The 54820-nt window shown below is 71.9% G+C and carries 56 protein-coding genes (2 of these 56 running past the window's edge); 25 read left to right on the forward strand and 31 right to left on the reverse strand.

Annotated features, from left to right (window positions below; translation table 11 throughout):
- Nucleotides 1-1252: the 3' portion of a hypothetical protein gene (locus ACF08B_RS10780; protein WP_392317022.1), read on the forward strand. The gene continues 347 nt to the left of window position 1, outside the view; only the last 1252 of its 1599 coding nucleotides appear in the window; the start codon falls outside the window, past its left edge; the stop codon is at nt 1250-1252.
- A 310-nt stretch (nt 1253-1562) separates the two neighbouring features.
- Here the strand turns inward: ACF08B_RS10780 and ACF08B_RS10785 are convergent, their stop codons facing one another.
- The 5 genes from ACF08B_RS10785 to ACF08B_RS10805 form a co-directional block, all read right to left on the reverse strand.
- Nucleotides 1563-4148 carry a SpoIIE family protein phosphatase gene (locus ACF08B_RS10785; protein WP_392317023.1) on the reverse strand — a complete coding sequence of 862 codons (2586 nt, stop codon included), beginning with the start codon at nt 4146-4148 and terminating at the stop codon, nt 1563-1565.
- A 273-nt stretch (nt 4149-4421) separates the two neighbouring features.
- Entirely contained in the window at nt 4422-4850 is a 429-nt protein-coding gene (locus tag ACF08B_RS10790; protein WP_392317024.1) for an ATP-binding protein, read from the reverse strand.
- 148 nt (nt 4851-4998) lie between these two features.
- Complete coding sequence (locus tag ACF08B_RS10795) at nt 4999-5409, reverse strand: (deoxy)nucleoside triphosphate pyrophosphohydrolase (protein ID WP_392317025.1); 411 nt, start codon at nt 5407-5409, stop codon at nt 4999-5001.
- Between the two features lie 30 nt (nt 5410-5439).
- Nucleotides 5440-5631 (reverse strand): SPOR domain-containing protein, encoded by a 192-nt coding sequence (locus ACF08B_RS10800; protein WP_073889184.1) that lies wholly within the window; start codon nt 5629-5631, stop codon nt 5440-5442.
- A 445-nt stretch (nt 5632-6076) separates the two neighbouring features.
- The gene (locus ACF08B_RS10805; RefSeq protein ID WP_093697426.1) at nt 6077-6829 is read right to left on the reverse strand and encodes a GntR family transcriptional regulator; all 753 of its coding nucleotides are present in this window, start codon (nt 6827-6829) and stop codon (nt 6077-6079) included.
- A gap of 197 nt (nt 6830-7026) precedes the next feature.
- Here ACF08B_RS10805 and ACF08B_RS10810 point away from each other — a divergent pair, with 197 nt between their 5' ends.
- A complete protein-coding gene (locus ACF08B_RS10810) occupies nt 7027-8262 on the forward strand; it encodes a serpin family protein (RefSeq protein ID WP_392317026.1) in 1236 nt (411 codons plus the stop codon).
- 7 nt (nt 8263-8269) lie between these two features.
- Here the strand turns inward: ACF08B_RS10810 and ACF08B_RS10815 are convergent, their stop codons facing one another.
- Nucleotides 8270-8710 carry a MarR family winged helix-turn-helix transcriptional regulator gene (locus ACF08B_RS10815; RefSeq protein ID WP_256339485.1) on the reverse strand — a complete coding sequence of 147 codons (441 nt, stop codon included), beginning with the start codon at nt 8708-8710 and terminating at the stop codon, nt 8270-8272.
- Nucleotides 8711-8868: 158 nt separating this feature from the next.
- Here ACF08B_RS10815 and ACF08B_RS10820 point away from each other — a divergent pair, with 158 nt between their 5' ends.
- The 3 genes from ACF08B_RS10820 to ACF08B_RS10830 all read left to right on the forward strand — a co-directional run bounded on the left by ACF08B_RS10820 (nt 8869) and on the right by ACF08B_RS10830 (nt 10538).
- Nucleotides 8869-9852, forward strand: a complete 984-nt coding sequence (locus ACF08B_RS10820) for an SMP-30/gluconolactonase/LRE family protein (RefSeq protein WP_392317027.1) — start codon at nt 8869-8871, stop codon at nt 9850-9852.
- Nucleotides 9853-10012: 160 nt separating this feature from the next.
- Nucleotides 10013-10282, forward strand: coding sequence for a type II toxin-antitoxin system Phd/YefM family antitoxin (locus ACF08B_RS10825; protein WP_392317028.1), 270 nt, complete (start codon nt 10013-10015; stop codon nt 10280-10282).
- On the forward strand, nt 10275-10538 hold the full coding sequence (locus ACF08B_RS10830; protein ID WP_392317029.1) for a type II toxin-antitoxin system RelE/ParE family toxin: 264 nt from the start codon (nt 10275-10277) through the stop codon (nt 10536-10538). The genes ACF08B_RS10825 and ACF08B_RS10830 overlap by 8 nt, the downstream gene beginning before the upstream one ends.
- Nucleotides 10539-10640: 102 nt before the next feature.
- On the opposite strand, the gene ychF is transcribed toward ACF08B_RS10830, so the two are convergent.
- A complete protein-coding gene (gene ychF, locus ACF08B_RS10835) occupies nt 10641-11729 on the reverse strand; it encodes a redox-regulated ATPase YchF (protein ID WP_093475032.1) in 1089 nt (362 codons plus the stop codon).
- 181 nt (nt 11730-11910) lie between these two features.
- Here ychF and ACF08B_RS10840 point away from each other — a divergent pair, with 181 nt between their 5' ends.
- Entirely contained in the window at nt 11911-12459 is a 549-nt protein-coding gene (locus tag ACF08B_RS10840) for a DUF6542 domain-containing protein (protein ID WP_392317030.1), read from the forward strand.
- A gap of 92 nt (nt 12460-12551) precedes the next feature.
- Here the strand turns inward: ACF08B_RS10840 and ppgK are convergent, their stop codons facing one another.
- Both ppgK and ACF08B_RS10850 read right to left on the reverse strand, forming a co-directional pair.
- Nucleotides 12552-13319, reverse strand: a complete 768-nt coding sequence (gene ppgK / locus ACF08B_RS10845) for a polyphosphate--glucose phosphotransferase (RefSeq protein WP_392317031.1) — start codon at nt 13317-13319, stop codon at nt 12552-12554.
- Between the two features lie 64 nt (nt 13320-13383).
- Nucleotides 13384-14409: a 4-hydroxy-3-methylbut-2-enyl diphosphate reductase gene (locus ACF08B_RS10850; RefSeq protein ID WP_093475035.1), complete on the reverse strand. Its 1026-nt coding sequence runs from the start codon at nt 14407-14409 to the stop codon at nt 13384-13386.
- 479 nt (nt 14410-14888) lie between these two features.
- Between ACF08B_RS10850 and xseA the strand changes: the two genes are divergently transcribed.
- From xseA to ACF08B_RS10865, 3 genes are all read left to right on the forward strand, one after another.
- A complete protein-coding gene (xseA, locus tag ACF08B_RS10855) occupies nt 14889-16097 on the forward strand; it encodes an exodeoxyribonuclease VII large subunit (protein WP_392317032.1) in 1209 nt (402 codons plus the stop codon).
- Nucleotides 16094-16321 (forward strand): exodeoxyribonuclease VII small subunit, encoded by a 228-nt coding sequence (locus ACF08B_RS10860; protein ID WP_093475038.1) that lies wholly within the window; start codon nt 16094-16096, stop codon nt 16319-16321. The genes xseA and ACF08B_RS10860 overlap by 4 nt, the downstream gene beginning before the upstream one ends.
- 131 nt (nt 16322-16452) lie before the next feature.
- Nucleotides 16453-17043 (forward strand): malonic semialdehyde reductase, encoded by a 591-nt coding sequence (locus ACF08B_RS10865; protein ID WP_392317033.1) that lies wholly within the window; start codon nt 16453-16455, stop codon nt 17041-17043.
- 129 nt (nt 17044-17172) lie between these two features.
- Here the strand turns inward: ACF08B_RS10865 and ACF08B_RS10870 are convergent, their stop codons facing one another.
- Entirely contained in the window at nt 17173-17700 is a 528-nt protein-coding gene (locus ACF08B_RS10870) for a DUF4245 domain-containing protein (protein ID WP_392317034.1), read from the reverse strand.
- Nucleotides 17701-17827: 127 nt separating this feature from the next.
- Here ACF08B_RS10870 and glpX point away from each other — a divergent pair, with 127 nt between their 5' ends.
- Nucleotides 17828-18862 carry a class II fructose-bisphosphatase gene (gene glpX, locus ACF08B_RS10875; RefSeq protein WP_073889167.1) on the forward strand — a complete coding sequence of 345 codons (1035 nt, stop codon included), beginning with the start codon at nt 17828-17830 and terminating at the stop codon, nt 18860-18862.
- 87 nt (nt 18863-18949) lie between these two features.
- Here glpX and ACF08B_RS10880 read toward each other — a convergent pair whose 3' ends face one another.
- Both ACF08B_RS10880 and ACF08B_RS10885 read right to left on the reverse strand, forming a co-directional pair.
- Nucleotides 18950-19327: a WhiB family transcriptional regulator gene (locus ACF08B_RS10880; RefSeq protein WP_093475044.1), complete on the reverse strand. Its 378-nt coding sequence runs from the start codon at nt 19325-19327 to the stop codon at nt 18950-18952.
- Nucleotides 19328-19504: 177 nt separating this feature from the next.
- The gene (locus ACF08B_RS10885; protein ID WP_392317035.1) at nt 19505-20206 is read right to left on the reverse strand and encodes a DUF1707 domain-containing protein; all 702 of its coding nucleotides are present in this window, start codon (nt 20204-20206) and stop codon (nt 19505-19507) included.
- 189 nt (nt 20207-20395) lie between these two features.
- Here ACF08B_RS10885 and ACF08B_RS10890 point away from each other — a divergent pair, with 189 nt between their 5' ends.
- From ACF08B_RS10890 to ACF08B_RS10910, 5 genes are all read left to right on the forward strand, one after another.
- Nucleotides 20396-22066, forward strand: coding sequence for a fumarate hydratase (locus ACF08B_RS10890; RefSeq protein WP_392317036.1), 1671 nt, complete (start codon nt 20396-20398; stop codon nt 22064-22066).
- Between the two features lie 380 nt (nt 22067-22446).
- Nucleotides 22447-22656, forward strand: coding sequence for a hypothetical protein (locus ACF08B_RS10895; protein ID WP_392317037.1), 210 nt, complete (start codon nt 22447-22449; stop codon nt 22654-22656).
- A 132-nt stretch (nt 22657-22788) separates the two neighbouring features.
- Nucleotides 22789-24186, forward strand: coding sequence for a class II fumarate hydratase (locus ACF08B_RS10900; protein WP_392317038.1), 1398 nt, complete (start codon nt 22789-22791; stop codon nt 24184-24186).
- 84 nt (nt 24187-24270) lie between these two features.
- Nucleotides 24271-24960: a DUF402 domain-containing protein gene (locus tag ACF08B_RS10905; protein WP_093475051.1), complete on the forward strand. Its 690-nt coding sequence runs from the start codon at nt 24271-24273 to the stop codon at nt 24958-24960.
- A 277-nt stretch (nt 24961-25237) separates the two neighbouring features.
- The gene (locus tag ACF08B_RS10910) at nt 25238-27349 is read left to right on the forward strand and encodes a SpoIIE family protein phosphatase (RefSeq protein WP_392317039.1); all 2112 of its coding nucleotides are present in this window, start codon (nt 25238-25240) and stop codon (nt 27347-27349) included.
- A 69-nt stretch (nt 27350-27418) separates the two neighbouring features.
- On the opposite strand, the gene ACF08B_RS10915 is transcribed toward ACF08B_RS10910, so the two are convergent.
- Nucleotides 27419-29770 (reverse strand): transglycosylase domain-containing protein, encoded by a 2352-nt coding sequence (locus tag ACF08B_RS10915; protein ID WP_392317040.1) that lies wholly within the window; start codon nt 29768-29770, stop codon nt 27419-27421.
- Nucleotides 29771-30035: 265 nt separating this feature from the next.
- Between ACF08B_RS10915 and ACF08B_RS10920 the strand changes: the two genes are divergently transcribed.
- The 5 genes from ACF08B_RS10920 (at nt 30036) to ACF08B_RS10940 (ending at nt 34943) form a co-directional block, all read left to right on the forward strand.
- Nucleotides 30036-30989, forward strand: a complete 954-nt coding sequence (locus ACF08B_RS10920) for an SPFH domain-containing protein (RefSeq protein ID WP_392317041.1) — start codon at nt 30036-30038, stop codon at nt 30987-30989.
- Entirely contained in the window at nt 30986-31246 is a 261-nt protein-coding gene (locus ACF08B_RS10925; protein WP_392317042.1) for a hypothetical protein, read from the forward strand. Before ACF08B_RS10920 ends, ACF08B_RS10925 begins: the two co-directional genes overlap by 4 nt.
- 147 nt (nt 31247-31393) lie before the next feature.
- Nucleotides 31394-31918, forward strand: a complete 525-nt coding sequence (locus tag ACF08B_RS10930; RefSeq protein WP_392317043.1) for a PadR family transcriptional regulator — start codon at nt 31394-31396, stop codon at nt 31916-31918.
- Nucleotides 31915-32604, forward strand: a complete 690-nt coding sequence (locus tag ACF08B_RS10935; protein ID WP_392317044.1) for an ABC transporter ATP-binding protein — start codon at nt 31915-31917, stop codon at nt 32602-32604. Before ACF08B_RS10930 ends, ACF08B_RS10935 begins: the two co-directional genes overlap by 4 nt.
- Nucleotides 32601-34943, forward strand: a complete 2343-nt coding sequence (locus ACF08B_RS10940; protein ID WP_392317045.1) for an ABC transporter permease — start codon at nt 32601-32603, stop codon at nt 34941-34943. The genes ACF08B_RS10935 and ACF08B_RS10940 overlap by 4 nt, the downstream gene beginning before the upstream one ends.
- 89 nt (nt 34944-35032) lie before the next feature.
- Here the strand turns inward: ACF08B_RS10940 and ACF08B_RS10945 are convergent, their stop codons facing one another.
- Nucleotides 35033-35980 carry a LysR substrate-binding domain-containing protein gene (locus ACF08B_RS10945; RefSeq protein ID WP_392317286.1) on the reverse strand — a complete coding sequence of 316 codons (948 nt, stop codon included), beginning with the start codon at nt 35978-35980 and terminating at the stop codon, nt 35033-35035.
- A 139-nt stretch (nt 35981-36119) separates the two neighbouring features.
- Between ACF08B_RS10945 and ACF08B_RS10950 the strand changes: the two genes are divergently transcribed.
- Together ACF08B_RS10950 and ACF08B_RS10955 are read left to right on the forward strand one after the other, a co-directional pair.
- Nucleotides 36120-36674, forward strand: coding sequence for a peroxiredoxin (locus ACF08B_RS10950; RefSeq protein WP_093475065.1), 555 nt, complete (start codon nt 36120-36122; stop codon nt 36672-36674).
- A 3-nt stretch (nt 36675-36677) separates the two neighbouring features.
- Nucleotides 36678-37220, forward strand: coding sequence for an alkyl hydroperoxide reductase (locus tag ACF08B_RS10955; RefSeq protein ID WP_073889143.1), 543 nt, complete (start codon nt 36678-36680; stop codon nt 37218-37220).
- Nucleotides 37221-37297: 77 nt separating this feature from the next.
- On the opposite strand, the gene ACF08B_RS10960 is transcribed toward ACF08B_RS10955, so the two are convergent.
- From ACF08B_RS10960 to ACF08B_RS10980, 5 genes are all read right to left on the reverse strand, one after another.
- Entirely contained in the window at nt 37298-38644 is a 1347-nt protein-coding gene (locus ACF08B_RS10960; protein WP_392317287.1) for an AI-2E family transporter, read from the reverse strand.
- Nucleotides 38645-38807: 163 nt separating this feature from the next.
- Nucleotides 38808-39533, reverse strand: coding sequence for a transglycosylase SLT domain-containing protein (locus ACF08B_RS10965; RefSeq protein WP_093475068.1), 726 nt, complete (start codon nt 39531-39533; stop codon nt 38808-38810).
- Between the two features lie 382 nt (nt 39534-39915).
- Nucleotides 39916-41241, reverse strand: a complete 1326-nt coding sequence (locus ACF08B_RS10970; protein WP_392317046.1) for a PhoH family protein — start codon at nt 41239-41241, stop codon at nt 39916-39918.
- A 351-nt stretch (nt 41242-41592) separates the two neighbouring features.
- Nucleotides 41593-42366 (reverse strand): isoprenyl transferase, encoded by a 774-nt coding sequence (locus ACF08B_RS10975; RefSeq protein ID WP_093475071.1) that lies wholly within the window; start codon nt 42364-42366, stop codon nt 41593-41595.
- A 764-nt stretch (nt 42367-43130) separates the two neighbouring features.
- The gene (locus tag ACF08B_RS10980) at nt 43131-43916 is read right to left on the reverse strand and encodes a class I SAM-dependent methyltransferase (protein WP_392317047.1); all 786 of its coding nucleotides are present in this window, start codon (nt 43914-43916) and stop codon (nt 43131-43133) included.
- A gap of 52 nt (nt 43917-43968) precedes the next feature.
- On the opposite strand from ACF08B_RS10980, the gene ACF08B_RS10985 reads away from it, so the two are divergent.
- The gene (locus ACF08B_RS10985; RefSeq protein ID WP_392317048.1) at nt 43969-44451 is read left to right on the forward strand and encodes a DinB family protein; all 483 of its coding nucleotides are present in this window, start codon (nt 43969-43971) and stop codon (nt 44449-44451) included.
- Here ACF08B_RS10985 and ACF08B_RS10990 read toward each other — a convergent pair.
- Nucleotides 44448-45005 carry a GNAT family N-acetyltransferase gene (locus ACF08B_RS10990; protein WP_392317049.1) on the reverse strand — a complete coding sequence of 186 codons (558 nt, stop codon included), beginning with the start codon at nt 45003-45005 and terminating at the stop codon, nt 44448-44450. The genes ACF08B_RS10985 and ACF08B_RS10990 overlap by 4 nt on opposite strands.
- A gap of 56 nt (nt 45006-45061) precedes the next feature.
- Nucleotides 45062-45934, reverse strand: coding sequence for an LLM class flavin-dependent oxidoreductase (locus tag ACF08B_RS10995; protein WP_392317050.1), 873 nt, complete (start codon nt 45932-45934; stop codon nt 45062-45064).
- A gap of 96 nt (nt 45935-46030) precedes the next feature.
- Between ACF08B_RS10995 and ACF08B_RS11000 the strand changes: the two genes are divergently transcribed.
- Together ACF08B_RS11000 and ACF08B_RS11005 are read left to right on the forward strand one after the other, a co-directional pair.
- Nucleotides 46031-46426, forward strand: a complete 396-nt coding sequence (locus ACF08B_RS11000) for a DUF192 domain-containing protein (protein WP_392317051.1) — start codon at nt 46031-46033, stop codon at nt 46424-46426.
- A gap of 9 nt (nt 46427-46435) precedes the next feature.
- Nucleotides 46436-46879 carry a DUF3224 domain-containing protein gene (locus ACF08B_RS11005; RefSeq protein ID WP_093475080.1) on the forward strand — a complete coding sequence of 148 codons (444 nt, stop codon included), beginning with the start codon at nt 46436-46438 and terminating at the stop codon, nt 46877-46879.
- On the opposite strand, the gene ACF08B_RS11010 is transcribed toward ACF08B_RS11005, so the two are convergent.
- The 10 genes from ACF08B_RS11010 to ACF08B_RS11055 form a co-directional block, all read right to left on the reverse strand.
- Nucleotides 46854-47486, reverse strand: a complete 633-nt coding sequence (locus ACF08B_RS11010; RefSeq protein ID WP_093475082.1) for an OmpA family protein — start codon at nt 47484-47486, stop codon at nt 46854-46856. The genes ACF08B_RS11005 and ACF08B_RS11010 overlap by 26 nt on opposite strands.
- 8 nt (nt 47487-47494) lie before the next feature.
- Nucleotides 47495-48073 carry a hypothetical protein gene (locus ACF08B_RS11015; RefSeq protein ID WP_392317052.1) on the reverse strand — a complete coding sequence of 193 codons (579 nt, stop codon included), beginning with the start codon at nt 48071-48073 and terminating at the stop codon, nt 47495-47497.
- 34 nt (nt 48074-48107) lie between these two features.
- Nucleotides 48108-48698, reverse strand: a complete 591-nt coding sequence (locus tag ACF08B_RS11020; RefSeq protein WP_392317288.1) for a pilus assembly protein TadG-related protein — start codon at nt 48696-48698, stop codon at nt 48108-48110.
- On the reverse strand, nt 48695-48892 hold the full coding sequence (locus tag ACF08B_RS11025; protein ID WP_333764989.1) for a hypothetical protein: 198 nt from the start codon (nt 48890-48892) through the stop codon (nt 48695-48697). The genes ACF08B_RS11020 and ACF08B_RS11025 overlap by 4 nt, the downstream gene beginning before the upstream one ends.
- Before the next feature lie 122 nt (nt 48893-49014).
- Nucleotides 49015-49773: a response regulator gene (locus ACF08B_RS11030; RefSeq protein ID WP_392317053.1), complete on the reverse strand. Its 759-nt coding sequence runs from the start codon at nt 49771-49773 to the stop codon at nt 49015-49017.
- Between the two features lie 12 nt (nt 49774-49785).
- Complete coding sequence (locus tag ACF08B_RS11035) at nt 49786-51021, reverse strand: sensor histidine kinase (RefSeq protein ID WP_392317289.1); 1236 nt, start codon at nt 51019-51021, stop codon at nt 49786-49788.
- A gap of 283 nt (nt 51022-51304) precedes the next feature.
- The gene (locus ACF08B_RS11040; RefSeq protein WP_392317054.1) at nt 51305-52192 is read right to left on the reverse strand and encodes a DUF5936 domain-containing protein; all 888 of its coding nucleotides are present in this window, start codon (nt 52190-52192) and stop codon (nt 51305-51307) included.
- Between the two features lie 13 nt (nt 52193-52205).
- On the reverse strand, nt 52206-53150 hold the full coding sequence (locus ACF08B_RS11045) for a type II secretion system F family protein (protein WP_392317055.1): 945 nt from the start codon (nt 53148-53150) through the stop codon (nt 52206-52208).
- A gap of 14 nt (nt 53151-53164) precedes the next feature.
- Entirely contained in the window at nt 53165-54502 is a 1338-nt protein-coding gene (locus tag ACF08B_RS11050) for a CpaF family protein (protein ID WP_392317056.1), read from the reverse strand.
- A 17-nt stretch (nt 54503-54519) separates the two neighbouring features.
- Nucleotides 54520-54820 carry the 3' portion of a TadE/TadG family type IV pilus assembly protein gene (locus ACF08B_RS11055; RefSeq protein WP_392317057.1) on the reverse strand. 50 nt of this gene lie beyond the right edge of the window, so 301 of the gene's 351 nt are visible here — the last part of the coding sequence; its start codon lies beyond the right edge, outside the window — the gene reads right to left on this strand; it ends in the stop codon at nt 54520-54522.

Here is a 54820-nt window from a genome sequence, read left to right on the forward strand (position 1 = left end):
CTCCGAACGCCAGGCACGGGCCGCGCTGGTGCTGGCCGACGACTGCGTACGCGCCAGCGGGGAGGAACTGCCTTTCGTGCGGGCGCGGTTCGGGCAGGCGGAGACCGAACGCCTCACGCACGCGCTGTGTGCCGCGCGGACCGAGCTGTCGGCCGCGTTCGCGATCTGGCGGCGGTACGAGGAGGGGGTGCCCAAGGAGGCGGACGCCCGGCGGCAGGCGCTGGTCGGGGTGATCGGGCGGTGCGCGGAGGCGGGGCGGCGGCTGGACGCCGAGGCGCCGGACCTGGACCGGCTGCGGGGGCTCGACCAGGGCGTGGGCGGGGCGCTGGAGGTCGCCGAGGCACGGTTCCGGGAGCTGACCGCACGGACGGCGGCCGCCCAGGACGCCGTCGCCGCCCTGCACGAGCGGTATCCGCCGACCGCCGTGGAGCCCGTCATCGGGTACGTCGAACAGGCCAAGGACCGGCTGGTGTTCGCCACGACCCACCTCAACGGCTGCCGGCAGGCCGACGACTTCGCCGACCGGACCCGGGCCGCGGCCCACCTGCGTGCCGCCGAGGGCGCCATCGCCCAGGCCGACACCCTGACGACCGCGACATCCCGCCTGACGGCGCACCTGGCGGAGGCCGCCGCCCTGGTGCCGCCCACGCTGACGGGCGCGGAGGCGGAGCTGGCCGTGGCACGGGAACCCGAGGGCGAGAAGGCGGCGGACGGGGCGCCCCCACCGCGTCCTTTCCTGGCCGCCGGTGAGCTGCGGGCCCGGCTCGCGCACGCCGACGGAGTGCTGGCCGGCGTCCGCGCGGAGGCGACCTCGGGGCCGTACGACCCGTTGGACGCGCTGCGCCGGATCACGCGGGCCGTGGCACGGCTGGGGACGGGGCGGGCGGGGGTGCTGGACGCCGCGGCGGTGCTGGTGGCCCGGAGTTCCGTCGCCGGGGCGGAGGAGTTCACGGCGGTGCACCGGGGCGCGGTGGGCGCGGAGGCACGGGCCCGGCTGGCCGAGGCGACGCGGTCGCTCGCCGCGGGGGACACCGAACCGGCCGACACGGTGTCACGGAAGGCCCGGGACCTGGCCGAACGGGACGTACGCACGCACGGCACCCCGTACGTCGGCACCGAGGGCGACCCGGCGGGGCCGGCCGGGGCCGTGCTCGGCGGGATCCTCCTGGCCGAGGACCCCGACGGCGGCCCCCCGGCCGCCTACGGCGGCCCGGCCACCCGGGGCCGACACCACTTCCGCCCGGCACCGTGACGGAGTCCCGACCGGCAGGCCCCGGCCGCAGGCTCCCGGCTCCCGGCCCAGGACCGCTACGGCCACCCGATCCGCGTCACGACCGGCCGAACCGGGCGAGCGGCACGCCGGCGGGACTGCGGCCGGTGACCGGCACCGACGACACGCCTCGGCCGCAGGCTCCCGGCCCAGGACCGCGACGGCCCACCCGGGGTACACCAGGGCCGGCCGACACCTCGACGGACCGCGTCCCGACCGGCCGCCCCCGGCGAACGGCCGCCCCGGCGGCAGGCCTCGGTCGCATGCTGCCCCGCCGGGGATTCGCCCGGTGTCAGAAGAGGCTGAGCAGGGCCTCCGCCGGGTCGGTCAGGCCGGTCTCGCCGCCCGGCAGCGGCAGCTCGAACCACACCGTCTTGCCCCGGGGTGTGCGCCGCGATCCCCATGCCGCGCTCAGCAGTCCGACCAGTTGCAGACCCCGGCCGCCCTCGTCCGTGTCGCGGGCCCGTCGCCGCCGGGGCTGCACGAGCCCCGAGTCCCACACCTCGCACACCAGGGTCCGGTCCAGCAGCAGCCGGAGCCGTATCTCCCCCTCGCCGTACCGCAGCGCGTTCGTGACCAGCTCGCTCACCAGCAGTTCGGCGGTGTCTACCAGCGGCTCCAGGTCCCAGCTGAGCAGCTGCCCGCGGGCGTACTCCCGGGCCCGCCCCACACTGCGCGGCTCGCGCGGCAGCGTCCAGTCGCCGACGGACTCGGCCGGCAGCCCCTGCACCCGGGCCATCAGCAGGGCGATGTCGTCCTCACCGTGGTGGGTGTCGAGCGTGTTGAGCACGTGGTCGCAGACGTCCTCCAGCGGCTGGGAGGGATCCGTGAGCGCGCCCACGAACGCCTGGAGGCCCTCGTCCAGGGGGTGGTCACGGGACTCGACGAGCCCGTCCGTGTAGAGGGCGAGCAGCGCCCCCTCGGGGAGTTCGACCTCCACCTCCTCGAACGGCTCCCCGCCCACGCCGAGCGGCATGCCGGGCGGCACGTCGAGCATCAGCGCCGCCTCACCGGGCTCGACCAGGACCGGCGGCAGATGGCCGGCGTTGGCGAACGTACATCGCCTGGTCACGGAGTCGTAGACGGCGTACACACAGGTCGCCAGGTACACCTCGGAGAGGTCGGCGTCCCGGGGCTGCCGGGCCGTGCGCGTGGCCTGCTGGACGCCACCGGGCGTGCCGAGCCCCCGCGCGATCTCGTCCAGCGCCGACAGCACCTCGGCCGGTTCCAGGTCCAGCAGCGCCAGCGTGCGGACCGCCGTGCGCAGCTCGCCCATCGCGACGGCCGCCCGCAGGCCCCGGCCCATCACGTCGCCCACCACCAACGCGGTGCGGTGCCCGGGCAGTTCGATCACGTCGAACCAGTCGCCGCCGACCTCCGTGGCCGCGTTGCCGGGCAGGTAGCGGCAGGCGATGTCCAGTCCGGAGGCCTCCGGGTCGCCGGGCGGGAGCAGGGACCGCTGCAGTATCAACGCGCGTTCGTGCTCGCGGCGGTACAGCCGGGCGTTGTCGATGCAGACCGCGGCGCGCGCGGCCAGCTCCACCGCGAGGTCCCGGTCGCGGTCGCCGAACGGCTCGCTGCCCTTGGTCCGCGCGAACCGCGCGAGTCCGACGACCGTGTCGTGGGCGACCATCGGCACGGCCAGCGTGGACTGCACGAGGCCGCCCTCCTCGGCCGGCACGGCCTGCGGCCGGGCGGTGCGCAGGGCGTCGGCGCAGGGCGAGTTGAAGGGGAAGTGGTGGACCGCGCCGATCTCGACGGAGTCGCCGGAGCCGCTGAGCGGCGCGTCGGCGACGGCGCTGGCGAAGGCGACGCGGCGCAGTTCGGCGCTGCCGTCGGCGAGCCCCGGCGGGGCCTCGTCGCCGGCCAGCAGTCCCTGGTAGAGGTCGACGGTGGCGAGGTCGCAGAAGCCGGGGACGACCACGTCGAGGAGTTCGCGGGCCGTGGTCTCCAGGTCCAGGGAGTTGCCTATGCGGGCGCCGGCCTCGTTGAGCAGGGCGAGGTTGCGGCGGGCGGCGGCCGCCTCACGGGCGGCGGCGCGGCGGGCGGTGATGTCGGTGCCCAGCCAGGCGATGCCGATGGGCCGGCCGCTGCCGCTGTGCACGCGGTAGAGGTTGACCGACCAGTGCCGGCGCTCCTCGGAGCCCGGGACGAACCCGGTGACGTGCATGTCGGTGATGGACTCGCCGCTCTCCAGCACCCGCCGCAGGGTGGCCGAGACCCGCTCGGCCTCACCGCGCGGGAGATAGTCGTGAACTCCCTTGCCGCGATGGTCGTCCGGGGTTCCGCCGAAGATGGAGGCGAACCGTTCGTTCGCCCGCCGGACCCGCAGGTCGGCGTCGATCAGCAGGAATCCGAAGGGGGATTGACCGAATATCGCCTGCGAGGCGGCGAGGTCGGTCTCGATGCTGCGCAGGGTGCGCACGTCCACGACGATGCAGACGGCTGCCTTGTCGCCCTCGGCGGTCCGGGTGGGCATGACGTAGACCTCGGCGAGGCCGTCCTCGCCACGGGCGCCGTCCACCGTGCCCTGCGCCCGGAACGGTACGACCCCGGTCCACTCCCGCCCGTCGAGGATTTCGGCCATCTTGCGCTGACCGCGGTCGCGCAGATCGGAGTCGACGAACGCCTCTATGGGGTCCATGCCCACGGCGCGTTCGGCGGGGATGCCGAGCAATTGCTCGGCGCGCAGGCTCCACTGGTCGACCAGACCGCCGGGACCGATGGAGAAGGACGCGACCTTGATGTAGTCGTAGATCGAACCGGGCGGACTGCTCTGCCACATGGCGTCGCCGGGTGCCGCGGCATCCGCGGCCTGCTGCCTCGCGCCGTCCGACGGGTCCTCGGACTCCGTGGCCTTCGCTGGTATCTCGCTCACGCGAACCGTCCCCTCCAGCTCACCGCGTCCGGCACCGGTCACCGGAGGCGGCTGCCCGCAGTATCCAGCACTACGGCGCCGCACGACACGGTGTTCACGATCACAGCTCGGTCCAGGTGTTTTTAGGACCGGTCCGTGACAACACTTCCACTCTTCTAACCAGGGAACACGCCCGCGAATCACACACTCACCGACCGGCCGGGGAGCGGAGCGCGCAATCGACGGCACCCCGGCGTACGTCCGACCCCGCGCGAGCCCCCGCGTGCTCCCCCCTCACCCGGGCAGCGCCAGTTCGAACCAGACGGTCTTTCCGTTCGCGCCGGGACGGGTCCCCCAGCGGCGTGCGGCTCCGGCGACCAGTTGCAGACCGCGTCCGTTCTCGTCCTCGAGGCGGGCGACACGCTCGCGCGGCGGGTCGGGGAGCGGGTCGGAGACCTCCACGAGCAGCGCGCCGTCGAGTCCGCCGGGACGCACCAGCCGTACGCCGATGGGTCCGGTGGCGTGGCGCAGGGAGTTGGTCACCAGCTCACTGACCAGCAGGGCGGCGAGGTCGGCGAGACAGTCGAGGTCCCAGCCGTGCAACTGGCCCCGCACGGCGGCGCGTGCGGTGCGCACCGCTCCCGGTTCCGCGGGAAAGGACCACTCGGCGCAGTCGCCATCGGTCTCGATCACGCCGATCACTTCCCAGGCCAGCGAACGCACCCATGTCCGATTTCGTGGGGTTAATGGGCACATACCCGATATCTCGCGAGCAGTACCGCGCCGGATGGCGCACTGTGGCACGAACGGCGTACGGCTCGTTCGGCGCGGCGGGTCGAGCGCCGGACCGGTGCCGGCGCCGGGTGCCCGGCTAGAAGGAGGCCAGCGCCTCGACCTCGCGCACCGCCGCCACGTCCTGGTCGAGCCACGGCACGTCCCAGACCTCGGCCGGGGTCAGCCAGCGCAGCTCGTCGTGGTCCTGGAGGGGTTCGGGGGCCGGGGAGCCGGGGCGGAGGCGGGCGGTCCACACCTGGAGGACGTACGGCGTCCGCAGCGGCCACTCCCCCGGTACGCGCTCGACCGGCTCGGCGTCGATGCCGAGTTCCTCGCGGAGTTCGCGCACCAGGGCGTCCTCGGGGCGTTCGTCCGCCTCGACCTTGCCGCCGGGCAGCTCCCAGCGTCCGGCCAGTTCGGCGGGCGCGCTGCGGCGCGCGGCGAGCAGCCGGCCGTCGTCGAGCAGGGCGGCTCCCACCACCACGATGCGTTCGGTCCTCGGCGTCATGGGGCGGAGCCTACGGGAGTGCGCGCCTGGTCAGTTGCGCGTGCCGTCCCCGTTCTGGCCGATGCGCTCCACCCAGTAGAGCTGCTTGTGCCCCCGGTCGTCGAAGCTGTCGGCGATCTTCTGGGCCTCGGCCCGTGTCGCGTACCGTCCGACGCGGTAGCGATTGCCGTTGTCGTCCTGCCGTATCACGATCCAGGGCAGAGAGACCGTGTTCTCACTCATGGCCCTCACCGCCCGGGTCACTCCTTCTCGCACCGCCCCACCCTCCACGACGCTCGGCTGCGCTCGCCCGGGGCCCCCGCCCCGTTCCGGGCCCCCGCCGTGCCCCGCCTAAGGAAACCGCAATCCGCATATGCCCGAGCGTACGCCCAACCTTCACGCACCGAATACGCCTTTTCACAAAGAGGTACGCAACCAGCCAGAACGGTGGGGGCGCACGGAGTCGAATGCGCCGTCCCGGACGACGCCCACTGGGAGGGACGTCCACTCGGTGGAAACGGGGATCACCTGGGAGAACGGCCGGATTGCAGCGGCCCGCCGGGCAGGGGCCATGGCCGGGCGGCGGGGTGGACCGCACACCCGGTGCGCACCGGGTGTGCGCTACCTCACTCGGCGGGCGCGCGGACTCCGTGCCGCCGCCCCGCCCGGGCGGGGTTACCAGGAGATGTCACTTCACGGGCAGGTGGTACGCGACCCGGTAGCGGTCGGCCGGGATCACCACGTCGGCGGTCTCGACCGGGCGGCCGGAGGCGAAGTAGGTGCGCTGGATGACCAGGACGACATGGCCCGGTACACCGCCGAGCAGGTGCAGTTCCTCCGCGAGACCGGGGCGGGCGCCGACCTCCTCGGTGACGTTGTCCACGATGACGTCGATGGCCCGCATGCGCTCGGCCACGCCCATGCCGCCGAGGGGGCCCTCCTCCGGGAGCATCACGGGGGTGCGGCCGGTGACGGCGAGCGGCTCCCAGGAGGTGGAGAGCATCATCGGCTCGCCGCCGTCCCGGAACAGGTAGCGGGTGCGCATGACCCGCTCCCCGGCCTGGATCGCGAGCCGGTCGGCGATGGCGGCACCGGCCTCGGCCTGCTCGCTGCTGGACTCCCAGGTGCCGCGCACCGAGGCGTCGGCCTGCTCCTGCCGGAAGGGCGTGGCGCCGCCGGACGGGCGGTAGCCGGAGCGGGACACCCGCCGGGGCACGGGCCGTTCCCGCACGTACGTCCCCGAGCCGGAGCGGCCCTCGACCAGCCCCTCGGCCATCAGCACCTTGCGGGCCTCCAGGGCGACCGTGTCCGAGACGCCGTACTCCTCGCGGATGCGGGCCTGCGAGGGGAGCCGGGTGTGGGGTGGCAGTGAACCGTCGACGATCTTCTTGCGGAGATCACCCGCGACGCGCAGGTACGCCGGCTGCTCACCGAAAGTCACTGGCCACTCCCATCAGGTTGTACAGACAGCAACAGCCTGGCAACCGTGGGTTGTGCCATGCAAGCAAAGGCCAGAGAATCACTCGATGTGATGACAAAAGAGCCGCAGGGTCTTCACGCAGGCACTTTCCTCCCTCTATAGGGGTGCTCATCTCGCGGCGCACTCACACCTGGACGACCGGGACGAGCGGGGGCGGAATGACGACGGGGACAGGCGCGCGGGGCAGGGTGGGCAGCCGGGCCGTCCGTGCGGTGAACGGGCTCACCGCACGTTGGGCGGCGACCGTGCGGGACGGCACGGTCTTCTCGGCGGCCGGTGTCTGGCCGCTGCTGGCCTTCCTCGCCGACGGCGCGGCGGGACCGGCACGGTCCGAACTGGCCGAGGCACTGGGCCTGCCGGCCGATCAGGCGGCTTCCGCGGGACGGGAGTTGATCGCCGGCATGGCCGCCCTGCCGGGCGTGGACGGCGCCGTGGGGCTGTGGACCGGGCGGACGCTCGCACTGCGCCCGGAGTGGGAGGCGGGGCTGCCCGCCGGGACGCACGGCACACTCACCGGGGACGTGCCCGCGGACCGGGGAGCCCTGGACACCTGGGCGGCGGAGCGCACCGGAGGTCTGGTCGAGCGGCTGCCCCTGCCGGTGACGGAGAAGACCGAACTGGTGCTGGCGAACGCGCTCGTGACGCGGACCGAGTGGCTGACGCCGTTCGACGAGGTGCCCCTGGAGACGGCGTACGGAGCGTGGGCCGCCACCGAACGGCTGGGCCTGCGGCGTTCGACCGCCGTGCTCGACCGGATCGGCGTCGTGGACACCCCGCACGGCCGGGTGACCCGGCTGACGGTACTGGGACGCAACGCGCTGGACGTGCACCTGCTGCTCGGCGAGGAGGGGGCGGCCCCGGGCCGGGTGCTGGGAGCGGGCGTCGGCGCCCTTGCCGGGCAGCACACGGTCCTGCCGGGGCCGCGGCTGCCCTACGGGGCGGTGGGTCCCGGCCTGACCGTGCGACGCGAACGCGGCACGAGCCCCCGGCCGCCCACGCTCGACGTCACGACGGCCGCCTTCGACCTGCGCGCGAGCCACGATCTGCGGGGATCGCCACGGCTGTTCGGGCTCACGACGGCCATGGACACCGGCCGCGGCCACTTCCCCGGCATCAGCGGCGGCCACCCGCTCGCCCTCGACGCGGCGGAGCAGTCGGCCACCGCCAGGTTCGGCGCGCTGGGCTTCAGGGCGGCGTCGGTCACCGCCTTCGGGGCGGTGGCGGGCGGCGTGCCCGACCCCCGGTACGTGACGACGACGGTCGACGCCCGCTTCGACCGCCCCTTCGGCTTCCTCGCCCTGCACCGGCACTCACGGCTGGTGCTGGCGGCGGGCTGGGTGACGGACCCGCTGCCGTTCCCCGAGGATCCGGACGAGGACCGGGAGGACCGGTAGCGGCCTCTCAGGGGCGCTGGTCCTCCAGGACTTCGACACAGCGGGCGAGGAGAGCGGCCAGTGCCTCCCGCTCCTCGGCGCTGAACTCGGCGGCGAGGGCCCGCTCCACGCGTACGGCGCGGGCGTCGGCGTCGGCCAGTACGGCACGGCCCTCGTCGGTGAGGCGGGTCTCCAGGACGTTCCTGTGCCACTCGTGCGGAGTGCGCGCGATCAGGCCGCGGTCCTGGAGGTTCTTCAGGACCGTGGTCATGGTGGGCGGCGTGACCCCGCACAGCCGGGCCAGGGCGGCCGCGGAGATGCCCGGCTTGTCGGAGAGGTGGAGCAGGGCGGCGTACTGGGCGACCGTCACGCCCGCCGGCTTCAGCACCGCGGTCTTGGTCGCGTTGAGAGCCTGCTCGGCCCGCTTGAGGTGGGAGCCGAGGCGCTCGGACGCGGGCATGGAGGTCATCACCCGCGCATGCTAGCGGGCGCGTACATCCATGCCGCCCCTGGTACCCCCACCACCCCGCAGACTCATTTACGTATTGACGATCATTAGACCCCTAACTTAGCTTCGTACTCGTATCCATGGAATGGCTCAACCGAACCTGAGAGGCACTGTCACCCGTGTCCCGTTCGATCCACCGCCGCACGTTCCTGACCGCCACCACGGCCGCCGCGCTGGCCGTCGCCGCCCCCGGGCAAGCCCGGGCGGCCGGGCCGCGCGTCTCCACGGCCTTCACCCTCCCCGGCGAGCGCGCCTACCCCGAGGGCGTCGCCCTTGACCCGCGCACCGGGGACGCGTACGTCGGCTCGTTCACCACCGGCGCGGTCTACCGCGCCGCCGCCGGGAGCCGCACCGCCGAGGTGTACCTCCCCGCGGGCACCGACGGCCGGACCACCGCCAACGGCCTGAAGGTCGACGGAAGGGGCCGCCTGTGGGTCATCGACTCCACCGCCGGCGTCGACGTGTACGACCTGCGGGACCGCGCTCTGCTGGCCCGCTTCGAGGTCCAGGACGGCGAGCAGCGCTTCCTGAACGACCTCACGATCACCGCCGACGGCACGGCGTACGTCACCGACAGCGTCCGCCCGCTCCTGTACCGCGTCACCCCGGCCGAGGTGAGCCGCGCCCGCGGCGGCCGCGCCCCCCTCACGGCGCGTTACGACCTGAGCGCGGCCGCGCCCCCGCAGCCCGGCGCGGCCTGCACCCTGAACGGCATCGTCGCCGACCCGTCCGGACGCCTGCTCTTCACCGTCGACATGACCGGCGGCGGCCTGTACCGGGTCGCCGTGGCCGACGGATCGGTGCGCCGGGTCACCCTGCACGGCGGCGACCTGGCGCACGGCGACGGCCTGGAACTGACGGGCCGCACCCTGTGGGCCGCGCACAACGCGACCAACACCCTGACCCGCTGGCACCTGTCGGCGGACGGCACCGCGGCCCGCCTCCGGCGCACCCTGACCGACCCCGCCCTGCAGATTCCGACCACGCTGGCCCACCACCGCGACGGCCTGCTGGTGGTCCGCTCCCAGTTCGACAAGGGCGGCCCGATGGGCCCGGGCACCCCCGGGACCCCTTTCACGGTCGCCCGGGTGACGGGGCTGTGATCCCCGCCCGCGGCGATTCGACGTGGCCTTCCTGCGAAGGCCGGCCCACCTGCGACAACGCGGTTTCCCGGGTACTCGTCCAGCACAGATCCAGCACGGGAGTCGGCGCGCTGCCCAGCATCCGTGGTGTACACATGGGACACTCGGTACACTTGAGCGCATGACGCGGCCGCTACCCATGGAGTCCATCCGCGACGTGCGCGCGCACTTGGCGGAGGTCGTGGAGCGCGCAGACCGCGACGATGTACCCACAGTGATCACGCGCCGAGGCAGGGAAGTCGCCGCGGTCGTCTCCATCGAGGTGTTGCGCAAGTACCAGGAGTGGGAAGAGCGCGAGATCAATCGGATCATCGACGAGCGCATGGCCAGCCCCGCACCCGGCATCCCGATCGAGGACATCATGAGGGAGACACTGGCGCGCGGTGAGTGAGTACCGAACCGTCTTCCGCCCCGAGGCGCAGGCCGAACTTCGGAAGATCCCCCGCGATATGGCGCTGCGCGTCCTGGCCAAGCTGACCGAGCTGGAAAGCGATCCGCTCGGCTTCAACACCACTGCACTCGTGTCCCAGCCAGACCGCCGCCGCCTACGGGTCGGCGATCACCGCGTCGTCTACACGATCGACAACGGGGAACCGGTGATCTGGGTCGTTCATGTGGAGCACCGGTCCAGCGTTCACGACACCTGATTGTTGCCGACCACGGTGACGACGAAGGGGTCGGACTCGACAGAGCCCGACCCCTTCTGACCTACGCGGTTGACGCAATGCCAACGTACAGTCTGCGTACGACTACACGTTGAAGCGGAACTCCACCACGTCGCCGTCCTGCATGACGTACTCCTTGCCCTCCATGCGCGCCTTGCCCTTGGCGCGGGCCTCGGCCACCGAGCCGGCGTCGACCAGGTCGCCGAAGGAGATGACCTCGGCCTTGATGAAGCCCTTCTGGAAGTCGGTGTGGATGACACCGGCCGCCTCGGGAGCCGTCGCGCCCTTCTTGATGGTCCAGGCACGGGATTCCTTGGGGCCGGCCGTCAGATAGGTCTGCAGGCCCAGGGTGTTGAAGCCGACGCGGGCCAGGGTGGCGAGGCCGGGCTCCTCGGCGCCCACCGACTCCAGCAGCTCCAGGGCGTCCTCCTCGTCCAGCTCGGCGAGGTCCTGCTCCAGCTTGGCGTTGAGGAAGATCGCCTCGGCGGGGGCGACCAGGGCGCGCTGCTCGTTCTTGAAGTCCTCGTCGACCAGTTCGTCCTCGTCGACGTTGAAGACGTAGAGGAACGGCTTGGTGGTGAGCAGGTGCAGGTCGTGCAGCAGCTCGTTGCGCTCGGTGCCCTGGACGATGCCGTGCGCGAAGAGCGTGTCGCCCTTCTCCAGGATCTCCTTGGCCTCCTCGACGGCCTTGACCTTGGGCGCGACGTCCTTCTTGATCCGCGACTCCTTCTGGAGCCGGGGCAGGACCTTCTCGATGGTCTGGAGGTCGGCGAGGATCAGCTCGGTGTTGATCGTCTCGATGTCGTCCTTCGGCGAGACCTTGCCGTCGACGTGGACGACGTTCTCGTCCTTGAAGGCGCGGATGACCTGGCAGATCGCGTCGGACTCACGGATGTTCGCGAGGAACTTGTTGCCCAGACCCTCACCCTCGGACGCGCCGCGCACGATGCCGGCGATGTCCACGAAGTCGACCGTGGCCGGAAGGATGCGCTCCGACTTGAAGATCGAGGCCAGCTGGGCGAGACGGGCGTCGGGCACACCGACGACGCCGACGTTCGGCTCGATCGTGGCGAACGGGTAGTTGGCCGCCAGCACGTCGTTCTTGGTCAGGGCGTTGAACAGGGTCGACTTGCCGACATTCGGCAGGCCGACGATTCCGATCGTGAGCGACACGTTGCGACTTCCCGTAGATGAGTGGGCCAGGGGCTGCCAGGGGCCAGGAGACACTGGCCGATCCACCAGTCTACGGCGTCGCGGGGGGCGGCCTCGCGGGAGCGTCGAACGCCCGGCCAACCTCCTCTCATCGGCGTGTCCGAGGGCCGATTCGACACATAAACAGACCTAAGTTGGTCCAGTGGAGCAACACAGAACGCGACCCCCGAACGACGGAAGGCGACGTGGCACGCCGCACGGCTCTCTGCCGTCGCAGGCCGGACGCCGGTCCGGCGGAGCACGGCCCGGACGGGCGGAACGGCCGTTACGACAGGTCCGGGGCGCCCGGCAGGCGCCACGGGGCCCGGGGCTGCCGGACCTCCGGCTCACCGGCCTCGGCAGCGGTCTGTTCTGCGGCGCGGCGACGTTCCTGCTCGGCTGCCTGGACTGGTTGCTGTTCGACGGATCCCTGACCGTGTACGGGGTGCTGTTCCTGCCGGTGTGCGTGCTGACCGCGCTCTGGGTGCGCGAGGGGGACGTGTTGTCCGCGCCCGTGGTCGTACCGATCGCGTTCGTCGTGGGGCTGCTCCCCGTCGCCGACGGCGACGGGGGACTGACCGGCCGCATGGTGGGGCTGGCCACCGGCCTCGCCACCCAGGCCGGCTGGCTGTACGGGGGGACGCTCGTGGCGGGGATGATCGTGCTCGTCCGCCGGGTGCGGTGGGTACGGCGGCGCCGGCGGCGGGGCTGAGCGGGACCCCGTACCGCGGGGCGGCCGCCGCGTGGGTACGGCGGCGCCGGCGGCGGGGCTGAGCGGGACCCCGTACCGCGGGGCGGCCGCCGCTAGCCCCGGCCCTGCCGGCCCCGGCCCTCCTGGGCCGCTCTCATCGCCGCCCCCACGATCCCCGCGTTGTTCTGCAGCTGCGCGGGGACGATCTCGGCCTCGATGCCCTCGATGAGGTGCAGGAACTTGTCGGACTTGCGGCTGACCCCGCCGCCGATGATGAACAGCTCCGGCGAGAACAGCATCTCGACGTGCGCGAGGTACTTCTGGACGCGGTGCGCCCACTGCTGCCAGCTCAGGTCGTGGTCGTCCTTGGCCTTGCTGGAGGCGCGCGTCTCCGCGTCGTGGCCGTTCAGCTCCAGGTGGCCCAGCTCCGTGTTCGGCACGAGGACGCCGTCCACGAAGACGGCGCTGCCGATGCCGGTGCCGAAGGTGAGCAGGATGACCGTGCCCCGACGGTCCCGCCCGGCGCCGAACTGCATCTCGGCGACGCCCGCCGCGTCGGCGTCGTTGACCACGGTCACCGGCAGGCCGCCGAGCTTGCCGCCGAACAGGGCGCGCGCGTCGGTGTCGATCCAGCTCTTGTCGACGTTCGCCGCCGTGCGGACCGTGGCGCCGCCGGTGACCACTCCGGGGAAGGTCAGCCCGACGGGGCCGGTCCAGCCGAAGTGGTCGATGACCTGCTTGACCCCGTCGGCCACGCCGTCGGGCGTCGCCGGATGCGGGGTGAGCACCTTGCAGCGCTCCTGGGCCAGGGTGCCCTCGTCCAGGTCCACAGGGGCGCCCTTGATCCCGGATCCACCGATGTCCACGCCGAAGATCTGCATGGCACCACGTTACGACGGACCACTGACGGTCACTACGGTGAGCGGCGGGGTGATCCGCCGGCCGTCACTCGGCGGCGGTGCCCGTGGCGCCCGAGCCGCCGCGTTCGGCGACCAGGGTGGCCGCCTCGTCGCGCAGGTCCCGGCGCAGTTCCTTGGGCAGCGAGAAGGTGATGGACTCCTCGGCCGCCTTGACGATCTCCACGTCGCCGTAGCCGCGCTCGGCGAGCCACTCCAGGACCTGCTCGACCAGCACCTCGGGCACGGAGGCGCCGGAGGTGACACCGACCGTGGTGACGCCCTCCAGCCAGGCCTCGTCGACCTCGTCGGCGAAGTCCACCAGGTAGGCGGCGCGGGAGCCGGCCAGCTTGGCGACCTCGACCAGCCGCTTGGAGTTGGAGGAGTTGCGCGAGCCGACGACGATGACCAGCTCGGCCTCGGCGCCCATCTGCTTCACGGCGAGCTGGCGGTTCTGCGTGGCGTAGCAGATGTCGTCGCTGGGCGGGGAGACGAGCCCGGGGAACTTGGTCTTCAGGGCGTCGACGGTCTCCATCGTCTCGTCGACGGACAGGGTGGTCTGGGACAGCCACACGACCTTCGACGGGTCGCGGACCTCGACCTTGGCGACGTCCTCGGGACCGTCGACGAGCTGGATGTGGTCGGGGGCCTCGCCGGAGGTGCCGATGACCTCCTCGTGGCCCTCGTGCCCGATCAGGAGGATGTCGAAGTCGTCGTTCGCGTAGCGGACGGCTTCCTTGTGCACCTTGGTGACCAGCGGGCAGGTGGCGTCGATGGTGGCGAGGCGGCCCTGCCGGGCCTCCTCGTGCACGACGGGGGCGACGCCGTGCGCCGAGAACATGACGATGTTGCCGGGCGGCACCTCCTCCGTCCGCTCGACGAAGACGGCGCCCTTCTTCTCCAGGGTCTGCACGACGTACTTGTTGTGGACGATCTCGTGCCGGACGTAGATCGGGGCCCCGTACTGCTCGAGGGCCTTCTCGACGGCGATCACGGCGCGGTCCACACCGGCGCAGTAGCCCCGGGGGGCGGCGAGCAGGACACGGCGGCCAGGCGAAGCGGTCATGCGTCCCATCGTAAGGCCGCGTTCGGTGGCGCAGAGATCGCGTCCCCGCTCGCCCGCGGGGAACACCGGATCCCCTGTCCGACACCGGTACGGCCGCCTCCGCGACCGACACGCACGCCGGGCTGCGGCGGCGCGGTCTCGGCGTACGGGACCCGGCGGCCCACGGGCTGCCGTCCATCGCGCCGACGGCCCCGGTCGGGGCGTCCGGCACGCTGGACACCCGGTCGCACGGTGCGGTGGCGCTCGCGGCTCCGCCCGGCCGACCGGCGGGGCCTCGCTGCTCAGCGGCGGCCTGCTCCCGCTCGCCCCACGGCACCCCCCGACGAAGCCCGCCGATGACTGAGTGGCGCCGGTGCCCGGAGCCGGCGGCACCGCGGCTGCCCGCGGACGCGGAGAACCGTGCGCGGCCACCGCCGCCCCGCGGCCGGGCGGAGGCACCGCAGGACGGCGGCCCCTCGCTGTCGGTACCGGCCGATACGCTCGGGCGCATGGCTGTCAACACGTCCCCCGAAGCGCCGCTGCCCGTCGGCGAGGTGTCCCGGATGATCGGGGGCTGGATCGACCGGCTCGGGGCGGTGTGGGTCGAGGGGCAGATCACGCAGTTGTCGCGGCGGCCCGGCGCAGGCGTCGTGTTCATGACGCTGCGCGACCCGTCGCACGACATGTCGGTCAGCGTGACCTGCTACCGGCAGGTCTTCGACGCTGTCGCCGACGTCGTCGGCGAGGGCGCGCGTGTCGTGGTCCTGGCGAAGCCCGAGTGGTACGCCCCGCGCGGCCAGCTGTCGCTGCGGGCCGCCGAGATAAGGCCCGTCGGCGTCGGTGAGCTGCTGGCGCGGCTGGAGCGGCTGAAGAAGGCGCTCGCGGCCGAGGGGCTGTTCGCGCCGGAGCGGAAGAAGCCGCTGCCGTTCCTGCCGCAGCTGATCGGGCTGGTGTGCGGCCGGGCCTCCGCGGCGGAGCGGGACGTGCTGGAGAACGCCCGGCACCGCTGGCCCGCCGTCCGCTTCGAGGTGCGCAACGTCCCCGTCCAGGGCGTGCACGCGGTGCCGCAGGTCGTGCAGGCGGTCAAGGAGCTGGACGAGACGGACGGCGTGGACGTCATCATCGTCGCCCGCGGCGGGGGCAGCGTGGAGGACCTGCTGCCCTTCTCCGACGAGCAGCTCGTACGGGCGGTGTCGCAGTGCCGTACGCCCGTCGTGTCGGCCATCGGGCACGAACCGGACAATCCGCTCCTGGACCATGTCGCCGACCTGCGCGCCTCCACCCCGACGGACGCGGCGAAGAAGGTCGTGCCGGACGTGGGCGAGGAGTTCGAGCGCGTGCGGATGCTCCGGGACCGCGCGCGGCGCTGCGTGAACGCCTCGCTGGAGCGGGAGGAGCGGGGCCTCGCGCACGCGCTGGCCCGGCCCTGCATGGAGGACCCGCACCGCATGGTCGACGAGCGGGCCGATCACGTGGCCTCCCTGGCCGAGCGGAGCCGGCGGACGCTCGGCCATCTGCTGGACCGCGCGGACTCGGAGCTGACGCACACCCACGCGCGCGTGGTGGCCCTCTCCCCCGCGGCGACGCTCAAGCGGGGTTACGCGGTGCTCCAGAAGGCCGACGGGCACGCGGTCCGGGATCCGGAGGAGGTCGCGCGGGGCGAGGCGCTGCGCGCCCGTGTCGCCGACGGCGAATTCACAGTGAAGGTAGGGGAATGACGGGCAAGGCGGACGAGACGCTCTCGTACGAGCAGGCACGGGACGAGCTGGTCGAGGTCGTACGGCGGCTGGAGGCGGGCGGTACGACGCTGGAGGAGTCCCTGGCGCTGTGGGAGCGCGGCGAGGAGCTGGCCAAGGTGTGCCGGCGCTGGCTGGAGGGGGCGCGGGCGCGGCTGGACGCGGCGCTGGCCGAGGAGGAGTCCGAGGGCGAGGACACCGAGTAGACGGACCCGGGAGGCTGTGAAGCGGATCACCGCATCCCGAGGTTTGTTGAACCTTGAACTTCTTTGTCGTAAGGTCGTGCCGTCAGCCGGTCCGGGACTCCGGGCCGGACGCACACCTGAGGAAGTCACGCATGTCTCTCGTTCTTGACCCCGCTGCCCAGGACCTGCTGTTCCGCGAGGCCCGCACCGCGAACACCTTCACCGACGAGCCGGTGACCGACGAGCAGGTCCAGGCGATCTACGACCTGGTCAAGTACGGCCCGACCGCCTTCAACCAGTCGCCGCTGCGCATCACCCTGGTCCGTTCCGCCGAGGCCCGCGAGCGCCTCGTGCAGCACATGGCCGAGGGCAACCAGCCGAAGACGGCCACCGCCCCGCTGGTCGCCATCCTCTCCGCGGACAACGAGTTCCACGAGGAGCTGCCGGCCCTCTTCCCGCACTTCCCGGCCGCCAAGGACGTCTTCTTCTCGGAGCGCCCGGCCCGCGAGGGTGCCGCCGCCCTGAACGCCGCCCTCCAGGCCGCCTACTTCATCATCGGCGTCCGCGCCGCCGGTCTCGCCGCCGGCCCGATGACCGGTCTCGACTTCGCGGGCGTCCAGAAGGAGTTCCTGGACGACGACCACACCCCGCTGATGGTCGTCAACATCGGCAAGCCGGGCACGGACGCCTGGTTCCCGCGCTCCCCGCGGCTGGCGTTCGAGGACGTCGTCACCACCGTCTGAGCCGTACCGCCGGCCGGTGAGGCCGGCGCGCACGCACCCATGGAAGAGGCCCCCGGCATCGCCGGGGGCCTCTTTCCTGCGCAATCGCCGTGCGGCGCGCGGGCAGGCCCGCGGGGCACGGCCGGGCGCCTACCGCATCTTCAGCGCCGCCGCCATCTTCGTCAGGTCGGCGAAGGACGCCGTACCGGCCACCACCGTCGTGGAACCGGGCGTGCCCTGGAGGACCAGGGCGTCGTAGCGGCCGCCGGTGTAGCGGATCCAGGTGCGGTCGCCGATCCGGTCGGTCCGCTTGGTCGCCGCCGCGCCCTGACTGGCCGCGTCGATGAAACGGGAAGGCTTCTGAGCGGACTGCTCGACCTGCACGTACTGCCCGTCGGGGGTCTGGAAACCCAGGTGCCAGCGGTCGTCCTTCTCGCCCTGGAAGCGTACGGAGGTCGCCTTCCAGGTACTCGGCAGTCCTTCGGGCGCGGCCACCGGGTAGCTCACCGCGCGCCGGGCCGTGGACAGCTCGACCTTATAGTCGACCCGCTTGAGTTCGGGAGCGTGATCGTCGTGCGGGATGCTGAGGAAATAGACGACCGCCGCCGCGATCCCGATGAGGGCCAGGGAGAGGATCATGTCCCGGGCCGTCTGCTGCTTGCCTTTCGAACCTGCCACGCCCCCTATCGTCGCAGGTGCCCCAAGCGCTCATCCGTGGGGTCCCCTGCTCATTTTGTCGGCCTAACGATAGAGTCGGGGCGAAGACCCTCATCCGGCCGTCGTCGTATCAGAAAGGTGCGCTCCGATGACCGAAAATCATCACCTGCCGTCCGAGCTCGATGTTCCCTCCGAGGCTCCCGACCGCAACCTCGCCCTGGAGCTCGTCCGGGTGACCGAAGCCGCCGCGATGGCAGCGGGCCGCTGGGTGGGGCGCGGCGACAAGAACGGCGCCGACGGTGCCGCGGTGCGCGCGATGCGGACCCTCGTCTCGACCGTCTCGATGAACGGCGTCGTCGTCATCGGCGAGGGTGAGAAGGACGAGGCCCCGATGCTCTTCAACGGGGAGCAGGTGGGCGACGGCACCGGACCCGAGGTCGACATCGCCGTCGACCCGATCGACGGCACCACGCTGACGGCCAAGGGCATGCCGAACGCGATCGCTGTCCTCGCCGCCGCCGAGCGCGGCGCCATGTTCGACCCGTCCGCCGTGTTCTACATGGACAAGCTGGTCACGGGCCCCGAGGCGGCGGACTTCGTCGACATCAACGCGCCGGTGGAGGTGAACATCCGCCGGATCGCCAAGGCCAAGCGGTCCGCGCCGGAGGACGTCACCGTCGTCATCCTGGACCGGCCCCGGCACGAGGGCCTGATCCGCGAGGTCCGCGAGGCCGGCGCGCGCATCAAGCTGATCTCGGACGGCGATGTCGCCGGCTCGGTGTACGCGCTGCGCGAGGGCACCGGCGTCGACCTGCTGCTCGGTGTCGGCGGCACCCCCGAGGGCATCATCTCCGCCTGCGCCGTGAAGTGCCTCGGCGGCACGATCCAGGGCAAGCTGTGGCCCAAGGACGACGAGGAGCGGCAGCGGGCCATCGACGCCGGGCACGACCTGGACCGGGTGCTCACGACGGACGACCTGGTCTCCGGGGAGAACGTCTTCTTCGTGGCGACCGGCATCACCGACGGTGAGCTGCTGCGCGGCGTGCGGTACCGCTCGGAGACCGCCCTGACCGAGTCGATCGTGATGCGGTCGAAGTCCGGGACGGTACGGCGGATCGACTCCGAGCACCGGCTGCGCAAGCTGCGCGCCTACAGCGCGGTGGACTTCGACCGGGCCAAGTAGCGCCTGCCGTCCGGGGGCCGGCCGGCCCCCGGCGGTGCGGGAGACCGGCCGCGCCGCCGGTGCGGAGCGGCCGCAGCCGTCTTAGGTTCAGCCCGCTATGCGGTTCGCGGCCGTCGCCCGCGCCGCCTTCTTCAGGTCCATCTCCCGGCGGCGGCGCCGGGCCAGGACCACACGGCGCTCGGCCGCCGTGAGGCCGCCCCAGACGCCGTACGGCTCGGGCTGGAGCAGGGCGTGTTCGCGGCACTCGACCATGACCGGGCAGCGGGCGCAGACACGCTTGGCGGCCTCCTCGCGGGACAGCCGGGCGGCGGTGGGTTCCTTCGACGGGGCGAAGAACAGGCCGGCCTCGTCGCGCCGGCAGACCGCCTCGGTGTGCCACGGGGCGTCCTGGTCCCTGTCCTGTGCCGGTCCCCGCTGGGCCGGCACAGCAGCTACCTGCAAGGACGAATGCGGCGGTTGCAGCACGGTCTACTCCTGACGACGGCTTCGCGAGCGAGAGACGATGCAGCAAGGCCTACCCGCTGTGCGCGTGCCTATGCACAGCGTTTCCGATCGCGGGCGTGCGGTGGCCCGTTCACGCCCCCGCACCGCCGCCGCGGACGGACCGGGACCTTCCGGCGACCCGGCGGGCGGGCCACGCCGTCAGCGGTCCAGGTGCTTGCGCAGCTTGCGGTCGACCTTGTCGTGGACCCGCTCCAGGATGTCCGCCACGAGCCTGCCGCGCTTCGGGTGCGCCTCGACGTTGCCGAGGACGGCCCAGCCGTCGACGTAGACGACCGGGGCGTCGGGCTCGCCCGAGTCCAGCGGGCTGACCTCGAAGTTGCCCAGGACGCCGCCGCCGGTGCCGCGCAGCGAGATGTTCTCCGGGACGCGGATCTGGACGTCGCCGAAGACCGACACGGCCTTGATGACGACCTGCTGGTACTCGAAGAGCGCCTCGCTGAGGTCGATCTCGACCGAACCGAAGATCGCGTACGCGTGCAGCCGGCGGCCGGCGCGCCAGCGGCCGCGGCGCATGGCGCTGCTGAACACGGCCACCACGTTGGCGTCGGCCTCGGCCGGCACCGCGCCCGGCGTCGGCCGGGACGGGACCGGCGCGTAGGCGGGAGCGGACCGCTGCCGGTGGCCGGCGGGCAGGTCCCGGATGAAGACCTCCAGCTCGCCCACCGTCTTGGCGTGCAGTACTCCCTCGACGCGCTCGGCGTGCTCGTCGGCGGTCAGCCGGCCCTCGGCGAGGGCCTCGCGGAGCATGTCGGCGACCCGGTCGCGGTCGGCGTCCGAGGCGCGCAGTTCGGAGACGCTCGGTCCGGCGTCCTGGATGGGGGCGGGCTTCTGAAGGTCCACGGCAGCAGCGTACCGAAACGCGATAGATCGCGACTAGGGGGTGGGGCGGCCCGGTCGCGTCCGCCGCTGAGCGCCACCTCACACCTACTGAGCCCTACCTCACAGGTTCCGTGTCCGCGGCAGGTTCTAGGCTGGTGAGGCCCGCCAGCGTCGGCGGGCGCCGTCCGTCAGAGTGAGGAATGGGCTGAGATGCCTGAGTTCGCGTACACCGATCTGCTCCCCCAGGGAGAGGACACCACCCCGTACCGGCTGGTGACGTCCGAGGGCGTCTCCACGGTCGAGGGGCCCGACGGGCGGACGTTCCTCAAGGTCGAGCCCGAGGCGCTGCGCAAGCTCGCCGAGGAGGCGATCCACGACATCCAGCACTACCTGCGCCCCGCCCACCTCGCCCAGCTCCGCCGCATCATCGACGACCCCGAGGCGTCGGGCAACGACAAGTTCGTCGCGCTGGACCTGCTGAAGAACGCGAACATCGCGGCGGCCGGTGTGCTCCCGATGTGCCAGGACACCGGCACGGCGATCGTCATGGGCAAGCGCGGCCAGAACGTGCTGACCGAGGGCGGCGACGAGGCGGCGCTGAGCCGCGGCATCTACGACGCGTACCTGAACCTCAACCTGCGCTACTCGCAGATGGCTCCGCTCACCATGTGGGAGGAGAAGAACACCGGCTCCAACCTGCCGGCCCAGATCGAGCTGTACGCGACCGACGGCGGCGCCTACAAGTTCCTGTTCATGGCCAAGGGCGGCGGCTCGGCCAACAAGTCCTTCCTGTACCAGGAGACGAAGGCCGTCCTGAACGAGACCTCCATGATGAAGTTCCTGGAGGAGAAGATCCGTTCGCTCGGTACGGCCGCCTGCCCGCCGTACCACCTGGCGATCGTCGTCGGCGGCACGAGCGCCGAGTACGCGCTGAAGACCGCGAAGTACGCCTCCGCGCACTACCTGGACGAGCTGCCCTCCGAGGGCTCCCCGCTGGGCCACGGCTTCCGGGACAAGGAGCTGGAGGAGAAGGTCTTCGAGCTGACCCAGAGGATCGGCATCGGCGCGCAGTTCGGCGGCAAGTACTTCTGCCACGACGTCCGCGTGGTCCGCCTGCCCCGGCACGGCGCCTCCTGCCCGGTCGCCATCGCCGTCTCCTGCTCCGCCGACCGCCAGGCGGTCGCGAAGATCACCGCCGAGGGCGTCTTCCTGGAGCAGCTGGAGACCGACCCGGCGCGGTTCCTGCCGGAGACGACCGACGAGCACCTCGACGAGTCCTCCGACGTGGTGAAGATCGACCTGAACCAGCCGATGGACACGATCCTCGCCGAGCTGACGAAGTACCCGGTCAAGACCCGGCTGTCGCTGACCGGCCCGCTGGTCGTCGCCCGGGACATCGCGCACGCGAAGATCAAGGAGCGGCTGGACGCGGGCGAGGGGATGCCGCAGTACCTGAAGGACCACCCGGTCTACTACGCCGGCCCGGCCAAGACCCCCGAGGGCTACGCGTCCGGCTCCTTCGGCCCGACGACGGCCGGCCGTATGGACTCCTACGTGGAGCAGTTCCAGGCGGCGGGCGGCTCCAAGGTGATGCTCGCCAAGGGCAACCGCAGCAAGCAGGTCACCGACGCGTGCGGCGCCCACGGCGGCTTCTACCTCGGCTCCATCGGCGGCCCCGCCGCCCGCCTCGCCCAGGACTGCATCAAGAAGGTCGAGGTCCTGGAGTACGAGGAGCTGGGCATGGAGGCGGTCTGGAAGATCGAGGTCGAGGACTTCCCGGCGTTCGTCGTCGTGGACGACAAGGGCAACGACTTCTTCCAGGACCCGGCGCCCCAGCCGACGTTCACGTCGATTCCGGTGCGGGGCCCTGGCCTGGCGTAGTGCCATCGGTGCGGCGGGGACGGATCTCGCCCCCGCCGCCCCTGCCCATCCCGTCTCCAGGGGCTGCCGCCCCTTCGACCCCGTTCCCGGGGGCTCCGCCCCTTGGGTCCCCGCCGGGACTCCGCCCCGGACCCCGTTCGGCCCGAACGGCCTCGTGCTCAAACGCCGGACGGGCTGAGTGGTGCCGTCCGCCGAACAAGTCGAACGACTTCTTCCAGGACCCGGCTCCGTCCCCGACGTTCACGTCGATCCCGGTACGGGGCCCCGGTCTGGCCTAGCACGCCGGACGGGCCGGGTGCGCCGCCGGACCGGCGGGACCCGGCCGGTCCGGATGCCGTCCGGCGGGGGCGCTCGTACCCTGTAGCGGTGGAGGTCGCTCCATGTCTTTCTGGATGCACCGGGCCGCGGTCTTCGGCAGGTCCATCCACGCGGTCCGGCAGAAGGCCTGCACGCCTCCGGAAGCGGCCGCTTCGGCCGGTGCGGTGCGGACGCGGACGGCCACGGACGGGTCCACGGCCGTGGCCCGGGGCCGGGAGTGGCGCACCCGGGCGGGCGACGTCGAAGTGGCGTTCCGCCCGCGCCCGACCTAGGGACACCCCGGCGCAACGTGCGGCACGGCGAACGGAGTTGCCCGCCGCCGGCGTGCGGCGCGGCGCCCGTACGGGTGTCCGGACGGGAATACGGGTACCCCGGCCGGTGCTCACGTCTCCGGAGGTACGACGATGACGACCGAAGAGCCGCAGTACCGGATCGAGCACGACTCGATGGGTGAGGTCCGGGTCCCGGCCCACGCCAAGTGGCGGGCGCAGACACAGCGTGCCGTCGAGAACTTCCCCGTCTCCGGGCAGCGGATCGAGCGGGCGCACATCGAGGCGCTGGCCCGCGTCAAGGCCGCCGCGGCGAAGGTGAACGCCCAACTGGGCGTGCTGGACAAGGAGGTCGCGGAGGCGATCCAGGAGGCGGCCGGCGAGGTCGCCGCGGGGAAGTGGGACGAACACTTCCCGGTGGACGTGTTCCAGACGGGCTCCGGCACCTCGTCCAACATGAACACCAACGAGGTGATCGCCACCCTCGCCACCGAGCGGCTGGGCCGGGACGTGCACCCGAACGACCATGTGAACGCCTCGCAGTCGTCCAACGACGTCTTCCCGTCCTCCCTCCACATCGCGGCCACCGCGGCCGTCACCCAGGACCTGATCCCGGCCCTGGAGCACCTCGCCGCCTCCCTCGGCCGCAAGTCCGAGGAGTTCGCCGACGTGGTGAAGTCCGGGCGGACGCACCTGATGGACGCGACGCCGGTGACGCTCGGGCAGGAGTTCGGCGGTTACGCGGCCCAGGTCCGGTACGGCGTGGAGCGGCTGCGGGCCTCGCTGCCCCGGCTGGCGGAACTGCCGCTGGGCGGCACGGCGGTCGGCACCGGCATCAACACCCCGCCCGGGTTCTCCGCCGCCGTCATCGAGGAGGTCGCCCGGGCGACCGGGCTGCCGCTGACGGAGGCCCGCGACCACTTCGAGGCGCAGGGCGCCCGGGACGGCATCGTGGAGACCAGCGGACAGCTGCGCACGATCGCGGTCGGCCTGACGAAGATCGCCAACGATCTGCGCTGGATGTCCTCCGGCCCCCGCACGGGCCTTGCCGAGATCCGGCTGCCCGACCTCCAGCCCGGCTCGTCGATCATGCCGGGCAAGGTCAACCCGGTCGTCCCCGAGGCCGTCCTGATGGTCGCCGCGCAGGTCATCGGCAACGACGCCACCATCACCACCGCCGGTGCCGCCGGGAACTTCGAGCTGAACGTGATGCTCCCGGTCCTCGCCAAGAACGTGCTGGAGTCGATCCGGCTGCTCGCCAACGTCTCCCGACTGCTGGCCGACCGCACCGTCGACGGCATCACCGCCGACCGCGAACGCACCCGCGAGTACGCCGAGTCCTCCCCCTCCGTGGTGACCCCGCTCAACAAGTACATCGGCTACGAGGAGGCCGCGAAGGTCGCCAAGAAGTCCCTCGCCGAGCGGAGGACGATCCGGGAGGTCGTCCTGGAGGGCGGGTACGTGGAGCGCGGCGACCTCACCCCGGAGCAGCTCGACGAGGCACTGGATGTCCTGCGGATGACGCGTCCGTAACCGCGAGCGAACCTTTCCGGCCACCGCCGTACAACCGTGACGCGTACCGCAGCGTCGTATGCCTACGGCACCTAATATCTGTGCATGAAGGACGACGGAGCGGTGACACGAGTGGAAGCGGGACCTGCCGGCCATTGGCGCCCCGGGACACAGGTCCTGTGGCGCTATCGCGAGAACGCCGGCGATCACGTGCACATCGCCCGGCCCGTCACCGTCGTGCGCGACGACGCGGAACTGCTGGCGGTGTGGCTGGCGCCCGGCACGGAGTGCGTACGCCCGGTCCTGGCCGACGGCACCCCCGTGCACCTGGAGCCGCTGGAGTCCCGCTACACCAAGCCCCGTACGGTCCAGCGGGACCGCTGGTTCGGCACGGGTGTGCTCAAGCTGGCGCAGCCCGGCCGGCCCTGGTCGGTATGGCTCTTCTGGGAGCCGGGCTGGCGGTTCAAGAACTGGTACGTCAACCTCGAACAGCCCCTGGTCCGCTGGTCCGGCGGGGTGGATTCCGAGGACTACTTCCTGGACATCTCCGTGCACCCCGACCGGAGTTGGTACTGGCGGGACGAGGACGAGTTCGCGCAGGCCCAGCGGGACGGGCTGATGGACGCGGCGACCGCGGAGCGGGTGCGCGCGGCCGGGCGGGACGCGGTGGCGGTGATCGAGCAGTGGGGGCGGCCGTTCCCGGACGGCTGGCAGCACTGGCGCCCGGATCCGTCCTGGGCGGTACCGTCACTCCCCGATGACTGGGACCGTACGCCCGCGCATGTGTCCTCATGAGACCCTTGATGCGCCCCCAGGCAAGAAACGTAGGATCGTCCTCCGCAAGGGCGCGCACATGCAACTCCCGGCACACGGGCCGGGCCTGACCGAACGTCACCGAGGGGCGGCACGACGTGAGCGAGGAGTACCAGGACACCACGGCCGGCCGCCGAGGCCCCGCCGGTGGCACGGCGACATCTCCTGAGCACCCGGGAATTCCGTTCCCGGGGCACGTATTGCGGGTATCGGGATTTCGGCGGGACCCACTGCGCGCCCGGCGCGCAGCCCCGGACGGATGGATGCGACACGCGTGACGGAGCAGCCCACCTCCTTCGAGCGCCCGCAGCAGGGCGCCGACCCCGCGGAGGCCCGCGGGGCGCTCCTGCGTACCCCGAAACCGCCCGGCAGCCCTGCCTTACCGGTGCAGGCCCGGGCCGACGCCACGCCGTCGGGCCCGGGTACGGCCACGCCCTGTGGCAAGGGAAAGGACGGCAAGGGGAAGGAGCCCCCAGTCAACGGCCCCGAGCACTCCCAGCCCGCCGCGACGGAACCCGGCGCACACCGCCCGCGCCCCGCACCGGAGGTGATCCCGCCGCAGCCCGGTGCCGATCAGGAGCGGGCACCGGCTGCCGGCCAGGAGCGCCGTACCGGGCGCGGGCTGCCACCGGGGCGGCCCATGCCGATGCGGCGCGACGGGGACCGGCTGCGGTTCGTGGGCGCGGCCACCCGCCGGATCGCCCGCGGGCTGGACCTGGACGAGATCGTGATGGGGCTGTGCCGGGCCACCGTGCCGACCTTCTCCGACGCGATCCTGGTCTACCTGCGCGACCCGCTGCCGGTCGGCGACGAGCGGCCCACCGGGCCGGTGGTGCTCCGGCTGCGCCGCACGGACCGGATACCGGAGGAGCGGGACACCGACGGGGTGGCGCTGCCGCCCGCCTTCGAGCCGGAGCCGGAACCGCCCGCGCTGACCGACCTGTCCTCGCTGACGACGGAGCTGTGCGAGGTGCGGCCCGGCGGTGCGCTGAACGAGGTGCTGCGCGGGGTGCGGCCGGTGTTCGCCGACGCGCCCGCGGCCCGGGCCGCGCTGCCCGAGCTGCTCGGTGAGAACGGCGAGGCGGTCGTCCCGGACGGCCGGCACGCGATCCTCGCCCCGCTGCGCGGGCGGCGCCGGGTGATCGGCGCCGCCCTGTTCCTGCGCCGCCCGGAGCGGCCGGCGTTCGAGGCGGACGACCTGCTGGTGGCCGCGCAGCTGGCCACGCACAGCGCGCTCGGCATCGACAAGGCGGTGCTGTACGGCCGTGAGGCGTACATCGCCGACGAGTTGCAGCGCACCATGCTGCCCGAGACGCTGCCCCGCCCGACCGGCGTCCGGCTGGCCTCGCGGTACCTGCCGGCGGCGGAGACCGCGCGGGTCGGCGGTGACTGGTACGACGCGATCCCGCTGCCCGGCAGCCGGGTGGCGCTGGTGGTCGGCGACGTCATGGGCCACTCCATGACCTCGGCGGCGATCATGGGCCAGCTGCGCACCACGGCGCAGACCCTGGCCGGGCTGGACCTGCCCCCGCAGGAGGTGCTGCACCACCTGGACGAGCAGGCGCAGCGCCTGGGCACCGACCGCATGGCGACCTGCCTGTACGCCGTCTACGACCCGGTCACGCACCGCATCACCATCGCCAACGCCGGTCATCCGCCGCCGGTGCTGCTGCACCTGGGCGGCCGGGCCGAGGTGCTGCGGGTGCCGCCGGGCGCCCCGATCGGGGTCGGCGGGGTCGACTTCGAGGCGGTCGAGCTGGACGCGCCCGCCGGGGCCACCCTGCTGCTCTACACCGACGGGCTGGTGGAGTCGCGGCTGCGGGACGTGTGGACCGGCATAGAGCAGCTGCGGGAGAAGCTGGCCGCGACCGCGCAGCTGACCGGGCCGGACCATCCGCCGCCGCTGGAGGCGCTGTGCGACGAGGTGCTGGACATGCTCGGTCCGGGCGACCGGGACGACGACATCGCGCTGCTCGCGGCCCGCTTCGACGGGATCGCGCCGAGCGATGTCGCCTACTGGACGCTGGAGCCGGAGGACTCGGCTCCCGGCCAGGCCCGCAGGCTGGCGCGGCGCGCGCTCGCCCGCTGGGACCTGGAGGACCTGTCGGACTCGGTGGAGCTGCTGGTCAGCGAGGTCGTGACGAACGCCGTCCGGTACGCCTCGCGGCCGGTGACCCTGCGGCTGCTGCGGACGCATGTGCTGCGCTGCGAGGTCGGTGACGACGTGCCGCAGTTGCCGCGGCTCAGGCAGGCGCGGGCCACGGACGAGGGCGGGCGCGGCCTGTACCTGGTCAACAAGCTGGCCCGGCGCTGGGGCGCGACCCGGCTGAGCACCGGCAAGGTGGTGTGGTTCGAGCTGAACCGGGGCTGATCCCGGCCGGCATGACGACGACGAAGGGCGCCAGGATCACTCCGGGCGCCCTTCGTCGTCGTGGCGCGTCTACTGGCGGAGCCCGCTTGCGGGGTCGAGCGGGTCCTCGGTGACGGGTTCCGTGGGCGGCCCGGTGCTCGGCGACTGGGACGGCGACTGGCTGGGCGGCTTGCTGGACGGCGTCTGCGACGGGGTGTCGGACGGCGAGTTCGACGGCGGCGCGGACGACGTCGGCGGCTCGCTGGACGGCGTCTGCGACGGGGTGTCGGACGGCGACTGGGACACCGTCGGGGTCTCGGTCGGCTCGACGGCAGCGCCCTGCGTGGTGTTCAGGTCGAACTCGGCCCTGTCGGTCACGCCGAAGGTGTACGCGGCCCAGATCTTCGCGGGCGGACCGCCGCCGTTGACGCGGCCACCGCCCATCGCGCCCTTCAGCGAGACGTGGTCGTTCTTCTTGATCGGCCGGCCGTCGCAGCCGGTGCCGCCCGCCTTGTCCGCCTCGCCGAACAGGCCGACCGAGGTGACCAGGTCGGGCGTGTAACCGGTGAACCAGGCGGAGCGGTTGCAGTCGGACGTACCCGTCTTGCCGGCGACCTCCTGGCCCTGGCGCAGCGGGTTGCCCGCCACGGACTCCTGGGCCGTGCCGTCGTCGACCACGCCGGTGAGCACGGAGGTGACCGTGTCGGCCGCGGTGCGGCTGATCACCGAGCCGCCGACCGCGTTCGGAATGTGCGCCGAGCGGCCGCGGTTCTCCGCCGACTTCACGATGTTCGGCGTGACCTTGTAGCCGTGGTTGTCGAAGGTGGCGTAGATCCCGGCCATCTCCAGCGGGCTCGCGCCCATGGAGCCCAGCGTCTGGGCGGGCACGGCCTGCATGCCCTTGGTGTCCATGCCGAGCTTGTCGGCGGTGCCCATGACCTTGTCCATGCCCACGTCCACGCCCATCTGCGCGAAGACGGAGTTGACGGACGCGTTCATCGCCTTCTGGACGGTGATGTCGTCGTAGTTGCGGTTGTCCTCGTTCGGCGGGGCGAAGCCGACCTTGGCGCCGTGGTCCAGGACCTGGCGGCGGCTGGTGCCGTCGTAGAGCGTGCCGGCGGTGATCGGCTTGCCGTCCTGCGTGGTGGCGTTCTGCTCCAGCGCGGCGGCGAGGATGACCGGCTTGAACGTCGACGCCGGCTGGTAGTCCGTGCGGGTGGCGTTGCTGAAGTAGTGCTTGTAGTAGTCCACACCGCCGTACAGCGCGACGATCTTGCCGTTCTTGGGGTTGACGGAGACGGCGCCGGCCTGGACGTCGTTGTCGACCTTGCGCCTCTTCTTGTCCAGCTTGCCGGTCAGCTCCGACTTGACGGCCTTCTCCAGCGCGGCCTGCTTCTTGCGGTCGATGTTGAGGGTGATCGTCCAGCCCTGGTCGATGACCGCGCTCTCCGCCTGGCCCCGGCTGAGTCCCTCCTGCTCCATCAGCTGCTGCTCCAGCTGCTGGTTGGCGAGCTCGACGAGGTAGCCCTTCTGCCCGTCGAGGCCCGGGGCGCCCTTGGGTGCCTTGGGGTAGGGGAACTTCAGGCCGTCCCGCTGGGACTTGGGCAGCCAGCCCTCCTCGACCATGTTGTCCAGCACGTAGTTCCAGCGCTGCTGGACCAGCCGCTTGCCGGTGGGCGTGGCGACCGCCCAGTCGTACTGGCTGGGCGCCTGGAGCAGCGAGGCGAGGTAGGCGCCCTGCTGGACCGAGAGCCTCTCGGCGTCGACGTGGTAGTAGGCCTGGGCGGCAGCCTGGATGCCGTACGCGTTGCGGCCGTAGTAGCTGGTGTTGATGTAGCCCGCGAGGATGTCGTCCTTGGACTTCTCGCGGTCCACCTTCAGCGAGATGACCAGTTCCCTCAGCTTGCGCGAGACCGTCTGGTCCTGGTTCAGGTAGAAGTTCTTGACGTACTGCTGGGTGATCGTCGAACCACCCTGCTTGCCCTTGCCGGACAGGGTGTTGAGCAGACCGCGGGCGGTGCCTTTGAAGTCGACTCCGGAGTCGTGGTAGAAGCTCTTGTTCTCCGCGGCGACGAAGGTGAGCTGGACCTTGCGGGGCACCTTGGCCAGGTCGACGATCTCCCGGTTGACGTCGCCCTTGCGGGCCAGGACCTTGCCGTCGCTGTACTTGTAGACGTTGCTCTGCCGCTGGGCGGCGGCGTTGCCCTCGGGGACGTCCACGTACAGGTACAGGCCGATGAAGCCCGCGATGCCCAGGAGGCACACGCCGAAGAACGTCCCGAGGATCTTCTTCCAGGTGAACATCCTGCGTATGAGGCTCTTGCCGGGTTTGCCGCCGCCCCCGGCGGGCCCGGTACCGGCCGTGGGTGCGGAGCGGCGGCGGCTGGGCGCCGCGCGGTGGCCACCACGCTGCCGCGCTCGTCTCTCTTCCGCTCGTCCCATGGGTTCCTACGCTCGCTTCCGTCTCGGCATCAGCTCCGAAAGCTAACACCCGCCTATATGACAAAGAGGGTCTGATTCGCTCTTTTAGGGACGTGACAATCAGCACCCGCCCCAAGGGAACCGACGGCCCGGACGGCCGCAAGGTTGCCTGCCGGATCCAAGAGAATCCCTTGACACGCTAAAGTGATATCACTTAGCTAGAACCAAGCTAAGTGAACCAGGCCGGGCGCCCCACTCCGGGGCCGTCCAGAACGGGGGGACCACCATGTCCACGCAGGACTCCGCGCACACACCGGACCACCAAGTCGACGCCGACGTACCCGAGATGCCCGCTCCCCGGGTGCGGGAGTTCGCCGCCCACAGCATCGGCGGCGGGCTCGCGCTGCTGCTCGGCCTGCTCGGACTCGGCGCGGCGGCCGCCCTGCTCGCGGCCTCCTCGGCGGTCGGTGCGGCCGGCGCCCGGGCCGGGCTGATCGTCGCCGGCATCCTGGTCCTCCTCGCCGCCGTCATCGCGATGCGCGGCCTGAACACGGTCGCCCCGGGCGAGGCCCGGGTCGTGCAGCTCTTCGGGCGGTACCGGGGCACGATCCGGCAGGACGGCCTGCGCTGGGTGAACCCCTTCACCTCCCGGACCCGGATCTCCACCCGGGTGCGCAACCACGAGACCGCCGTGCTGAAGGTCAACGACGCCTACGGCAACCCGATCGAGCTGGCCGCGGTCGTGGTGTGGAAGGTCCAGGACACCGCGCAGGCCACGTTCGAGGTGGACGACTTCGCCGAGTTCGTCGCCACCCAGACCGAGACGGCCGTACGGCACATCGCCATCGAGTACCCCTACGACGCCCACGACGAGGACGGCCTGTCGCTGCGCGGCAACGCCGAGGAGATCACCGAGAAGCTGGCCGTCGAGCTCCAGGCGCGGGTGGAGGCGGCCGGAGTGCGGATCATCGAGTCGCGCTTCACGCATCTCGCGTACGCTCCCGAGATCGCCTCGGCGATGCTCCAGCGGCAGCAGGCCGGGGCGGTCGTCGCGGCCCGGCGCCAGATCGTCGACGGCGCGGTGGGCATGGTCGAGGCGGCGCTCGCCCGGATCGCCGAGCGGGACATCGTGGAGCTGGACGAGGAGCGCAAGGCGGCGATGGTGTCGAACCTGATGGTGGTGCTGTGCGGTGACCGGGCCCCGCAGCCGGTCCTGAACACCGGGACCCTCTACCAGTGACGGACACCCCGGACTCCCCGGAGGCCCCGAAGCGCCGGCCCCAGCAGCGCAAGCAGGTGCTGCTGAGGCTGGACCCCTCGGTGTACGAGGCGCTGGCCCGGTGGGCCGGTGAGGAGCTGCGGTCGGCCAACGCGCAGATCGAGTTCCTGCTGCGCAAGGCGCTGGCGGAGGCGGGGCGGCTGCCGCGGGACACGGGCCCGCTGCCCCGCCGGGGCCGGCCGCCCGGCGACTCCGCCTCCGGACCCCCTTCGGCCTGACCGGCCCTGTCCCCGCTCGCGGGACGGGGCCGGCCGTCGTTACCGAACCATGACAATCGGCCGCCACCTGCGCGGCGGTACGGCCCGCCACGAACCGCACACTCCGCGTATACACACCGCGTATACACCGTGTGTAGAGTGCTCCGCATGTCCATCGGTCACACCCTTCTAGGGCTCCTGGAGTCCGGCCCGCGCCACGGCTACGACCTCAAGCGGGCCTTCGACGAGAAGTTCGGTCACGACCGGCCGCTGCACTACGGCCAGGTCTACTCCACGATGTCCCGGCTGCTGAAGCACGGCTTCGTGGAAGTCGACGGGATCGAGGCCGGCGGCGGCCCCGAGCGCAAGCGCTACGCCATCACCGACGCCGGCATCACCGACGTCGAGCGCTGGCTCGCCACCCCGGAGAAGCCGGAGGAGTACCTCCAGTCGACCCTGTACACCAAGGTCGTGCTGGCGCTCCTCACCCACCGGGACGCGGCCGACATCCTCGACACCCAGCGCTCCGAGCACCTGCGCAGCATGCGGATCCTGACCGACCGCAAGCGCAAGGGCGACCTCGCGGACCAGCTGATCTGCGACCACGCGCTGTTCCACCTCGAGGCCGACCTGCGCTGGCTGGAGCTGACCGCGGCGCGACTCGACAAACTCAGTGCGGCGGTGGCCCGATGACTCCTCCCGCCGGCTCCCTGCTCACCGCCGAGAACCTGCGCAAGGTCTACGGCCCGACCGTCGCCCTCGACGGCGCCGAGTTCTCCATCCACCCCGGCGAGGTCGTCGCCGTGATGGGCCCCTCCGGCTCCGGCAAGTCGACGCTGCTGCACTGCCTCGCCGGCATCGTGCAGCCCGACTCCGGGTCCATCACCTACGACGGCCGCGAACTGTCCGGCATGAGCGACACCCGGCGCAGCGCCCTGCGCCGCAGCGACTTCGGGTTCGTCTTCCAGTTCGGCCAGCTCGTCCCGGAGCTGACCTGCGTGGAGAACGTGGCCCTGCCGCTCCGCCTGAACGGCCGTCCCCGCAAGGAGGCCGAACGGGCCGCGCTCACCTGGATGGAGCGCCTGGAGGTGGACGACCTCCGGGGCAAGCGCCCGGGCGAGGTCTCCGGCGGCCAGGGCCAGCGCGTCGCCGTGGCGCGGGCACTGGTCACCGGACCGCGGGTGCTGTTCGCCGACGAACCGACCGGCGCGCTGGACTCCCTGAACGGCGAGCGCGTGATGGAGCTGCTGACCGACGCCGCCCGCTCCACCAACGCGGCCGTCGTGCTCGTCACGCACGAGGCCCGGGTCGCCGCCTACTCCGACCGGGAGATCGTCGTACGCGACGGCAAGTCCCGGGACATGGAGCGCGCGATATGAACGTGCGGCAGTGGGGCCGCGATCTCGGCATGGGGATCCGGTTCGCCTTCACGGGCGGGCGCGAGGGCTGGGTCCGGATGCTGCTGACGGCCGTCGGGGTCGGCCTGGGGGTGGCGCTGCTGCTGCTGACGACCTCGCTGCCGAACGTGCTGACCGCCCGGCACCGCGTCGAGGAGGCCCGCCAGGACTACACCTTCTCGGCCACGCTGCCGAAGAAGGCCGACGACACGGTGCTGATCGCCGCCACCGACACCACGTGGCACTCCCGGGACGTCCGGGGCCGGCTCCTCGAACCCGAGGGTTCGCGGCCGCCGTTGCCGCCCGGCGTGAGCCGGGTGCCGGCCAAGGGCGAGATGGTGGTGTCGCCCGCACTGAAGGAGCTGCTGTCGTCGGACGGCGCGAAGCTGCTGCGGGAACGGATTCCGTACCGGATCACCGGCACCATCGGCGACAGCGGTCTGATCGGCTCGCGCGAACTCGCCTACTACGCGGGCGCCGAGGGCCTGGTGCCGCGGGCGGGTGGGGCCCGGGTGGAGCGGCTGACCGCGTTCGGCGACCCGCATCCGACGGTCGAGAAGGCCGACCCGGTCCTCATCCTGATGATGCTCGTCGTGTTCGTCGTCCTGCTGATGCCGGTCGCCGTGTTCATCGCCGCGGCCGTGCGGTTCGGCGGCGAGCGGCGCGACCGCAGACTGGCCGCGCTGCGGCTGGTGGGCTCCGACAGCCGGATGACCCGGCGGATCGCGTCCGGCGAGGCACTGGCCGGCGCGCTGCTCGGGCTGGTCGTCGGCAGCGGGTTCTTCCTCGCCGGACGGCAGGCCGCCGGGTCGGTGGAGGTGATGGGCGAGAGCTTCTTCCCCGGCTATCTCAACCCCTCCCCCCTGCTCGTCGCGCTGGTCGCGGTGGCGGTCCCGACCGCCGCCGTCCTGGTGACCCTGCTCGCCATGCGCGGGGTGGTCGTCGAACCGCTGGGTGTGGTGCGCGCGGCCAAACCGGCCCGGCGGCGCCTGTGGTGGCGGTTGCTGCTGCCGCTGGCCGGCCTCGGGATGCTGTACCCGATGCTCGGCAAGGGCCGTTCGCACGGCGACTTCAACCAGTACCTGGTCACCGGTGGTGTGCTCCTGCTGCTGGTCGGCGTGACCGCGCTGCTGCCCTGGCTGGTGGAGGCGGTCGTCGCCCGGCTCGGCTCGGGCGGGGTCTCCTGGCAGCTGGCCGTACGACGGCTCCAGCTGAGCAGCGGTACGGCGGCCCGTATGGTCAACGGCATCGCCGTGGCGGTGGCCGGCGCGATCGCGCTCCAGATGCTGTTCGCGGGCGTGCAGAGCCAGTACACCAAGGACACCGGACGCGACCCGAACCGGGCGTCGATGGAGATCGACCTGCCCGACCGCGCACAGGTGAACGCGGCCGGCAAGGAGTTCGCCGCGACCAGGGGCGTGCGCACCTCGGTGGCGCTGTCCACCGGGTCCGTCGCCGACAAGCGCCGCGAGCCGGAGAACATGGCCGACGTCACGGTCGGCGACTGCACCGCCCTGCGGGAGGTGGCCCACCTGCCGTCCTGCCGTGACGGCGACGCGTTCCTGCTGAACAGCCCACAGTTCGACAGCGACTACGTCGCGCGGTTGCGCGCCATCGTCCGGCCCGGCCACCTGCTGTACATCGACCCGTCCGCCTCGCAGGACCGTGGCCTCGAAGTGCCGTGGAAGGTGCCGGCCGGACTGAAGAAGGCCGCCTACCGCAAGGACTCGCTCCAGCAGGGCACCGCCGGGGTGCTGATGACGCCGTCCGCGCTGCCCGGCAGGGCCGTGCCCTCGCTGAGCGGCCGGGTCTTCGTCCGCCTCGACGCGTCGGTGCCGGACGCCGAGGAGTACGTGCGGACCACGACCGCGAAGGTCGACCCGGTCGCGGACGCCTACACCTGGGCGGCGACCGAGCAGTCCGACAAGTACGCCTCGCTGCGCACCGGTCTGTTCATCGGCGCGATCTGTGTGCTCGCGCTGATCGGGGCGAGCCTGCTCGTCTCCCAGCTGGAGCAGTTGCGCGAACGCCGCAAGCTGCTGTCGGCGCTGGTCGCCTTCGGCACCCGGCGCCGCACCCTGGGCCTGTCGGTGCTGTGGCAGACGGCGGTGCCGATCGCCCTCGGCCTGCTGCTCGCCTCGGCGGTGGGGCTGACCCTCGGCGCGGTGCTGCTGAAGATGACGGCCACCCCCGTGGCCGTCGACTGGGCGAGCGTGCTGTCGATGACCGGCGCCGGCGCGGCGGTGGTCCTCGCGGTCACCGTGCTGAGCCTGCCGCCGCTGCTGCGGCTGATGCGGCCGGAGGGGCTGCGCACGGAGTAGGGCGCGGCGGCCCCGGCCCGCACGCACGACGGCTCCGTGCCACCGGACCCCCGGTGGCACGGAGCCGTCGCAGGTGCGCGGGGCGGTGCTCAGCCCTCCGTGTCGAGGACCCGGACCGGCAGCGCGCGCAGGGCCTCGCGCAACGCCGTCGCCAGCTCCTGGTACTCGGCGCCGCGCGCCGCACCCGCCCGCATCGCCAGGGCGACCCGGCGGCTGGGGGCGGGCTCGGCGAAGTAGCCCGTGAGGAGCTGGCTGCTGCGGGTCGTCTCCAGCTTCAGCGCGGTGCGCGGCAGCAGGGTGCAGCCGAGGCCGCCCGCGACGAGCTGGACCAGCGTGGACAGCCCGGCGGCCGTCGTGGTGACCGGCGCGTCCTCCCGGCCGGCCTCCCGGCAGATGTCCAGGGCCTGGTCGCGCAGACAGTGGCCCTCGTCCAGGAGCAGCAGGTTGAGCTCCCTGAGGGCCTCGCGCGGAATGCCCTCGCGGCCCCCGAGCCAGTGGTCGAGCGGGGTGACGAGCACGAAGTCCTCGTCGAAGAGGGGCAGTTCGGTGACCCCCGGCACGCCGAGCGGCACGGCGAGCAGCAGCAGGTCGAGCCGGCCGGAGTGCAGGCCGTCGATCAGGCTGGCGGTCTGCTCCTCGTGCACCTGGAGGTCGAGGTGCGGGTACCGCTCGTGCACCAGGCGCAGCACGGTGGGCAGCAGGTACGGCGCGACGGTCGGGATGACACCGAGCCGCAGCACCCCCGTGAAGGGCGCCCGGACCGCCTCGGCCTCCTCCAGCAGCGCCCCGACCTCGTCCAGCACCGCCTTCGCCCGTACGGCGAGGCGCTCACCGGCGGGCGAGAGCAGTACCTTGCGCGTCGTACGCTCGAGGAGGGTCACCCCGAGGGTCTCCTCCAGCGCCGAGACCGCGCCGGACAGGGCGGGCTGACTCGTCCCGATGGCGGCCGCCGCGTCGCGGAAGTGCAGGTGCTCGGCGACGGCCGCGAAGGCGCGCAGCTGCGCGAGGCTCGGCTGCCTCCGTTTACCGCTACTGATGGTCACTGATAACTACCTCCGATCAACATGACCGAGTGTAGCTATTTCCCGAATCAATGCAGCCTGTGCCAACATCGATTCAGTCCAACCCATGGGAATCGTCCTCAAAAGGGGCGCTTCCTCGCTGCAAGGAGAGCATGTGCTCACTGTCGGTGACAAGTTCCCCGAGTTCGAACTGACCGCCTGCGTCTCGCTGGAGAAGGGCAAGGAGTTCGAGGAGATCCACCACAAGTCCTACGAGGGCAAGTGGCTCGTGGTCTTCGCGTGGCCCAAGGACTTCACGTTCGTGTGCCCGACCGAGATCGCCGCGTTCGGGAAGCTGAACGACGAGTTCGCCGACCGTGACGCCCAGATCCTCGGCTTCTCCGGTGACTCCGAGTTCGTGCACCACGCCTGGCGCAAGGACCACCCGGACCTGACCGACCTGCCGTTCCCGATGATGGCCGACTCCAAGCACGAGCTGATGCGCGAGCTGGGCATCGAGGGTGAGGACGGCTTCGCGCAGCGCGCCGTCTTCGTCGTCGACCCGAACCGCGAGATCCAGTTCACCATGGTCACCGCCGGTTCCGTGGGCCGTAACCCCAAGGAGGTCCTGCGGGTCCTGGACGCCCTGCAGACCGACGAGCTGTGCCCCTGCAACTGGAGCAAGGGCGACGAGACCCTCGACGCGGTCGCGCTGCTGGCTGGTGAGTGACCCATGTCGCTCGACTCCCTGAAGTCCCGCGTACCCGACTACGCCAAGGACCTGAAGCTCAACCTGGGCTCGGTCATCGGCAACTCGGACCTGCCCGCGCAGCAGCTGTGGGGCACGGTGCTGGCGACCGCCATCGCCTCCCGTTCCCCGATCGTGCTGCGTGAGCTGGAGCCGGAGGCGAAGGCGAACCTGACGCCGGAGGCGTACACCGCCGCCAAGGCGGCCGCCGCCGTCATGGCGATGAACAACGTCTTCTACCGGACCCGCCACCTGCTGTCCGACCACGAGTACGGCACCCTGCGCGCGGGCCTGCGGATGAACGTCATCGGCAACCCGGGTGTGGAGAAGGTCGACTTCGAGCTGTGGTCCTTCGCGGTCTCCGCGATCAACGGCTGCGGCATGTGCCTCGACTCGCACGAGCAGGTGCTCCGCAAGGCCGGCGTCGAACGCGACGTCGTCCAGGAGGCCTTCAAGATCGCCTCCGTGATCCAGGCGGTCGGCGTCACCCTCGACGCCGAGGCGGTGCTGGCCGACTCGGCCGAGTAGTCCGCCGCGAGAACGCCGACGGCCCCTGCCCTCCACGGGCAGGGGCCGTCGGCGTTCACCGGCGCGCGGACGCCCGCCTAGGCCGGCTCGTCCGCGGTGGGCGCCGGTACGTGGGCCGTCGGCGCCGCTTCCGTCGTGGCCGGGAGCCCGCTCCCGGGCTCCTGCACCCGCTCCTCGGCGCCCAGTTGCTGTTCCTGGGCGTACTGGCGCAGGTAGCCGACGACCGTGTTCGTCACCGCCACCAGCGGGACGGCCACCACCGCGCCGCCGATGCCGGCCACCATGCCGCCGGCCGCGACCGTCAGGACGACCGCCAGGGGGTGGACGCGGACCGCGCGGCCGAGGATGAACGGCTGCAGCACGTGCCCCTCGATCTGCTGGACCGCGAGGACCACGGCGAGCGTCATGACCGCGGTGAACACGCCCTGCGTGACGAGCGCGACGATCACCGCGAGCGCTCCGGAGGCGACCGCGCCGACCAGGGGGATGAACGAGAACAGGAAGATGAAGACGGCCAGCGGCACGGCCATCGGCACGTCGAGGAAGTAGATGCCGATGCCGATGAAGATGGCGTCGATGAGGGCGACCAGGACCGTGCCGCGGACGTACGCGGTCAGGGTGCGCCAGGCGCGCGGGCCGGCACCGGCCACACCCGGACGGGCGGCGGAGGGCACCAGCTTCAGGAACCACTGCCAGATGCGCACACCGTCGTAGAGCAGGAACAGCGTCGAGAAGAACACCAGCAGGATGCCGGTCAGCGCCTCGACGACGACCTGAACTCCCTCCAGACCCGCGGACGTTATCTGGTCGGTGTTGGCGCCGATCGCCTCCCGGAGGTTCTTGGCGATCTGGTTGATCTGCTTGTCGGTGACGTGGAAGGGGCTCTTCAGCAGCCAGTTGCGCAGATCGTCGATGCCGTTCTGGATCTGCGTGGAGAGCGTGTCGATGTTCTCCATGACCTGCCAGGTCACGAACCAGCCCATCAGGCCGATGACCACGAAGCCGAGGATGGCGGTCAGCGCCGTCGCCGGGCCGCGCGGCACCCCGTGCCGCATCAGCCGGGCGACCGTCGGCTGGAGCAGGGCGGTGACCAGAAGGGCGATGACGAAGGCGAAGACGACCAGTTGGACCGCGCTGATGACCCGCATCAGCACCCACACCGTGCCGGCGAGCACCAGCAGGCGCCAGCCGGCCTCGGCCGCGACCCGGACACCCCAGGGCACCGCCTGCGCGGGATCGGGCCGGGGCCCGGCCGGCGGCGCGGGCCGGCGGACCGGCGCCGGGTCGACGGCGGCGGGAGACGCGTCGGCCGGTTCGGACTCGGCGTGCTCCTTCTCCACCTCGGCGCGACGCTCGTCCAGGCGCTCGCCCATCTCGGTGAGATTGGCGCCGAGCCGGCCGAGCCACCCTGGCACTCGCGACATCATCCGTCCTCTTTCCCCGCGTCCCCGGGTGCTCGCCACGCTCCCCCCTGGAGTCGTTCCGATACGACCGTACAGTGCGAAAGCCCCTCCCCTAGGGACGGGGAGGGGCTGCGCGGGGTTGAGCGGAGCCGGTCGGCTCGGTACCGAAGGACCGTCGGGCGGCCTAGTACCAGTGGTTGGCCTGCCAGAACGACCACGCCTGGCACGGGCTGCCGTAGCGGCTGTTCATGTAGTTGAGGCCCCACTTGATCTGCGTGGCCGGGTTCGTCTGCCAGTCGGCGCCGACGGACGACATCTTGGAGCCGGGCAGGGCCTGGAAGAGGCCGTAGGCACCGGAGGAGGCGTTGACCGCCTTGTAGTTCCAGCTGGACTCGTGGTCCACGATGTTGCTGAAGCACTGGAACTGGCCGCCGCCCACCATCTGACGCGCCATCGCCTGGATCTGCGCCACGGTGTAGCTGCTCTGGGTGGGGAAGCTGGAGGAGTCGCGGACGTCGTCGCGGCTGGCCGCGGCCTTCGTCTCGGCACGCTCCTTGGCCTCCTTGGCCGCCTTCTCCGCCTTCTCGGCGGCCGCCTTCTTCGCGATGGCGGTCTCGGCGGCGGCCTTGCGGGCTGCTGCCTCGGCGTCCTTCTTGGCGCCCGCGTCGGCGGCGATGGCCTGAGCGTCGGCCTGCTGCGTCAGGGACGCGGTCTGCACCTGGGCCTGCTGACCCGCGGGTATGTCCGCGAGGAGCGTGGTGTCGGCTGCCGTCGTCTCTGCGTCGTTGTTGTTCTGCGCGACGCTGCCCGAGGCAACGCCGACAACGCTTCCGACGGCGGTGACCGCGGTGGCCGAGGCCACTGCGAATCCCCGGACCGAAATCCGGCTCACACGGTTTCCTTCCAGCATCGCCCGCTTCGGTGACCCTGGCGGACGCAATCGTGCCCCTTGGCACTGGCCTCCCAACTGCGGGGTCACGGGAGGCGCGGGCCCGGTGGGCAACTCCCCCGAAGGGAGCGCCGCGTGGTGCTCGGGCGGCATACGACGAACTCTGTGGAGTTGGTGTGTTTCTGTGGTGCCGTACCGCTGGGGGTACAGGTGTGTCGTATGCGGGGCCTGACAGGAGTGAGACTCTGCCGTAACCGGACGCCGCGTGGCAATTCTGTGTTGCGTGTGAAAGCTCACATCCCGTTTGGCCCTGGTGATTTCAGGAAACCCCCACACGCGAAGGCACCGCCCGGCTAGGCTCCTGTGCCTTTGCCGGACGGTGCCGAATGGGCCTTCCCCAGGGTCAGATGTGGCCGTCCTCCAGCATTTCGGTCACAAGCGCGGCAATCTGGGACCTCTCGGACCGCGTCAGCGTGACGTGCGCGAAGAGCGGATGCCCTTTCAGCTTCTCCACCACGGCGACCACGCCGTCGTAGCGGCCTACGCGCAGATTGTCCCGCTGTGCCACGTCATGGGTCAGAACGACCCGCGAGTTGGCGCCGATCCGGGACAGAACGGTCAGCAGGACGTTCCGTTCGAGGGACTGTGCCTCGTCCACGATCACGAACGCGTCGTGGAGCGAGCGGCCGCGGATGTGGGTGAGCGGGAGGACCTCCAGCATCCCGCGCGCGGTGACCTCCTCGATGACCTCGCGGCTGGTGACCGCGGAGAGGGTGTCGAAGACGGCCTGCGCCCACGGGCTCATCTTCTCCGCCTCGGAGCCGGGCAGATAGCCCAACTCCTGCCCGCCGACCGCGTACAGCGGACGGAAGACCATCACCTTCTGGTGCTGGCGGCGCTCCAGGACCGCTTCCAGGCCCGCGCACAGCGCGAGCGCCGACTTGCCGGTGCCGGCCCGGCCGCCCATCGAGACGATGCCGACGTCCGGATCGAGCAGCAGGTCGAGCGCGATGCGCTGCTCGGCGCTGCGGCCCTTGATGCCGAACGCCTCCCGGTCGCCGCGCACCAGCCGGACGTTGCCCTCGGCGGTGACCCGGCCGAGCGCCTTGCCGCGCTCGGACTGGATGGTCAGGCCGGTGTGCACGGGGAGGTCGGAGACCTCCGGAACGTACACGTGCCCTTCCTCGAAGAGGATGTCCACCTGTTCGCCGGAGAGCATCAGTTCGGACATTCCGGTCCAGCCGGAGTTCTCCGTGATGGCGAGTTCGGCCCGGTACTCCTCGGCCAGCAGGCCCACGGACGAGGCCTTGATCCGCAGGGGCAGGTCCTTCGACACCACGGTGACGTCGAACCCCTCGGCCTGCAGGTTCCGGGCCACCGCGAGGATGCGGGAGTCGTTGTCCCCCAAGCGGTAGCCGGTGGGCAGCACGCTGGGGTCCGAGTGGTTGAGCTCGACACGGATGGTCCCGCCGAGTTCCCCGATCGGGATGGGGGCGTCGAGGCGACCGTACTTCACCCGGTAGTCGTCCAGCAGGCGCAGTGCCTGGCGGGCGAAGTAGCCGAGTTCGGGATGGTGCCGCTTGGCCTCCAGCTCCGTGACCACCACGACGGGGAGCACGACCTCGTGCTCGTCGAAGCGGGTCAGGGCGTTCGGGTCGGCCAGCAGGACGCTGGTGTCGAGAACATAGGTGCGCCGGTCTGGCTTGTGGCGCTTTGTGCTGGTCACCACGGAAGGACGTACCCCCTCGGATGAGGTCGGGGAGCGACGAAGTGGAGCTGGACCGGTTTCCGGCCCCCGCACACGGCGGGCCGGATACCGGCCCTCCGCGGCTGCTTCCGTGCGGCGATCGCACGGTCGGGCTGGTGCAAAGGGCCTCCCGGGCGGACGGCCCCGTGCCGCCCGCTGAGATACGACGCCCGTGGTTCGGGTGTCGACCTGTTTGGCTTATGCCCTCGAACATGCACCGCCATGCAAATGCAGCCAACAGCGCACCGGTGAACTCCTTGTTACATCCACCCGAACCGGGGTATACGGCAACCGCCCCGGCGCCGGGCGGCGACGGGGCGGTGCGGTGTGCGGTCAGCCGCCGTAGCGGCGGTGACGTGCGGCGTAGTCGCGCAGGGCGCGCAGGAAGTCGACCTTGCGGAAGGCCGGCCAGAAGACCTCGCAGAAGTAGTACTCGGAATGCGCGGTCTGCCAGAGCATGAATCCGGACAACCTCTGCTCGCCGCTGGTGCGGATGACCAGGTCCGGGTCGGGCTGGGCCCGGGTGTAGAGGTGACGGCCGATCATGTCGACGTCGACGGACTCGGCGAGGTCCTCCATCGCCACGCCCTTGTCCCGGGCGTCGAGGAGCATGGAGCGCACGGCGTCGGCGATCTCCTGCCGGCCGCCGTAGCCGATGGCCACGTTGACCACTATTCCGTCGATGTGGGCGGTGGCCTCCTCGGCCTCCTTCAGCGCGGTCTGCATCTGCGAGGGCAGCAGGTCGGGCGTGCCGACGTGGTGCACGCGCCAGCGGCCGTCGGCGGCGAGGGTGCGCACGACGTCCTCGATGATGCCGAGCAGGGGGACGAGCTCGTCCGCCGGGCGGTCGAAGTTGTCCGTGGACAGCAGCCACAGGGTGACGACCTCGACGTCGGTCTCGGAGCACCAGCCGAGGAATTCCTCGATCTTCTCGGCACCGGCCCGGTGGCCGTGGACGGTGGTGGAGCCGGACGCCTTCGCCCAGCGGCGGTTGCCGTCCATGATGACGCCGATGTGCTTGGGCACCTGGTCGTGGTCGAGGTGGCCCTCCACCCGGCGTGCGTAGAGCCTGACGAGCAGGCCGCGCAGCTTGTCGCGCAGGTTCACGTGGCCCTCCGGGGGTTGGCGCGGGGGTATGGGGTGCCGGAGCCGTTGAGCCTACCGCTGCCGGAGGCCCGGTCCCGGTCCGGGGTTTGGGTGGGTGTCGACACGGTCTCGCCGTCGGACGCGGGTCCGCAAGGGCCTGCCGCGCGCACGCGGTGGGGCCGCACCTCGGAACACGGCCCCGGGCCCCGGCCCCGTCCGGCGACCGGCGGTTCCGGACCGTCCCAAGAAAAAACGGGCCGGTCCGTGGGGGGGAGACGGACCGGCCCGAGGGGGGGTTTCCACCATAACCCTTCGTGAGGGATGGTGGGTGCATCGGCGCGACACAACTACTCTCCGGAATCACCCGGCGACGCCCCGGTGGGTACGGAAGGTTGGATTCAGGGGTGTTTCGTGGCCGATTTGCATCGGAATCCCAGGGAAATCCTGCTGAATACAGCGGGATTCAGAGGGTTTGCGCCATATTGGCGATAGATCGGCACGCCGCCCTGCCGTCCCCCTGACGGGCTACCCGGCCGGTGAACGGCGGACTTGACGATTCCGCTCGACGCGGGAGGCGGAGCGGGGAGGGGTCACCGGCCTGTCGGCACCGCGCAGCCCCCTCCTCTGCGCGGTGCCAGCCCGCGCAGCTTTGCTGACGCGAATTACCTTGGTCTGAACTTACGTGACCGGTGAGGCTGATGTGAACCGGAGCCGATAACAATGTGGAAACCCCGGGGGAACGGCGGGCAAAGCCTGCCGGGTGTACCCCGTTATGCCCTGATTGGTCAGCTGTGCGGCTTGCGGACGTCGAAGAGGTGCCGGGTGCTGTGCGCGACGAACGGCCCCTCCTGCCCGATCCGCTCGTGCAGCGCGCGCAGTCGCGGCTCGTACGCCTCGACCGTGAAGCCGGGCACCATCCAGACGACCTTCCGCAGGAAGTGGACGACCGCCGCGACGTCGTGGAACTCCATCCGCAGCCGCTCCGCCCGCAGGCCGGCCACCACGAGGCCCGCCGCCTCGGCGCCGGCCCGCTCCCGCTCCGGGTCACGGGCGGAGCGCACCTCCTCGGGCTGCGGGCCCAGGAAGTACTCGACCAGCTCGAAGACGCTCGCGGGTCCGACGTGCTGCGCGAAGTAGGTGCCGCCGGGGCGCAGCACCCGGGCGATCTCGTCCCAGTACGGCCGGACGGGGTGCCGGCTGAGCACCAGGTCGAACGTCTCGCCGGCGAACGGCAGCGGCGCGTCGTCCGGGGCCGCGACGACCACCACCCCGCGGGGCCGCAGCAGCGCCGTGGCCTTGGCGACGTTCGGCGGCCAGCCCTCCGTGGCGGCGACCGCGCCCGGCCGGGCCGGGCCGGCCGTGCCCAGCGCGAAGTCCAGCACCTCGCCGCCGCCGGTCTGGACGTCCAGCGCGGCCCGCACGCCGGCCAGCCGCTCCCCCGCCGACCGGGCGTACCCCCAGGAGGGCCGCGCCTCGGTCGCCCGGCCCTCGAACCAGGAGAAGTCCCAGCCTTCCGTGGGCGCGGCGGCGCCCTCGGCCACGAGGTCCTCGAAGGAGGGGTTCGCTGTCATGACACCCAGGATCGCAGCCGGTTGTCGGTGCGTCCTGCTACTTTCCGCCCGCATGACGACGACTTACTTCGCCGGGGAGAAGGACACCCTGCACGCGAGCCTGGACCGGCACCGGGACATCGTTCTCGGGAAGCTGGACGGCCTCGACGACGAGCAGCTGCGCCGCCCGATGACACCGACCGGCACCAACCTGCTCGGACTGGTCAAGCATCTGGCCGCGGTCGAGTACGGCTGGTTCGTGGAGACGTTCGGCGGCGAGGCCGAGCCCTTCTGGTTCGATCCCCATGACGACATGCGGGTCTCCCGCGACGAGCCGACGGAACGGATCGTCGCCTTCTACGGCCGTGCCCGCGCCGCCGCCGACCGTTCGATCGCCGCGCTGCCGCTGGACGCCGAGGGCCGTCCGGCCTGGCGGGACGTCGGCGTCTCCCTGCGCTGGACCCTGGTCCACATGATCGAGGAGACCGCGCGGCACGCCGGGCACATGGACATCCTGCGGGAGCTGATCGACGGCGCGACCGGGGACCGCCCCTAGGGGGCTTCGCCCGGGTCGGCCGGGGCCGGGCGAGCGGGCGGCCGAGCGGGCGGGCCGGCCGGTCCGGGGAGGACGAGGAGGATGTGCTCGTTCTCGCCGTACCGGACCGTGCCGGCGCGCTCGAAGCCGTGTCTCTCCAACAGGCGCACGGAGGCCGCGTTGCCGGCGAACGGATCGGCGTACAGCGGGCGGGCCGGCTCCTCGTGGAGGAAGAGGGCCAGGGCCCGGGTGCCGATGCCACGCCCCCAGTACGGGCGGCCGAGCCAGTACCCGAGGAACCGGCGGTCGTCCTGCGTCCAGGACACGAAGCTCCCGGCGGCCTCCCCGTCCACGGTGACCGTCCGCACGAGGCAGTCGGGATCTCCCAGTACGCGCTGCCGCCAGTGCGCGAGGAAGGCGTCCCGCGGCCGGGGGGTGAACCTCGACCGCCGGACCGCCTCCGGATCGTGCTCGTGGGCGAGGAACAGTTCCAGGTCCGCCTCGACGACGGCGCGCAGCCGCACCTCGGGGTGCCCGCCCTGTTCGCCGCCCGTGTCCCGCGTCGCCTCCGCCATGCCGGGAAGTGTGGCAGCCGCCACCGACACCGGGGCCTTCCCGCGCAGCCGCGGGTCTACGGCACCAGGGGCCGCACTTCGGCCGCGGTGAAGCGCACGAAGCCCTCCGGGTCGGGTTCGTCCCCGGTCGGCTGGAGGACGACGGTGTCCGCCCCTGCCTCGGCCAGTCGGCGCACCGCTCCGGCCACCGCGGTCGCGTCCCCCGCCACCCCGACGCCCTGGGCCGACTCCAGCCCCTCGGCGGCGAGTTCGGCGCGCAGCCGCGTCTCGGCGCCGGCTCCGGTGGCGGCGAGCAGGTAGACGACCACCGGGTGGGGATCGGTGCGGCCCGTCTCCCGCCGCCCCTCGTCGATGAGCTGCCGGGCCCGCCGTACGCCCTCCGGTGAGGTGGACGCGGTGAGGACGGTGCCGTCGGCCCGGGCGCCCGACAGCCGCAGCGTACGAGGGCCCGTGGCGCCGGCGAACACCTGCGCCGGGGCGTCCGGGGGCCAGTCGAGTCCGACGTCGTCCAGGGTGACGTACCGCCCCTGGACGGTGAGCCGTTGCCCGGCGAGCAGCGCGCGCAGGGCGTCGAGGTGTTCGCCGAGCAGGGTGAGCGGGGAGGCGGGGCGGGCGCCCACCTGGCCCATCCAGTCCTGCACCCCGTGTCCGACCACGACGGTGGCGCGGCCGGGGAACATCCGGTGCAGTGAGGCGGTCTCCATCGCGGTGAGGGCCACGTTCCTGAGGGGGACCGGCAGCAGCCCCACGCCCACCCGCACCCGCTCCGACCAGGCGAGCGCCGCGGCGGCCGTGGAGATCCCGCCCTCCCGGAAGCAGTCCTCCCACAGCCACAGCTCTTCGAGGCCCACGTCGTCCGCCGTCCGGGTGACGGCCCGCAGCCGCTCGGGAGGAAGCTGGGGGCGGAAGACCACACCGAGTCGAGTCATGACGCCCTTCCTAGTGGGGAGGACGGGATGAGGACAACGGGTTTATGTCCGGCGGGTGTTGATGCCGACGGCCGGCGCGGAGAGGGGAGTTCGGGCATGGGGCGGCGGGAACGCTGGCGGGACGGGCGGGGACGGCTGATCGTGGGGGGAGGCTCCGGGGACGCGGCGGCCGTCACCGTGCCCCTGGAGATCGCGGCGTCGTACCGGGCCCGTACGAAGGGGCTGCTGGGCCGTGACGCGATCGACGGGGCGATGCTGCTGTCGCCCGCGAGCGGGGTGCACACCTTCGGGATGCGGATGCCGATCGACGTCGCCTACCTGGACCGCCGGTCGACCGTCATCGCGGTCCGCACGATGCGCCCCGGCCGCCTGGGCCTGCCCCGGCCGCGGGCCCGGCACGTGCTGGAGGCGGAGGCGGGGGCGATGGCGGGCTGGGGGCTGGTGGCGGGTGTACGGGTGGAGGTCGAGGCCGTTGTCGGTGGGACGGCCTAGCATCCGGGCATGAGGGCTTCAGGGACGTTCACGGTCGAGGAGTTCACTCCGGCAGCGGTACGGCCGCCGGAGCCGGTGGTCGAGACGGCGGTGCCCGTCGGGGTGGCCACGATGCGGAAGCGGTACGACGGCGAGGTCGGCGGGAGATCGGTGACCCTGTTCACCGCCGCGTACGACCAGGCCGCCGCGACCGGCACCTATGTCGCGATGGAGTCGTTCGAGGGAACCCTGCACGGACAGGGCGGCACCTTCAACTTCGCGCACTCGGGCACGACCCTCGGGGAGGGCAGGGAGGCCGAGTTCTTCGTGATCGTGCCGGGCAGCGGGACGGGCGCGCTGACCGGGATCCGGGGGGCCGGCGGTCTGTCGGTCGACGCGGACGGCACCCATCGGATCTGGTTCGACTACGAGGTGGGAGCCGGCTCCGTCACCGCTGGGGGCGCGGGAAGGTGACCTCCACCCGGCGGTTCTTGCGCCGGCCCTCCTCGGTGGAGTTGTCGGCGATCGGGTACTGCTCGCCGTAGCCGCGCACCTCGAAGGTGATGCCGGGCTCGTTCAGGTCCTGGTCCAGGACGGCCTGGACGGCGTTGGCGCGCTGCTTGGACAGGATGTCGCCGTGGGCGGAGCTGCCGAGGTTGTCGGTGAAGCCGAAGACGCGGACCTGGGTCGCGTTCTGCTTCCTGATCTCCTCGGCGATGGCCGCGATGCGGGCCTTCGCGTCCGCGCCGAGCTTGGCGCTGTCCTTGCCGAACAGCACCTCGGCCTGGAGCGCGAAGGTGACGTCGGCGTTGGTGTCCTCCCGGCGCTCGTCCCCGCTCTGGTCCTCCACGACCGACTTGATGTCCAGCACCTTGGCCTCCGCCAGGGTGGCCCCCTCGGGCAACTTCAGATCGGGATCGGTGGGGTCGACCTTCACGGGGGCGGTGGCGGAGGGTTCGGTACCGGGGGGGTTGTTCGGGTCGGTGTCGTCGGCGTGCGCCGAGGCAGCGCCGTGAAGGCTCGCCACGAGGAGGAGGGCGGCGGCCGAGAGGGTGCGACCGAGGCGCGGCGTGGTGGTCACGTGCGACCTCACCCGGAGATCTTGATGGTGGCGGAGGCGAACGTGGGCAGCTGGAACTCCACTTCGGCCGTGTTCGCGGGCGGTGCCGGAAACTGCATAAAGACCGGCAAACTGTCCCCGGCCTTGAGACTCGAGAGACCAGTGGTCGTCAGCGGCCGCCCCTCCGTGTCCCGCAGAACGTAGTACCGCTTCTTCCCTTTCGGATCGACCAGTGTGGCTCCGCCCAGTGACGTGCCATTCCTGATGATTTCGGTTTCGTTGCCGCTCAGGGAGGACGGAATGAGGAGGCTCTTGGCCCCGTCGTTCTTCAAGGTCCCATTCACAGTGACGAAGCCGCCGGAATCTCGCTGTGCCGAGGTGATCTGGAGGAGCAGACCATCCGAGCCTTTCAGCTCGGCCAGCGGCTCGTCCGACTGCCCCTCCTGGGTGCTCGGGTTGGGGTCGCCGCCCTTGGTGGCGGAGGCGGAACCGTGCGGCTTTGCGTCGTCGCCGCCACCGCCACAGCCTGCCACGCCGACGGCCAGGCCCACCGCAACGGTCAGTGCGACCATCCCCCTGCGGACCTTCGCAGTGAACCGAATGCTCATCGCTCTGCTTCCCTTTTCCATCGCGTTCGCTTGTTCAGTCGGCCAGGTGGACGTCGAAGAGGTCGTCGGGCTTCGGGAGCCGTGACGGAGGATCGTCCGGCTTCGGGTCCCACACCTGGCCGTGGCAGGTGATGCGAGGCAGCGCGTCGTCGTTCTCTGCATCATCGCCAGGAGGCGGGAACGAACAGAGCGACTCGATCACGGCACGGGCGTGAGCCGTCGATCTACGGTTCTCCGTGCCCGGGACCACGGAGTCCCCCACCGTCTTGTTGGTCCTGACTTCAACGGTGTAGGCGAGCGTCGCCTGAGTACAGGCCAGCACCGAAGCATCATTCTGGTCGGCGAGTTCACCGGCACGCGAGCAGAAATCGTCGCCCACGTCCCCATTCAGGATTGCCTGCCACTGGTCCGGTTCGCTCAGAGCATCCAGCCACATGTCCGCGAGTTGGTCACGTGTCTTCTGCGCGGCCGCGAGCGCCGCCGCGTCGGCCGCTGTCTGAGCGCCACCCCTGTTCACAGCCGCTTGGCCGACGGCGAGGTAGGCGAACGCGAGAAAGAGCAGGCCCGCCACCACCGTGATGTAGATGGGGAAGGCCTGCCCTGCGTCGTGGCGCGGAGGAGTCAGCCGCCGGTGACTTCGGTGATTTTCGTCCTGATCGCATCGAAGATCGTCTGCCCGATGCTCGTACCCGTGATCGCCAACACGATCGCCACGACCACCGCGATGATGCCGAGGTACTCCACTGCGGTCTGCCCACGGTCGCTCCGGGCGGCACGCGCCTGCAGGTACGCGACGGTGGTGTTGAACCACTTGCTCATGGTCTTCCCCTCCAGCTTTGCCTCGGATCCGGGCACCGTACGGGGACACCCCTTGCCCACCCCAGGGCCCCAGGGCCCAACCCCAGGCCCATTCGTGGGACGTGCCGCTCTCCCGGCCCATCTCAAGCCACCCCCAGCCACTTCGCGGCCGCCTGGGACCTCGTCGTGCTGTCGAGCTTGGCGAAGATGCGGTTGATGTGGTTCTTGACCGTCTTCTCGCTGATGAAGCAGGCGGCGGCGATCTGCTGATTGGTCATGCCGGACGCGATGAGGTCCATGATCTCCGCCTCCCTCGTACTCAGCCGGAACCGCGACCGACACGACTCTCCCACAGGACGTTGCAGTTGCGAAAGAGGAATGGGCGGTAATTCGTCCAAATTAACCGGGGGTTCGGCCTCCATGTGTGCAGGTGCACTCGACTGGAGCCCGGCCAGCAACGCCCTCGCCGCCCCCGGTGTCACATGCGGCCGCCCCTCCCGCACGTCCCGCACCGCCCGCACCAACTGCTCGGTCGTGAACTCGCCGTGCACCAGGTATCCCCCCGCTCCCAGCCGCAGCGCCTCCCGCACGGTCTCCGCCTCGTGGCTGTACGTCAGCATCATGACGGGGGCCAGCCGCACCAGGTGGGGCAACGCCGAGATTCCGTCCACCCCGGGCATGCGGACGTCGAGCAGGATCACGTCGGGCCGGCACCGCAGCGCCGCCTCGTAGGCCTCGCGACCGTCCGTCGCCTCCGCCACCACCGTGGTGTCCTCGCGGCCGGACAGCAGGGCGGTCAGGCCCGCGCGGACCACGGGGTTGTCGTCGGCGACCAGCAGCCGCAGGGGCGGGACCACGGGCGCGGACGGCGGGAAGTCCGGCCGGGGACGGGTGTGCCGCATCGGTGCCTCCTCTCAGGCGTCCGGGGAGGACGGGTGGGCGGGACGATCGGTGGGGGCGGTCGCGGGCCGGTCCCCCAGCGGGAGTTCCAGCCGTACCTCCGTGCCCCGTGCGTGGCCGCCCCGGCCGACGCGCAGGCGGGCGCCCGCCCGGGCGGCGCGTTCGACCATGCCGAGCAGGCCGAAGTGGCCCGAGGTGCGGAGGCCTTCGAGCGTGGTGCCGGGCGGGAGTCCGGTGCCGTCGTCGTGCACGGTGATCCGGAGCAGGTCGCCGTGGACCGCGGCCCGTACGTCCACCCGGGTCGCGGACGCGTGCCGGTGCGCGTTCTCCAGCGCCTCCGCGACGATGGCGAGGACATGGCGGGCCGTGGTCGCGGGCAACGGCGGGAGACCGGCCGGGACCAGCCCGTGGCAGTGGACCGGCAGACCGGTGCGGGCACCGAAGTCGGCCGCACGCGCACGCAGTTCCCGCCATGCCGTCGTCTCCTTCGCCCGGCCCGGCTGCTCGCGTCGCAGGTCCGTCAGCAACTCCCGCGACTCCGCGGCCGCCCTGCGCGCCGAACGGGACACCAGCTCCGCCTGCTGCCTTATGCGGTCGGGATCGGGCGCGTCCGTGGAGGCGGTCGCCGCCAGTCCGTCCGCGGCCAGCGCCACGCCGTACAGGGTCTTGGCCACGGAGTCGTGCATCTCGCGGGCCAGCCGGGCCCGTTCCGCGCTCACCGCCTCGGCCGCCGCGAGACGCGCCTGCACCGTGGTCAGGGCCTGGGTCGCGGCGCCGAAGCGGAGCATCAGGTTGCGCAGGGTCGAGCCCATGGCGCCGGCGATGACGCACAGGCCGGGCAGGAGCAGGGCCTCGGCGACGGGCGCGTGCCGGTCGGCCTTCAGGGTGGCGTGGACCAGCAGCAGGATCAGCGACTGGAGCGAGGCGAAGCAGGCCGCGCCGCGCCAGCCGTAGACCAGGCCCGCCACGAGCGGGGTGCAGACGCTCACGTAGGCGAGGGTGGTGTCCGGGCCCGCCGAGACGAGGAGGAAGGAGCCGAAGAGGGTGTCGACGGCGAGCAGGCTGGGGTGGCGCAGCAGGAGGGGACCGAAGCGGGCCCAGTCGCGGAAGAGGACGTAGGACATCATGAACGTGACGACCACCGCGGCGCCCACCAGGCGTGCGCCCAGGCCGGGTGCGGCGTTGAGCAGCGCGGCGGGGGCGGCCACGGCGATCATGGCCAGCCGGAAGCCGAAGACCTGCCGGCACATCGCCTGCAGCGCCCGGACCTGGATCTTCTCCGACGGCTCGGTCGGCAGCACGCCCTGACCCGCCCCGGTCGCGGAGAGCGGGTCGGCCGCGGACAGCGGGTCGGCCCCGGCCGCCGGACGTCCCCGCTCCTGCCGACGTCGGGCCCACCGGCCCTGCCCGGGCCACCCGCCGGCCCGCCGCGCCAGCCGGCCGGTGGCCGTCCGCAGTCGCCGCCGGCCCCCGAGGGACGCGTCTCCCCCGTGTCCTCCGGGTCCCGTCAGCCCTGTCGCCGTCACGTCCGCCTCACTTCCCCGTGAGCGAACCGAAGTCCACTCCGGAGCCGAGCAGCAGGCCGGCGCCCAGCAGGAGCATCGTCGCCGGGACCATGAACGTGGTGATCATCAGCGTCGCCTTGGGCACCGCGCGGGCGGCCTTGCGACGGGCGTTCTGCGCGTCGGTGCGGCGCATGTCCTTGGCCAGCGAGACCAGGGTGTCCACGATCGGGGCGCCCAGTTCCTCGCCCTGCTGGAGTGCCGTGACGAACATGGCCACCTGCTCGGAGTCGTTGCGCCGGCGCAGTTCCGCGAAGGCCTGTCGGCGGCTCATGCCCAGGTCCATCTGGCGCAGGGTGATGCGGAGTTCGTCGGCCCACGGGCCCTCGTAGCGGGAGGCGACCCGGTCCAGGGCCTGGCGGAAGCCGAGGCCCGCGCTGACCACGACGGCCAGCACGTCCAGGAAGTCGGGCAGGGTGCGCTCGATGACGTCCTTGCGGACGCGGATCGCGGACCAGATGCCGACCTCGGTCCAGAACGCGCCGAACAGCAGCAGGAGCAGGGCCACGAACCACTGCCCGCGCAGCAGGAAGACCAGGAAGCCGACGCCGCCGAGCGCGCCGTAGACCGCGCGGCGGGCCGCGTACCGGTCGATGGTCAGACCGCCCGGGTTGCCGGCGAGGTCGATCCTGCGCCGGTACTTGGCGACCAGCCGGGGCCCCATCAGACGCAGTACGGCGGGTGCGTAGCGCATGCCCATGCGGTCGACGACCGAGCCCACCGCGCCGGTGCGGGTGGCGCCGACCTCCAGGGCCACGGCGAGGTCGCCGGGGAGCTTGGCGTCGGCGCGGTACATGCGGATGCCGGCGAAGACGCCCCAGACCGCGAGGCCCATCACGAGTGCGAGGAGGAGTTCCACGGTGCCCGCCCCCTCACACGTCGATCCGGCTGAGCCGCCGGATGAGGACGAATCCGACGGCGTACATGGCGAACGCGATGATCACGCAGGCCTGGCCCACCGGGGAGCCGGTCATGCGTTCCAGCGCGCCGTCCTTGACACCGTTCATCAGGAACAGGGCGCCGATGCCGAGGACCGGGACGGCGTACGACGTCATCGTCACCTGGGAGAGCTGGGTGCGGATCTCCCGCCGGGTCTCCTTGCGTTCCTCCAGCGTCTCGGTCAGGTTCCGCAGGGCGGACACCACCTGGCCGCCCGCCCGGTTCGACAGGACCAGGGTGGTGACGAGGACGACCAGTTCGCGGGAGGGGAGGCGGTCGGCGAGTTCCCCCAGCGCGTCGTCCAGGGAGTGTCCGATGGCGAGCTGGTCGTCGACCTTGGCCAGTTCCTCGCCCGCCGGTGCCTCCAGTTCCTCCGCGGCCATGCCGACGGCGGTGCGCAGGGCCAGACCGGCCTGGGTGGCGTTGGCCAGGATGCGGGCCAGTTCGGGGAGCTGGTTGATGAACCGCTCGATGCGTTTCTGGCGCTGCCAGTTGAGGAACTGGACCGCCGCCCAGATGCCGAGCAGCCCGGCGATCGGGCCGAAGAAGGGCGCCAGGGTGGCCTGGCCGATCAGCCAGAGCGCGGCGACCGCGACGAGCATGTAGACGAAGAACTCGCCCGGGGTGACGTCCAGGCCGGTCGCCGCCAGCCGCAGTTCGAGCCAGCGGCCGAGACGGGTACGGCGCAGGCGCCGGTCGAGGTCGCGGAAGCGGCGCGTCCGGCCGGTCCCCGCGTGGGGTCCGGTGAGCGCGAGGCGGTCGACGAGGGCGGCACGCTGGGCCCGCCCGGAGGCGTAGGCGTGCACGCCGGCCACCGCCAGGACGCAGGTCAGCAGCGCCACTCCGGTGGTGAGCTGGACGAGGGTGTGGAGTTCCATGGGGGGTGGCCTACCTACCTGGCTTCTCGGGTGGCGAGCTGGTCCGCGGAGTGGGCGACTCCGAAGGCCTGCGGGATGGGCTGGCTCGCCATGTAGAGGCGGTCGGCGGTACGGCGGGGCAGCGGGAAGTACTGGAAGGTGCCGTACACCCGGCCGTCCGGGGTCATGGGCTGCGCGTCGAAGCGGGCCACGGTCGCCAGCCGGTACGGATCCCCGCCGTGGCTGTCCAGCAGCGCGATCTCGGTGATGCGGCGGACGCCGTCGGCGAACCGGGTCAGCTGGACGAGGACGTCGACCGCGCTGTTGATCTGGTCGTGCAGCGCCACGAAGGGCACCTCGACGTCCGACATGGAGGCGAGGGTCTGCAACCGGGTGAGGGCGTCCTCGGCGCTGTTGGCGTGCACGGTGGCGAGGGAGCCGTCGTGGCCCGTGGACATGGCCTGGAGCATGTCGAGGGACTCGCCCCCGCGGACCTCGCCTACGACGATGCGGTCGGGGCGCATGCGCAGCGAGTTGCGGACCAGGTCGCGGATGCTGACCTGGCCCTTGCCCTCGACGTTCGGCGGCCGGGACTCCAGCCGGACCACATGGCTCTGCTGGAGCTGGAGTTCGGCGGAGTCCTCGATGGTGATGATGCGCTCGTGCGCGGGGATGAGCCCGGAGAGGGCGTTGAGCAGGGTCGTCTTCCCGGTGCCGGTCGCCCCGGAGACGATGATGTTGAACTTGGCCTGCACCAGTCCCGCCAGCAGGTACACCATCTGCTCGTCGAGCGAGCCGAAGGAGATCAGCTCCTGGAGGGTGAAGGAGCGCGGGAAGCGGCGGATGGTGAGGATCGGGCCGGTCAGCGACAGCGGCGGGATGATCACGTTGACCCGCTCGCCGGAGGGCAGGCGGGCGTCGACCATCGGGTTCGACTCGTCGACGCGCCGGTTGACCGTCGACACGATCCGTTCGATCGTCTGCATCAGCTGGTCGGCGGAGACGAAGCGGAGCGGCAACTGCTCGACGCGGCCGCCACGTTCGACGAAGATCGCGTCGGGTCCGTTCACCATGATCTCGGTGATCGACGCGTCCTCCAGCAGGGGTTCCAGGATGCCGAGGCCGAGGGCCTCGTCCACGACCCGGCGGATCAGCTGTGAACGCTCCACCGTCGACAGGACCGGGCCCTCGCGGCTGATGATGTGCCCGAGCACCCGCTCCAGCCGCGCCCGGCGCTCGGCGGCGGCGAGCGAACTCATCTCCGCGAGGTCGATCTCCTCCAGCAGCTTGGCCCGGTAGGAGGCGACCAGATGCCCGTCCTCGCCCCGGCTGCCGTGCTCCTCCGGAGTGCTGATGCGTGCCCGCAGGCTCATGGTCGGCGACTCCTCGTTCAGTGGTCGAGCGGCATGGTGGCGGACTTGGTGGCGGAGCCGAGGTCCCAGCCGGGGACGATCTGCGGGATGTGCACTTCGGCGGTGACCGTGACCGAGCCGGCTCCGCCCCCGCCCTCGCCGCACGACACGGTGAGCCCGCCGCTCACGGCCTGCGCGCACGCCGCTTGCGCGTCCTGGTGCAGGGACGCGGCGCGGGCTCCGGCCCGGGCCGCCGTACCGGCCTGCTCGGCGGCGTAGGCGACGGCACCGATCTGGATGCCGGCCATGCCCACGAGCAGCAGGATCGGCACGAACCCA

Source organism: Streptomyces sp. NPDC015139 (assembly GCF_043079785.1).
Lineage (GTDB): Bacteria > Actinomycetota > Actinomycetes > Streptomycetales > Streptomycetaceae > Streptomyces > Streptomyces albidocamelliae.

Bases quoted from the DNA above. Each gene is read 5' to 3' on its own strand.
- ACF08B_RS10920 (WP_392317041.1), top strand. From the start codon at position 30,036: ATGTCCACGCAGGACTCCGCGCACACACCGGACCACCAAGTCGACGCC.
- ACF08B_RS10900 (WP_392317038.1), top strand. From the start codon at position 22,789: ATGACGACCGAAGAGCCGCAGTACCGGATCGAGCACGACTCGATGGGT.
- ACF08B_RS11005 (WP_093475080.1), top strand. From the start codon at position 46,436: ATGAGGGCTTCAGGGACGTTCACGGTCGAGGAGTTCACTCCGGCAGCG.
- ACF08B_RS10930 (WP_392317043.1), top strand. From the start codon at position 31,394: ATGTCCATCGGTCACACCCTTCTAGGGCTCCTGGAGTCCGGCCCGCGC.
- ACF08B_RS10965 (WP_093475068.1), bottom strand. From the start codon at position 39,533: ATGCTGGAAGGAAACCGTGTGAGCCGGATTTCGGTCCGGGGATTCGCA.
- ACF08B_RS10860 (WP_093475038.1), top strand. From the start codon at position 16,094: ATGACGGGCAAGGCGGACGAGACGCTCTCGTACGAGCAGGCACGGGAC.
- ppgK (WP_392317031.1), bottom strand. From the start codon at position 13,319: ATGCAGATCTTCGGCGTGGACATCGGTGGATCCGGGATCAAGGGCGCC.
- ACF08B_RS10960 (WP_392317287.1), bottom strand. From the start codon at position 38,644: ATGTCGCGAGTGCCAGGGTGGCTCGGCCGGCTCGGCGCCAATCTCACC.
- glpX (WP_073889167.1), top strand. From the start codon at position 17,828: ATGACCGAAAATCATCACCTGCCGTCCGAGCTCGATGTTCCCTCCGAG.
- ACF08B_RS10955 (WP_073889143.1), top strand. From the start codon at position 36,678: ATGTCGCTCGACTCCCTGAAGTCCCGCGTACCCGACTACGCCAAGGAC.
- ACF08B_RS10890 (WP_392317036.1), top strand. From the start codon at position 20,396: ATGCCTGAGTTCGCGTACACCGATCTGCTCCCCCAGGGAGAGGACACC.
- ACF08B_RS10980 (WP_392317047.1), bottom strand. From the start codon at position 43,916: ATGACAGCGAACCCCTCCTTCGAGGACCTCGTGGCCGAGGGCGCCGCC.
- ACF08B_RS10910 (WP_392317039.1), top strand. From the start codon at position 25,238: ATGGATGCGACACGCGTGACGGAGCAGCCCACCTCCTTCGAGCGCCCG.
- xseA (WP_392317032.1), top strand. From the start codon at position 14,889: ATGGCTGTCAACACGTCCCCCGAAGCGCCGCTGCCCGTCGGCGAGGTG.
- ACF08B_RS11015 (WP_392317052.1), bottom strand. From the start codon at position 48,073: ATGAGCATTCGGTTCACTGCGAAGGTCCGCAGGGGGATGGTCGCACTG.
- ACF08B_RS10815 (WP_256339485.1), bottom strand. From the start codon at position 8,710: ATGACCTCCATGCCCGCGTCCGAGCGCCTCGGCTCCCACCTCAAGCGG.
- ACF08B_RS10915 (WP_392317040.1), bottom strand. From the start codon at position 29,770: ATGGGACGAGCGGAAGAGAGACGAGCGCGGCAGCGTGGTGGCCACCGC.
- ACF08B_RS10985 (WP_392317048.1), top strand. From the start codon at position 43,969: ATGACGACGACTTACTTCGCCGGGGAGAAGGACACCCTGCACGCGAGC.
- ACF08B_RS10810 (WP_392317026.1), top strand. From the start codon at position 7,027: ATGACGACGGGGACAGGCGCGCGGGGCAGGGTGGGCAGCCGGGCCGTC.
- ACF08B_RS11050 (WP_392317056.1), bottom strand. From the start codon at position 54,502: ATGAGCCTGCGGGCACGCATCAGCACTCCGGAGGAGCACGGCAGCCGG.
- ACF08B_RS10800 (WP_073889184.1), bottom strand. From the start codon at position 5,631: ATGAGTGAGAACACGGTCTCTCTGCCCTGGATCGTGATACGGCAGGAC.
- ACF08B_RS10905 (WP_093475051.1), top strand. From the start codon at position 24,271: ATGAAGGACGACGGAGCGGTGACACGAGTGGAAGCGGGACCTGCCGGC.
- ACF08B_RS10935 (WP_392317044.1), top strand. From the start codon at position 31,915: ATGACTCCTCCCGCCGGCTCCCTGCTCACCGCCGAGAACCTGCGCAAG.
- ACF08B_RS10940 (WP_392317045.1), top strand. From the start codon at position 32,601: ATGAACGTGCGGCAGTGGGGCCGCGATCTCGGCATGGGGATCCGGTTC.
- ACF08B_RS10865 (WP_392317033.1), top strand. From the start codon at position 16,453: ATGTCTCTCGTTCTTGACCCCGCTGCCCAGGACCTGCTGTTCCGCGAG.
- ACF08B_RS10850 (WP_093475035.1), bottom strand. From the start codon at position 14,409: ATGGGACGCATGACCGCTTCGCCTGGCCGCCGTGTCCTGCTCGCCGCC.
- ACF08B_RS11030 (WP_392317053.1), bottom strand. From the start codon at position 49,773: ATGCGGCACACCCGTCCCCGGCCGGACTTCCCGCCGTCCGCGCCCGTG.
- ACF08B_RS11045 (WP_392317055.1), bottom strand. From the start codon at position 53,150: ATGGAACTCCACACCCTCGTCCAGCTCACCACCGGAGTGGCGCTGCTG.
- ACF08B_RS10825 (WP_392317028.1), top strand. From the start codon at position 10,013: ATGACGCGGCCGCTACCCATGGAGTCCATCCGCGACGTGCGCGCGCAC.
- ACF08B_RS11035 (WP_392317289.1), bottom strand. From the start codon at position 51,021: ATGTGCCGGCAGGTCTTCGGCTTCCGGCTGGCCATGATCGCCGTGGCC.
- ACF08B_RS11000 (WP_392317051.1), top strand. From the start codon at position 46,031: ATGGGGCGGCGGGAACGCTGGCGGGACGGGCGGGGACGGCTGATCGTG.
- ACF08B_RS10995 (WP_392317050.1), bottom strand. From the start codon at position 45,934: ATGACTCGACTCGGTGTGGTCTTCCGCCCCCAGCTTCCTCCCGAGCGG.
- ACF08B_RS11025 (WP_333764989.1), bottom strand. From the start codon at position 48,892: ATGAGCAAGTGGTTCAACACCACCGTCGCGTACCTGCAGGCGCGTGCC.
- ACF08B_RS10990 (WP_392317049.1), bottom strand. From the start codon at position 45,005: ATGGCGGAGGCGACGCGGGACACGGGCGGCGAACAGGGCGGGCACCCC.
- ACF08B_RS10895 (WP_392317037.1), top strand. From the start codon at position 22,447: ATGTCTTTCTGGATGCACCGGGCCGCGGTCTTCGGCAGGTCCATCCAC.
- ACF08B_RS10795 (WP_392317025.1), bottom strand. From the start codon at position 5,409: ATGACGCCGAGGACCGAACGCATCGTGGTGGTGGGAGCCGCCCTGCTC.